Here is a 54,760-nt window from a genome sequence, read left to right as displayed (position 1 = left end):
GATGACCGTTGCCATTTCTTCGCGTACGCCCCAACAAGCCCTGGCGGCCGTGCTTGACCGTTATGCCCCACAAACACTGCTGCTGATCGGTGCCAGCGGCTTCCCCGCACTCGAAGCATTCCAGCAGGCCCACCCCGACACCGAAGTGATCCACGCCGGCCCCGGCGCGCTGCCGGCGGACGTGGCGGCGCGGCGTTTTGACCTGGCCCTGGCGCTCGATTGCCTGGAGCATTTGCCCAAGCGCGACGGTCTGAACCTGTTGGGCGGCATTCGCAATCTGAACGCAAGCCGCATCGCCGTGCTGGCAGACCTCAACGCCTGCGGCTGGCAAGAGACGGACTTTTTTTCCCTGGCCCTGCAAGCCAGCGAACGATTCCAGCGCGAAGATCAGGTGTTGACCCTGTTCACCTACGATCTGCTTGAATACAAACAAGTCCCCGACTGGCTCAACTCGCGCTTTTGGGCCAACCCGGAAAATTTTGGAAAATATTGGTGGTAACCGTGAACACAAGCCCGCACACACCCATTTGCCCCTGCGGCAGTGGCAACTCACTGGACGCCTGCTGCGGCCACTACCACGACGGTCACCCGGCGCCCTGCGCCGAAGCCTTGATGCGCTCGCGCTATAGCGCCTATGTGCTGGGCCTGGTGGATTATCTGGTCGCCACCACCCTGCCCGCCCAGCAGCAAGGCCTTGATCGTCAGTCGATCAGCGAATGGAGCGCCAACAGCACGTGGTTGGGGCTGGACGTAGAAAGCAGCGAAGTGTTCGGCGGTCAACCGGAACACGCCTTTGTCACGTTCACGGCACGCTGGCACGACGGCCAGGGCGAGCATAGCCACCGTGAACAGTCCTCGTTCGTGCAGAACACCGGGCGCTGGTACTTCATCGACCCAACGGTGCCGGTCAAGACGGGCCGCAACGACGGCTGTCCGTGCGGCAGCGGGCATAAATTCAAGAAGTGCTGCGCCGGCTACTTCAATCGTTGATTTCGCCAATGTCCGACGCTCATCCATCGGCCCAGAGGGCTAGACTGGGGGTAAACCAGAGGCACGGACATGACCGCTCCATCATTCTTGCTACGCATCACCTGCCTGCTGCTCGTCGGGCTCGGCGGCTGCGCGTCCTGGCGAGGTGAGCAAGCGCCTGAACCACAGGTGCATCTGGTCAAGGTCGAGGTGGTGCGGGCCCGACTGCTGGAGCAGAAATTCACGCTGCACTTTCGCGTCGACAACCCCGGCGACAGCGACCTGACCGTTCGCGGCCTGACCTACCGCATCCACCTGGGCGACCTGTTGCTGACCGAAGGTGAGCATGAACACTGGTTCACCGTGCGCCCCCGGCACAGCGCCTATTTCAAAGTGCCGATCCGCACCAACCTGTGGCCGCAGGTGCGGGATGTGGTGAAGTTGCTGGAAAAACCCCGGGAACAGATCCCCTATCGTCTGGAAGGTGAGCTGGAAACCGGATTATTCATCGCCGACTACGTGCACCTGGAACGCAATGGCGTGATAATCGCCGCCGATTTTATTGCGGAGTAACCACGATGACCCAACAACCCCACGTCCATGGCCCTGATTGCAACCACGATCACGACCATCATCACGATCACGATCATGACCACGGCCATGTCCACGGTCCGAACTGCGGCCACGCCCACCAGGAACCGGTGCGCAACGCCCTGAAGGATGTCGGCCGCAACGATCCTTGCCCATGCGGCAATGGCAAGAAATTCAAGAAGTGCCACGGGGCTTGAGGGGCAGGGCGAAAAAGCTTTTCGCCTGTTAGACCGTCATCGTCGGATCGCCGCCCGGAGCAAGCTCGCTCCCACAAGGAAATGCGCCGAAGCGATATCTAACGGTCGCCGCGGAACCGGTGTGGGAGCGGGCTTGCTCGCGAATGCGGTGGGTCAGCTGACATTGACTAACCTGACACTCCCTCATCGCGAGCAAGCCCGCTCCCACAGGGAGGATTGCGCCGAAGCGATATTTACTGATCGCCGCAGAATCAATGTGGGAGCGAGCCTGCTCGCGATGAGGCCGGCACATTCAGCACCTGTCTGTCAGCCTGCCTGCAGAATCCGCTCCACACCCACCACCGTCGCATACTCGCCATGCAAGTTGCCCAGGGACATGGCATGCACCTCGGCAGCCGAACGGGCGTTACCGAAGTAATCGCTCTTGTCGAAGGTAAAGCAGGCATCCTCGACCACCCACGTGTCGAATCCCAGGTTGCCGGCCGTACGCGCCGTGGACTCCACCGAGTTGTGCGTCGCCACGCCGACGATCACCAGTTGCCCGACGCCCGCCCTGCGCAGGTCTTCCTCCAGGCGCGTGCCACTGAACGCATCCGGCACCTGTTTTTGCACCAGCCATTCCCCCGCCAGCGGCTCGAACCGTGGCTGGACCTCCACGCCCGACTGCCCCGGCCAGAACACCGAGTCCGGCGAGCGGGACAAGTGGTGGACGTGAATCACCGGTCGCGCCGTGTGTCGCCATAAAGCCAGTAGCTCCAGCATGCGCAGCTCTGCCTCGGGATTGTTGCGAGGGCCGAGCCTGGGATGAAGGATGCCTTTCTGTTGATCGATGAGGATCAGCGCTGCGTTGTGTTGTAGCTCCATGCCAGTTTTCTCTTGTTCAGTCATTGGGTCCCCCTCCACTTTGAGCATCAGGGCTTCTTTCAAGCAAGTCTTTGGGCAGGCTGCCCCCGTAAACCGGGGTTTCATCGCCAAATCAACAAATAACCCTCGCCCCCGCTTGCGCGGCCCCCGCCTGCTCACTAACGTAGCGCCTTTATTGGTGCCACCCCCCTCCCGCAGGAGCTTTGCCATGGCCTCGCCAGCCTCTACTTCCCTTATTCCCCGGCTCGGCGTTGCCGCCGCAGTGGCCAGTGTGCTCGGTTTGAGCGGATGCCAGACCTGGAATGCCCAGGACACTGTCCCGCCGACTTCCGGCGTGCAGCCGCTCAAGGGGCTGGCGCAGAACGTCTCGGTCCGGCGCAATGCCACGGGCATGCCGCTGATCGAAAGCAACAGCTTCCATGACGCCCTGTTCACCCTCGGCTACGTCCACGCCAGCGATCGCATCACCCAGATGGTCACCCTGCGCCTGCTGGCCCAGGGGCGGCTGGCAGAGATGTCCGGCGCCGAACGGCTGGACGTCGACCGCTACATGCGCGCCGTCAACCTGAAGAAAAACGCCGACGAGCTGTACAAGGCGTCTTCGCCACGACTCAAGCGCTTCTTCGAAGTCTATGCCCGCGGCGTCAACGCCTACCTGTTCCGCTACCGCGACAAGTTGCCGTCGGACCTGGCCGCCACCGGTTACAAACCCGAATACTGGAAACCGGAAGACTCGGCGCTGATGTTCTGCCTGCTGAATTTCAGCCAGTCGGCCAACCTGCCGGAAGAAATCGCCAGCCTGGTACTGGCCCAGACCGTCACCAACGACAAACTCGCCTGGCTGAACCCGTCCTATCCAGACGAACCACTGCCCGTGGCGGAGGCCGACAAACTCCAGGGCTTGCGGCTCAACGGCCAGATTCCAGGCCTGAACGAGATCAGCAAGGCCACCCGCCAGTTGGCCGAGCTGAACCTTTTGAGCGCTGCGTCTTCGAGTAACTGGGCCATCGCGCCGCAACGCAGCCGCAGCGGCAAAAGCCTGCTGGCCAGCGACAGCCATGGGCCGCTGGGCATGCCGGGGCTGTGGAGCCCCGTACAGATCCGCGCGCCCAAGTACCAGGCGGCCGGGATTTCCGTGGCGGGCATCCCGATGATCCTGGCCGGGTTCAACGGCAAAGTGGCCTGGAGCATGACCAGCGTACTGGGGGACAACCAGGACCTGTTCCTGGAAAAAATTCGCCGCCAGGGCAACAGCCTGTCCTATGAAGTCAACGGCAAATGGCAGCCGGCAATCGTGCGCAACGAAACCTATTTCATCAAAGGCCAGCGGCCGATTCGTGAAGCGGTGTTCGAGACCCGCCACGGCCCGCTGCTCAACAGCGCCCAGGGCCCGGCCATGACCAACGGCTTTGGCCTGGCCTTGCAGACGCCAAGCTTCAGCGACGACAAGACCCTGGATGCCTTCTTCGACCTGTCCCGGGCACAGAACGTCGAGAAAGCCTCCGACGCCAGCCGGGAAATCCGCGCCATGGCCGTGAACCTGGTATTTGCCGACGCCAGCCATATCGGTTGGCAAGTCACCGGTCGCTATCCAAACCGCCGTGAAGGCGAAGGCCTGTTGCCGTCGCCGGGCTGGGACGGTCGCTACGATTGGGACGGTTACGCCGACCCCATGCTGCACCCCTACGATCAGGACCCGGCCCAGGGCTGGCTTGGCACGGCCAACCAACGGGTCATTCCCCACGGCTATGGCATGCAGTTGTCCAACTCCTGGGCCGCACCGGAGCGTGGCGAACGCATGGCCGAACTGGCCGGCGCGGGCAAGCACGACACCCGCAGCCTGACCGCCATGCAATACGACCAGGGCACGACCTTCGCGGCCAAGCTCAAGAAAGTTTTCGAGGCACCGGGCATGGCCCAGCCGCTCAAACAGGCGATCGAAGCCCTGCCGGTGGCTGACCGGGCCAAAGCCCACGAGGCCTATACCCGCTTGATGGCATTCGATGGCCGGCTCAGCCCGACCTCCACCGACGCGGCGATCTATGAGCTGTTCCTGCAGGAAAGCATGAAGCAGATTTTCCTCGACGATCTGGGCCCGGACAGCAGCCCGGCGTGGCAGGCGCTGGTTGCCAACGGCCAATTGTCCTACTCGGCCCAGGCCGATCATCTGCTGGGGCGTGAAGACAGCCCGTTCTGGGACGATGTGCGCACACCTCAGAAAGAAGACAAGGCCGTCATCCTCGCCCGCAGCCTGGCCGCCACCATCAGCGCCGGTGAAAGCCAGTTGGGCGGTGACCACAAGGCTTGGCAGTGGGGCCAGTTGCATCGCTACGCGTGGAAGAACAGCAACGGCCACATCGTACGCGGCCCGCTGCCGGCCGGTGGCGACGCCAGCACGCTCAACACCGCAGCGTTCGCAGGGGGGCAGGATTTCAACACCACCCTGGCACCAGCCATGCGCTTTATCGTCGACTTCGGCCAGCCTGAACCATTGATGATCCAGGACGGCGCCGGACAGTCCGGCAACCCGGTCAGCCCGAACTATGCCAATGGCATCGATCCGTGGATCAAGGGGCAGTACCAGAGCTTGCCGTTGCAATCGCAGAATTTTGATCGGGGCTATGGCAAGACGCGGTTGACCCTGGTGCCTGGTAAGTAACAGCAGGCTGTTCATTGCCCTGTAGGAGCTGCCGAAGGCTGCGATCTTTTGATCTTTTGATCTTTCGCTTGAGATTCAAGCGTCAGGGGAAAGATCGCAGCCTCGTTGCACTCGTCAGCTCCTACAGCTCCAACTTGCCTGAATATCGTGATGCCTGGTTTCAGGGTCGCTATGCAGCCCGAGAATCCCCTCGCCACATGGGCTTTGCCCAGTAGAGCCTGCTCTATCCTGGTGCAGCTTTTGATGTACGCTCATCCCCGCGCACCATCGCATTCCGCTGCCTGCCGCCGAAGCTTTTAAAACACTTGTTCGGCACTCTGGTTCGGAAATTGCTACCTTTATGCCGTCATACCGTTCTCGCCTTCACCGGTAACAATACTTACGCGCCACAAGCGCTCATATTGGTTTTAGGGATTGAATAATGAAAAAAGCACTGCTGACCCTTTCTGCACTGGCGTTGTGCATGGCTGCTGGCGTCGCCACGGCCAAGGAATACAAGGAACTGCGTTTTGGTGTCGACCCTTCCTACGCCCCGTTTGAGTCCAAGGCCGCCGACGGCAGCCTGGTCGGTTTCGACATCGATCTGGGCAATGCGATCTGCGAAGAGCTGAAGGTCAAATGCAAATGGGTCGAAAGCGATTTCGACGGCATGATCCCGGGCCTCAAGGCCAATAAATTCGACGGCGTGATCTCCTCCATGACCGTTACCCCGGCCCGTGAAAAAGCCATCGACTTCTCCAGCGAGCTGTTCTCCGGCCCAACCGCCTATGTATTCAAGAAGGGCTCGGGCCTGAGCGAAGACGTTGCCTCGCTCAAAGGCAAGACCGTCGGCTACGAGCAAGGCACCATCCAGGAAGCCTATGCCAAGGCCGTGCTGGACAAGGCTGGCGTCAAGACCCAGGCCTACCAGAACCAGGACCAGGTTTATGCCGACCTGACCTCCGGCCGCCTCGACGCGGCGATCCAGGACATGCTGCAGGCAGAGCTGGGCTTCCTGAAGTCGCCAAAAGGTGAAGGCTACGAAGTCAGCAAGCCGGTGGACAGCGAACTGCTGCCATCCAAGACCGCCATCGGTATCAAGAAAGGTAACAGTGAGCTGAAGGCACTTTTGGATAAAGGTATCAAAGCGTTACACGACGACGGCAAGTACGCCGAGATCCAGAAAAAACACTTTGGCGATCTGAATCTGTACAGCGGCAAATAATGCGCTGCGCCCATCCGGTCTCGGATGGGCGCTTTTCTCCTGCCAAAGGCTTTCTTCCATGTTCGAACAACTCCTACAAAATCTGGGGCTCTCTGCCTTCAGCCTGCAGGGCTTTGGCCCGCTGCTGATGCAAGGCACCTGGATGACCATCAAGCTGTCGGCCCTGTCCCTGCTGTTGAGCGTCTTGCTCGGCCTGTTGGGCGCCAGCGCCAAGCTGTCCAGCGTCAAACTGCTGCGAATCCCTGCCCAGCTCTACACCACGCTGATCCGCGGCGTGCCGGACCTGGTGCTGATGCTGCTGATCTTCTACAGCCTGCAAACCTGGCTGACCTCGTTTACCGACTTCATGGAATGGGAATACATCGAGATCAACCCATTCGGCGCCGGGGTGATCACCCTGGGCTTCATCTATGGCGCGTACTTCACCGAAACCTTTCGCGGCGCGATCCTCTCGGTCCCCCGGGGCCAGGTCGAAGCCGCCACGGCCTACGGCCTCAAGCGTGGCCAGCGCTTTCGCTTCGTGGTGTTTCCACAAATGATGCGCTTCGCCCTGCCGGGTATCGGCAACAACTGGATGGTGATGCTCAAGGCCACCGCGCTGGTGTCGATCATCGGCCTGGCCGACCTGGTCAAGGCGGCCCAGGATGCGGGCAAGAGCACCTACCAATTGTTTTACTTCCTGGTACTGGCGGCATTGATCTATTTGCTGATCACCAGCGCGTCCAACGTCATCCTGCGCTGGCTTGAACGCCGTTACGCCGCCGGCGCCCGGGAGGCGGTGCGATGATCGAACTTCTGCAAGAATACTGGCGGCCATTCCTTTACAGCGATGGCGTCAACGTCACGGGCCTGGCGATGACCCTATGGCTGCTCAGCGCCTCGCTGCTGATCGGTTTCGTGGTGTCGATCCCGCTGTCCATCGCCCGGGTTTCACCCAAGTTCTACGTCCGCTGGCCGGTGCAGTTCTACACCTATCTGTTCCGGGGCACACCGCTCTATATCCAGTTGCTGATTTGCTACACCGGCATCTACAGCATCGCGGCGGTGCGCGCCCAACCCATGCTCGACAGCTTCTTTCGCGATGCGATGAACTGCACGATCCTCGCCTTCGCCTTGAACACCTGCGCCTACACCACGGAAATTTTCGCCGGGGCGATTCGCAGCATGAACCATGGCGAAGTGGAAGCAGCCAAGGCCTACGGCCTGACCGGTTGGAAGCTGTACACCTACGTGATCATGCCGTCGGCGCTACGCCGCTCGCTGCCGTATTACAGCAACGAAGTCATCTTGATGCTGCACTCGACGACCGTGGCATTCACCGCTACCGTTCCAGACGTGCTGAAAGTCGCCCGGGATGCCAACTCGGCGACGTTCCTGACGTTCCAGTCGTTCGGGATCGCCGCGTTGATCTACCTGACCGTCACCTTTGCACTGGTGGGCCTCTTCCGCCTCGCCGAACGCCGCTGGCTGGCCTTTCTCGGGCCGACCCACTAGGGCTTTTGTTCCAGGACACACACGCACATGCGCCACCAGATCCATGACCTGCTGGCCCCGGTACCGGGGACCGCACGCAAGATCCACAGCTTCCACTTCGGCCCGGAAAAAGCCGTCGGCAAAATCTATATCCAGGCGTCCCTGCACGCCGATGAACTGCCGGGCATGCTGGTCGCCTGGCATCTCAAGCAGCGCCTGGCCGAACTCGAAGCGTCGGGCCACCTGCGGCACGAGATCGTGCTGGTGCCCGTCGCCAACCCCATCGGCCTCGAACAAGTGCTGATGGACGTGCCCCTGGGCCGCTACGAAGCCGAAAGCGGGCAGAACTTCAACCGCCGCTTCGTCGACCTGAGCGAAGAGATCGGCAACGAAATCCAGGACCTGCTCACCGACGATCCGCAGCACAACCTGATGCTGATCCGTACCAGCCTGCGCGATGCCCTCGCCCGACAGACCCCAGGCACGCAATTGCAATCCCTGCGCCTGGCCCTGCAGCGGCTGGCCTGCGACGCCGACATGGTGCTGGACCTGCATTGCGACTTCGAAGCCGTGGCCCACCTCTACACCACGCCCGAAGCCTGGCCACAGGTCGAGCCGCTGGCCCGCTACATCGGTGCCGAGGCCAGCCTGCTGGCGACCGATTCGGGCGGCCAATCGTTCGACGAATGCTTCACCCTGCTCTGGTGGCAACTCAAGGAACGCTTCGGCGAACACTTCGAGATTCCCCTGGGCAGTTTTTCGGTCACTGTGGAATTGCGTGGTCAGGGTGACGTCAACCACGGGCTGGCGAGCCTCGACTGCCAGGCCTTGATCCAATACCTGATCCGTTTCGGCGCCATCGACGGCGAACCGACGCCCATGCCCGAGCTGCCCTACCCGGCCACGCCGCTGGCCGCGGTCGAGCCGGTGGCGACGCCCGTGGGTGGGTTGCTGGTCTACAGCGCGCTGCCCGGCGAATACCTGGAGGCGGGGCAACTGATCGCGGAAGTCATCGACCCGGTCAACGATACCGTCACCCCCGTTCATTGCCGTAACGCCGGGCTGCTGTACGCCCGTTCGCTGCGCCGCATGGCCACGGCCGGCATGGTGATCGCCCATGTCGCCGGCACCGAAGCCTACCGCAGCGGCTACCTACTTTCGCCTTGAGGATGCATGCTCCATGTACAAACTGACCATCGAAGGCCTGCACAAAAGCTATGGCGAACATGAAGTGCTCAAGGGCGTTTCGCTCAAGGCCAAGACCGGCGACGTCATCAGCCTCATCGGCGCCAGCGGCTCGGGTAAAAGTACCTTTCTGCGCTGCATCAACTTCCTGGAACAACCCAACGACGGCGCCATGAGCCTGGACGGCCAGCCGATCCGGATGATCAAGGACCGCCACGGCATGCACGTGGCCGACGCCGACGAACTGCAGCGCCTGCGCACGCGCCTGGCCATGGTGTTCCAGCACTTCAACCTGTGGAGCCACATGAGCGTGCTGGAGAACATCACCATGGCGCCGCGCCGGGTGTTGGGGGTGAGCAAGCAGGAAGCGGATGACCGCGCCCGTCGTTACCTCGACAAGGTCGGCTTGCCGGCACGCGTCGCCGAGCAATACCCGGCGTTCCTCTCCGGCGGCCAGCAACAGCGCGTGGCCATTGCCCGCGCCCTGGCGATGGAGCCGGAGGTGATGCTGTTCGACGAGCCCACCTCGGCCCTGGACCCGGAGCTGGTGGGCGAAGTGCTGAAGGTGATCCAGGGCCTGGCTGAGGAAGGCCGGACCATGATCATGGTGACCCACGAAATGAGCTTCGCCCGCAAAGTCTCGAACCAGGTGCTGTTCCTGCACCAGGGCCTGGTGGAAGAAGAAGGCAGGCCGGAAGACGTATTGGGCAATCCCACCAGCGAACGGCTCAAGCAGTTTCTCAGTGGCAACCTGAAATAAATTCCGGACTCCCCTGAAAAGCAGCGCCTGGCGCCAATGCCTGTCAGTTAGGAACAAACGGCATAAATCCTGTGGGAGCAAAGCTTGCTCGCGATAGCGGCAGAGTCGCCAATATCTTAGTCGGCTGGCTTACCGCAATCGCGAGCAAGCTTTGCTCCCACGGGTTTGCGGCTTAACTGACTGGCATTCGGCGCCAGGCGCTGCTTTTGTGGCGAGGGAGCTTGCTCCCGCTGGAGGCGCAGCCTCCCCTTGCAGCGTGTCATCCAGATCCAGGGGGCCGCTTCGCAGCCCAGCGGGAGCAAGCTCTCATGGAACAAATTACAACTTGCTGATTTTTAATAAAAAAATTTCTGCTGAAATAAATCGGCCATGTGTCTCAGGTAGGTAAGAACACTCCCTTTGTGGCGAGGGGATTTATCCCCGCTGGGCTGCGCAGCAGCCCCCAAAACCAGGCAACTCGGTGTGCCAGGAAGATTGAGTTGACTGCTTTAGGGCCGCTGCGCGCCCCAGCGGGGATAAATCCCCTCGCCACAGGGCCTTGTTCCCTGCCCGACAGCGCAGCGTCGAAGACGCGGCGGGGGCTCCCTCGCCACAAAAGCACGCTCGCCACGATATCTTGCATAAGACCTTTCGCATCCCGCCATGGTCGTCACTGGAGAAGGACTTCCAGGACGCACACGGCAGGCATGGCGACATCCAACAACTTCGCAAATCAGTGATTCAGTACCTATTAACGAAATATGGCCCGTGGCCTGAAAAAACAGGCCACGGGCCATGGTTCATCAGGCAACAGGCGCAGGAGGCGGCTCGTCCGGCAGGGTAGGTTCGCCCGGTTCGGTAGGCTGTTCGTTGGGGGAGTCAGGATCGGGTTGGCCGGGGATGCCACCCGCCGCTTCGACAGGATGGGCCAGCAACGACCAGGCCATGACGCCGATCTGGTTGGGCTCAAGCCTTGCCAGTTCGGCACTGATTCGCGGATCGATCTTCATAGAGCAACTCCTGGGCGAAGCCCGTTGCGCTGACGCAAAAACGGGCAGTACACGCAATAGAGTGTCTGCCCGCCCAGGAATTCCAACAGTTCGTCAGAATCAGGTACGCGGCAGCGTCACACCGCGCTGGCCCTGGTACTTGCCGCCACGATCCTTGTAGGAAACTTCACACTCTTCATCGGATTCCAGGAACAGCATCTGCGCCACACCCTCGTTGGCGTAGATCTTCGCCGGCAGGGTCGTAGTGTTGGAAAATTCCAGGGTCACGTGACCTTCCCACTCGGGTTCCAGCGGCGTGACGTTGACGATGATGCCGCAACGGGCGTAGGTGCTCTTGCCCAGGCAGATGGTCAGTACGTTGCGCGGAATGCGGAAGTACTCGACGGTGCGGGCCAGGGCGAAGGAGTTCGGCGGGATGATGCAAACGTCGCTCTTGACGTCGACGAAGCTCTTCTCGTCGAAATTCTTCGGGTCGACGGTAGCCGAATTGATGTTGGTGAACACCTTGAATTCGTCGGCGCAGCGCACGTCGTAGCCGTAGCTGGAGACACCGAAGGAGATCAGCCGGTCGGCGCCTTCGCCACGCATCTGGCGTTCGACGAAGGGCTCGATCATGCCGTGCTCTTGCGCCATGCGGCGAATCCACTTGTCCGATTTGATGCTCATGGCGGTTTCCTGAAATAGCGAGGTGGAAAAAATACGTCCGGCATCTTACCGGGGCGCGGGGCAGGGTTCAAAGCACGGCGCGCAAATCTCGCCGATCCACCTTGATTTCCGGGTCCTGCCGGCCATCGCCAGCGCCGTCAGTCACCAAATAAGAGAAACCTTCGCAAAGACCATTGGCACATTCTGGAAAAAGGGTTAAGGTGGCGCCACTGTGTTGCTTGTGTCACTGAGAATCTCTACACGATATGTTGAATTTCGATCCAACCATCTACAAGAATTTTTCCTGCTCTTTGCACTCAGTCTCGGCCAGGGTTCTTCCTGAGTCGCAGTTATCTTTGTTCAAGGAGTTACACCATGTCTAATCGCCAAACCGGTACCGTTAAGTGGTTCAACGATGAAAAAGGCTTCGGCTTCATCACCCCACAATCCGGTGACGACCTGTTCGTTCACTTCAAAGCTATCCAATCCGACGGCTTCAAAAGCCTGAAAGAAGGCCAACAGGTTTCTTTCATCGCTACCCGCGGTCAGAAAGGCATGCAAGCTGAAGAAGTTCAAGTTATCTAACTTGTCCTTGCTTTAGTAAAAGGCCCCGCCCTCAAAAGCGGGGCTTTTTTGTGCCTGTCAGTTTTGCAGGCACAAAAAATAATGTGGGAGCAGGCTTGCTCGCGAAAGCGGTGAATCAGCAACATGTTCGTTGACTGACACACCACTTTCGCGAGCAAGCCCGCTCCCACATTGACTTGTTGGTCAGCCCGGGGTTACCAGGTCACGCCAAACCCGGCCGTGTAACGCGTCTTGCTCAAGTCGCTGTCTTCGGTGCCCTCGATGACATCCTTCTCTGCCTTGAGATTGAGCGACGCCCAGTCGGTGACCTTGTAGCGCAGCCCCATCTCGGCGTCATAGGCGTAATCCGCCACGCCGGACAGCGGCTTGCCCACTTCGCCATTGGTGAAGAACTCGACGCGCTTGCCAATCAGGTAGCGGTTGTAGTCCCACTTCATGGCCACGGAATAGAAGTTGTCCGTTCCACCGTCGCGGTATTCATAGTCGGTGCGGTTGAGCAGAGAGCCCAACGAGAAAGCCCCCAACTCGTCATCCCAGAACTGGTAGCCCGGACCGGTACCCACCACGCGCTGGCGCGCCAGGTCTTCGACTTTGTCACGTTTGTAGTTCAAGCGGCCTTGCCAGAACCACTTGTCGGTGATGAACCGGTCGAGGGAATACTCCAGGCGCCAGTTATCGGCGGAAACCACATCATCCTGGAATTCACGGTTGTATTCGCCTTCGGCGGTGTGCCGCCATCTGCCGTGGCGCGCCGAGGTCTTGAAATCGACGTCGTAATCGTCGGTGTCTTTTTCCGCACGCTGATAATCCAGCGCGGCATCGATATTGCCCTTCCACACCAGGTCCTCGACCACCGGTTTGGGTTTGAGGATCTGCTGGATACTGGCCAGCTCAACGGTCTTAGGCGCATCACCGTTGGCCAAGGTGACCTTGCCATCCTCGGCCGCCTGCAACGCTTTGGCCTTCTCGCCGGTGTAGGCATCCTGCTTGACCAGGAGCTGCTGGTCACTCTCCAGGGTCTTGACCTGTTTCCAGTCGATGGGAATCGCACCGGCGTAATCGGTCTGGATCAGCAACTTGCCGCCATCGAAAACGGTAATCTTGCCACTGAGTTTGTCCCCATTCTTCAACCAGACAGTGTCGGCAAGCAAGGGCATGGAGGCGCTGGCCACAGCCAGGCATAGCAGGGTTCTAGACAACATAAGCGATAAAGGGCTCAAGTTTGCGGTGAAAAGGCGGCATTATCCCCCAGGATGACACCTCAGCAACGACTGACCTGTGTAGGACTGATGAGTTCATTTTTCAACCAGTCCTGTAGGAATTAATCTACAGACGGACACCCACTCAGGAACCCTCTACGTGACTGACACCCCAGCGGGCACCGAGAACGCCGCCCAAATCCGCCGCACCACCCTTTACCTGACCCTGGCACAAGTGCCGGCAGGCAAGGTGGTCACCTATGGCCAACTCGCTGAAATGGCCGGCCTGGGCCGCGCGGCGCGCTGGGTCGGGCGAACCCTCAGCCAGTTGCCGAACGACACCAAGCTGCCCTGGCACCGGGTCTTGGCTGCCGGCGGTCGGATCAGCCTGCCGGCGGGCAGCGCCTCAGGCGATGAACAGCGCGCCCGCCTGCGCCTGGAAGGGATCAGTGTCCTGAACAATCGTGTTGATATTCAGCGCCATGGCTGGCGCCCGGTAGAGCACAGCGGTTAGAGTGCGCGCTTTGTTTTCGCAATTTTTGAGGCAGACTCCAGCCCATGCCCCGTAAAACCTGGCGCGCCGCCCTCGCCGCCTATGCCAGCCCTTCGACGCTCGTGCTGTTGCTGCTTGGCTTCGCCGCCGGCTTGCCATACATGCTGGTGTTTTCCACGCTTTCGGTCTGGTTGCGCGAAGCCGGCGTCGCCCGCGAAACCATTGGCTACGCGAGCCTGATCGGCCTGGCGTATGCCTTTAAATGGGTCTGGTCGCCACTGCTCGACCAATGGCGCCTGCCCTTGCTGGGCAAACTGGGGCGTCGCCGTTCGTGGCTGGTGCTCTCCCAGGCCCTGGTGATCCTTGGCCTGATCGGCATGGGTTTCTGCGACCCACAAAAGCACCTGTCATGGTTGATCGCCATCGCCGTCATCGTCGCCTTCGCTTCTGCAACGCAGGACATCGCCGTCGACGCCTATCGCCTGGAGATCGCCGACGACACCCGCCAGGCCGCCCTCGCCGCCAGCTACATGTCCGGCTACCGCATCGCCGCGCTGCTGGCCACCGCTGGCGCCCTGTTCTTCGCCGAAGGGTTTGGCTCCACCGGTTTCAACTACAAACACTCGGCCTGGGCCGGCACCTACCTGCTGTTCGGCGCATTGATGGTCCCGGCGTTGCTGACCTCGCTGTTCATGCGCGAGCCGCCGGTGCCGCTGCGCACCCAATTGCAGGCCGGACGCTACACGTTCGTGCATCAACTGGCGTCGGTATTCGTGCTGATCGTGCTGCTGGTGTCCGTCCCGGCGATGTTCACCCAGCTCTACAACACCGACTTCGCCAGCGTACTGTTCGAGGGCGTCAGCCTGCTCGACCTGCTGCTCGAAGACCGCGCGTTCCTGCGGGCCATCCTCTATATCATCCTGACGGCCCTGTGCCTGTCGGCCATGGGCCGCCGAGGGCTGGCGCCGGTGCTGACGCCGGTCAACGACTTCATCCTGCGCTACCGCTGGCAAGCCTTGCTGCTGCTCGGGCTGATCGCAACCTATCGGATGTCCGACACGGTCATGGGCGTCATGGCCAACGTGTTCTACATCGACCAGGGCTTCACCAAGGACCAGATCGCCAGCGTCAGCAAGATTTTCGGGCTGATCATGACCCTCGTCGGCGCCGGCATGGGCGGCCTGCTGATCGTGCGCTTCGGCATCCTGCCAATTCTGTTCATCGGCGGCGCGGCCTCGGCCGGCACCAATATCCTCTTCCTGATGCTCGCCGACATGGGCGCCAACGTACAGATGCTGATTGTCACCATTTCCCTGGACAACTTCAGCTCCGGCCTGGCCACGTCAGCGTTCGTCGCCTACCTGTCGAGCCTGACCAACCTGAAATTCTCCGCCACCCAATACGCCCTGCTCAGCTCGATCATGCTGCTGCTGCCGCGCTTGATCGGTGGTTATTCAGGGGTGATGGTGGAGAAGTTCGGCTATCACAAATTCTTCCTGATCACCGCATTGCTTGGCGTTCCGACCCTGCTGCTGATCGCCCTGCACTGGTTCCAGGAGAACCGTCGCCAGGATTCGGCACCCACTGCGGAACCGACGCCCACCCGGCCTGCGGAAGAGTCGTAGGAAACTTCAGAAAACGCCGGGGAAACCGGCGTTCGCAGCGGGCGACCGGCCACGCGCCTGTACGCCAGGGCATCTCGCCCGTACAATGCTCCGTCACTTCTCGTCATCAGCAACCGACAACGGCCAACCATGCGCACCAGTCAATATTTGCTCGCCACACAGAAAGAAACGCCTTCCGACGCCGTCGTGATCAGCCATCAGTTGATGCTGCGTGCCGGCATGATCCGCAAACTCGCCTCGGGCCTGTACACCTGGCTGCCGATGGGCCTGCGGGTCATGCGCAAGGTGGAAGCCATTGTTCGCGAAGAGATGGACGCCGCTGGTTCCCTGGAAGTGTTGATGCCGGGCACCCAACCGGCCGAGCTGTGGCAGGAGTCAGGACGCTGGGAAGAATACGGCCCTGAGCTGCTGCGCATCAAAGACCGTCACGGTCGCGACTTCTGTGCAGGCCCGACCCACGAAGAAGTGATCACCGACCTGATGCGCAACGAGTTGAGCAGCTACAAGCAGCTGCCGATCAACCTGTACCAGATCCAGACCAAATTCCGTGACGAAATCCGTCCACGCTTCGGCCTGATGCGCGGTCGCGAATTCATCATGAAGGACGCCTACTCGTTCCACACCGACCTGGCCTCGCTGCAAGTCACCTACGACCGCATGCACCAGGCATATTGCAACGTGTTCACCCGCCTGGGCCTGAAATTCCGCCCGGTTGAAGCCGACAACGGCTCCATCGGCGGTGCCGGCTCCCACGAGTTCCACGTGCTGGCCGAGTCTGGCGAAGACGACATCGTCTTCAGCAATGGCTCCGACTACGCCGCCAACATCGAGAAAGCCGAAGCCGTGCCACGGGAAACCTCCCGCGCCGCGCCGACCGAAGAGTTGCGCCTGGTAGACACGCCGAACGCCAAGACCATTGCCCAGTTGGTGGAAGGCTACGACCTGCCGATCGAGCGCACCATCAAGACCCTGATCGTGCGAGCCGAAGAGGAAGGCAAGCTGATTGCCCTGATCGTCCGTGGTGACCACGAGCTCAATGAAATCAAGGCCGCCAACCAGCCTGGCGTCGCCAGCCCGCTGGTCATGGCCACCGAAGCCGACCTGCGCGACGCCATTGGCGCCGGTGCCGGCTCCCTCGGCCCATTGAACCTGCCACTGCCGATCATCATCGATCGCTCGGTGGAGTTGATGAGCGATTTCGCCATCGGCGCCAACGTCGACGACAAGCATTACTTTGGCGTGAACTGGGAACGCGACCTGCCGGTTCCAACCGTCGCGGACCTGCGCAATGTCGTGGCCGGCGACCCGAGCCCGGACGGCAAGGGCACCCTGGAAATCAAGCGGGGCATCGAAGTCGGGCACATCTTCCAGCTGGGCAACAAGTACAGCAAGGCGATGAAGTGCGAAGTGCTGGGCGAGAACGGCAAGCCGGTCACCCTGGAAATGGGTTGCTACGGCATCGGCGTTTCCCGCGTGGTGGCTGCCGCCATCGAGCAGAACAACGACGAGAAAGGCATCATCTGGAGTGACACGCTGGCGCCTTTCCAGATTGCCCTGGTACCGCTGCGCTATGAAACCGACCAGGTGCGTGAAGCCACCGACAAGCTCTATGCCGAACTGACGGCCGCCGGCTTTGAAGTGCTGCTGGACGACCGCGACAAGAAAACCAGCCCCGGCATCAAGTTCGCGGACATGGAACTGATCGGCATCCCGCATCGGATCGTCGTCAGTGACCGTGGCCTGGCCGAAGGCAACCTGGAATACAAGAGCCGCACCGAGGCCGAGCCGCAAGCGCTGCCGGTCGCCGACGTGCTGTCGTTCCTCCAGGCCCGTATCCGCCGCTGACACCAGATAGAGACGTCATGTTCAAGCGAAACACCTTAGGCCTCGGTGGCGCCGCCCTGTGCGGCGCCCTGCTGGTCAGCGGCTGTGCCAACCAAATGTCACAACGCAGCGAGCACGAAGAGCGGGTCGAGCGAAAATTGCTCGACCATAGCCTGCAGATCGATGTGGGCGACCCCAAGGTGCTCGACCTGCCGCAGCGTCGGGTGCGCATCAATGAGCAGAAGACCTTCGAAGTCACCGAATTCGAGGTCACTCGCCATTACGATCGCTATACGCCGTACCAACCCTGGCGGGAGATTTACGAGATCCCCCTGGGCGCGGTGGCCGTGGTGGCCGGTGTCGGCGCGAACGTGGTCAATGTGTTCGCCCTCGGCAACCTGCCGGACACCGCGACCCGTGACTGGATCAGCTACGGTTTCGCCGGGCTCAACCCATTCATGAACGTCCCCTCCCATGGCCGCGCCCAACAGAACCTGGCGGGCATCGACGAAGTCCAGCGCGACAAGCGCACGGAACACTCGAGCCTGCCCTGGAGCGAACGCCCCGTGGAGGTCAAGGCCGCCCGACAGACCTTCGAGCTGAGCACTGACCGTAACGGCGTGCTGCGCTTGAACCTGCTGGAAAGCCCGTTCGCCGAGCAGGACCTGAGCCAGTTCGGCAAATTGCAGATCAGCGTGACGGATGCCCAGGACGAGGTGCACACCGACTCATCCCTGAGCATCAGCAGTACTTTGCGCAGCAAGCTGGTGGAAGCCCACGCGCTGATCTACGACGACCTGGAAGACGACGAGGTGAGCCAGTGGGTTCATCGGGTCAAGCGCCTGTCGGAGCTTGGACTTGAGGAAGAGGCCAGCGAACTGGAGCAGAGCCTGATCGAACTGACGCGTAATGATCCGGAGTTGCAGGCCGAATTCATGAAGGCCCTGACCAAGGATGGCGGGCGGTTGGTGGCGGATCCTGGCGCTAACTGAAATACCTCCTGTGGCAAGGGATTTTTGTGGTCGCAAGGCCTGTGGGAGCAAGGCTTGCCCGCGATGGCGGTCTCAAGGATGCCATCGCGAGCAAGCTTTGCTCCCACAAGACTCCCTAGCCACAAGACTCCCTAGCCACAAGAGCAAGGCAAGGCATTCCGCCAACCGACGCCCTCACCGCTCAAACAACTCCAACTGCTCAAACCCACCGCGCAAATCCTCCAGCCGCACCCCGATCCCCAATAACCGCACCGGCTTGCCGCCCCGGTTGAACGCCTGGGTCAATAACAGCTGGTAGCTGCCCAGGTCCCGCCCTGCCCCGGCCTGTTCCAATGTGGTTTGGGTGAAGTCGTGGAATTTCACCTTGACGAACGGCTTGCCCGGTCGATAACTGCTATCGATCCGCGCCATGCGCCCTTTCAGGGTTTCCATCAGCTCCGGCAGTTTGTCGAGGCAGCTCACCAGGTCGGGCAGGTCGACATCGTAGGTGTTTTCCACACTGATGGACTGCCGTCGACTGTCGTTGTGCACCAGACGCTCATCGATCCCACGAGCCAGGCTCCAAAGCCGCTCACCGAAACTGCCAAATTCGCGCACCAGCGCCAGCTTGTCCCATTGACGCAACTGCGAGCAATCGACGATGCCGAGCCGGTTCAACTTATCGGCGGTGACCTTTCCAACGCCGTGGAGCTTGCTGACCGGCAGGGCCGAGACAAAGTCCTCGACCTGGTCGGGGGTGATGACGAACAGCCCGTTGGGCTTTTTCCAGTCACTGGCGATCTTGGCCAGGAACTTGTTCGGCGCGACGCCAGCAGACACGGTGATGTGCAGCTGGTTGGAAACACGCCGGCGAATGTCCTGGGCGACGCGCGTGGCGCTGCCACCAAAATGGGCGCTGGCGGAGACGTCCAGGTAGGCCTCGTCCAAGGACAACGGCTCGATCAGGTCGGTGTAATCACTGAAAATCGTATGAATTTCCTTCGACGCTTCCCGATAGGCCTCCATTCGTGGCTTGACGATGGTGAGGTCCGGGCAAAGCTTCAAGGCGTGGCCGGAGGACATGGCCGAGCGCACCCCATAGGCCCGCGCTTCGTAGTTACAGGTGGCAATCACGCCCCGCCGATCCGCCGAGCCACCCACAGCCAAGGGCTTGCCGGCCAGCCGCGGGTCATCGCGCATCTCGATAGCGGCATAGAAACAGTCACAGTCGACATGGATGATTTTACGTTGCGTCATAGCAGAGCGGAGTGTGCGACAGATCGGGCCACCAGTATCGCACCAGCACCTGTATATAGCACCAGTAGTTTGAAAGATCCTTCGTTGAGACCCGAAAGGGCCTACACAAATTTACTTCTTCAATCGCAACGAGCCGGCCAATAGAGCCTCAGCCCTTGCCAGGCCTGCGTCACAGCGTTGTCACAATACCTTTCCCCAAGGCTAAGCGCTTGAAGCGGAACAGGTTTTTATGACGCCAGGGTTGACAGCGGCGCGATCCTCTGTAGAATGCCGCCACACAGACGCGGGATGGAGCAGTCTGGTAGCTCGTCGGGCTCATAACCCGAAGGTCGTCGGTTCAAATCCGGCTCCCGCAACCAAACATCAAAAAAGGCTACTCGAAAGAGTGGCCTTTTTTGTGCGTGCTCGTTTTCTGACTACCTGATCAGAGACTCGTCGCCTGCGACGCCCTACGCACAATGAGTTGTAGGACAATTTCCTTTAAATTCCGTGCATTTAGGAAGACAAGGGACGGATCGACGGTTTATTTGAGCCCATCGCCTTTTAACGGTTGACACTCGGGCGTTCGCCTGTAGAATGCCGCCACACAGACGCGGGATGGAGCAGTCTGGTAGCTCGTCGGGCTCATAACCCGAAGGTCGTCGGTTCAAATCCGGCTCCCGCAACCAAACACCAAGAAAGGCTACTCGAAAGAGTGGCCTTTTTTGTGCCTGGTGAAAAAAGCCTCATTACAAATATTTTGTAATTATTTTTTACCGCGGGGATTGGTAACTTGACTGGATACCCCCATCCTGTCGCGCATAGCTCAAGAGGTGATTGATGCGCGCCCACTCGTCTGACCCGCAAGACTCCGTTACTGCGACACAACCGATCAAGGCCGAGCGACTGCGCTGGCTGGATCGGATCAGCCAGTACCGCCAGCCCATCGGCCTCGCCGTCACGCTGCTGCTGTTTGCGATTGCATTGATTGCCTGCCGCCATCTGCTGAGCGAGCTCGATCTGTACGCTCTGCACGACTCGATTCTGGAAGTCCCCCGGCCAGCCCTGCTCGGCGCGATCGCCGCCACGGTAGCCGGCTTCATCATTCTTTTGGGCTACGAATGGTCCGCCAGCCGGTATGCCGGGGTGACGCTGCCGCCACAGACCATGGTCCTGGGTGGATTCACCGCGTTCGCCATCGGCAACGCCATTGGCCTGTCACTGCTGTCGGGCGGTTCGGTTCGCTACCGTCTGTATGCGCGTCATGGCCTGGGGGCCTCGGATGTCGCCCACATGACGCTGTTCGCCAGCCTGTCCCTGGGCTGCGCGCTGCCGCCGCTGGCGGCCCTGGCAACGCTCAGCAACCTGCCCGCCGCGTCTGCCGCGCTGCACCTGCCTGCCACTTTACTGGGGGCCATTTCCGTGGCGGTGCTGTTGCTCACCAGCGTGTTGGCCATCGGCATCTACCGCCGACGCCTGCCGGAGCAGCCTCATCGCGACAGCCTGCTGGTAAAGGCCGGGCGCCGCACGCTGCGCCTGCCGGGCCGACGCCTGACCTTCCTGCAACTGGTGATCACCGCGCTGGATGTCGCCGCCGCCGCCACCGTATTGTATCTGTTGCTGCCCGAAGCCCCGCCGTTCGGCGCTTTCCTGCTGGTGTACCTGCTGGCGCTGGCCGCCGGGGTGCTCAGCCATGTACCCGGCGGCGTCGGGGTGTTCGAAGCGATCCTGCTGGCCGCGTTTGCCGACAAACTCGGCGCCGCACCGCTGGCCGCCGCGCTGTTGCTGTATCGCTTGATCTACGTGCTGCTGCCGATGCTGGTGGCCTGCGTGTTGCTGCTGATCAATGAGGCCCAACGGCTGTTCCAGACGCGCCAGACCCTGCGGGCGGCATCGGGTTTCGCCGCGCCGATCCTGGCGGTGCTGGTGTTCCTGTCGGGCGTGGTGCTGCTGTTTTCCGGGGTGACACCGGAAATCGACACCCGCCTGGAGCACATCGGCTTCCTGATCCCCCATCGGCTGGTGGACGCTTCGCACTTTGGCGCCAGCCTGGTGGGCGTGCTGTGCCTGTTGCTCGCCCAAGGCCTGCGCCGTCGCCTGTCGGCCGCCTGGATGCTGACCACGGTTCTGCTGTTGGTGGGTGCCCTGCTCTCGCTGCTCAAGGGTTTTGACTGGGAAGAAGCCACGCTGCTGACCCTGACGGCTGCCCTGCTGGCGGTATTCCGGCGCTCCTTCTATCGTCCGAGTCGCCTGACTGAACTGCCCTTTTCCCCGCTGTTCCTGATCGCCAGTATCTGCGTGCTGGGCGCGTCGATCTGGCTGCTGCTGTTTGCTTACCAGGATGTGCCCTACAGCCATCAACTCTGGTGGCAGTTCACCCTCGATGCCGACGCCCCTCGCGGCCTGCGCTCCCTGCTGGGCGCCGCGGTACTGCTGGTGGTGGTGTCCCTGACCTGGCTACTGCGCACCGCGCGGCCGGTGATCCATTTGCCGACAGCAGAAGAACTGGAGCGGGCCAAGACGATTCTCATGACGTCTTCGCAACCCGACGGCGGCCTGGCCCTGACCGGCGACAAGGCATTGCTGTTTCACCCCAACGACGAGGCGTTCCTGATGTACGCCCGCCGTGGCCGTAGCCTGGTGGCGTTGTACGACCCGATCGGGCCGACCCTGCAACGGGCTGAAATGATCTGGCAGTTCCGCGACCTGTGTGACATCCACCATGCCCGCCCGGTGTTCTATCAGGTACGTGCCGAGAACCTGCCGTACTACATGGACATCGGCCTGACAGCCATCAAGCTGGGTGAGGAAGCACGGGTCGACCTCAAGCGTTTCGATCTCGAAGCCAAAGGCAAGGAGATGAAGGATTTGCGCTACACCTGGAACCGCGGCACCCGTGATGGCCTGTCGCTGGAGATCCACGAACCCGGCCAGGCGCCGATGGATGAGCTCAAGGTCATTTCCGATGCCTGGCTGACCGGCAAGAACGTGCGTGAAAAGGGTTTCTCCCTGGGCCGTTTCAGCGATGACTACCTCAAGCATTTTCGCATCGCGGTGATTCGTTTCGAGGGCCGGCCGGTGGCGTTCGCCAACCTGCTGGAAACCCACAGCCACGAACTGGCCAGCCTCGACCTGATGCGCGCCCACCCCGAGGCCCCGAAGCTGACCATGGAGTTCATGATGGTCGGTCTCATCCAGCATTATAAGAACCATGACTACGCCCGCTTCAGCCTCGGCATGGTCCCGCTGTCGGGCTTGCAACCGCGTCGCGGCGCACCGCTGACCCAACGCCTGGGTTCGATGGTGTTCCGCCGCGGTGAACAGCTCTATAACTTCCAGGGGCTGCGCCGCTTCAAAGACAAATTCCAGCCAAACTGGGAACCTCGCTACATGGCCGTGCCCGCCGGACTCGATCCGCTGGTGGCACTGGCCGATACCGCCGCCCTGATTGCAGGCGGCCTGACTGGATTGGTGAAACGCTGATGATGCAACGCTCCTGGCGATACGTAGTGGCCGCCCTGCTGGTGCTGGCGGTAATTCTCGGTGGCGGTTACTGGTACTGGAACCGCCCGGCCCCGCAACCGATCCTGGAACAACTGGCGCCCGCCGATGGCGCAGCGATGACCCGGGTCATCCCCGGCACCAAACCGCGCGCCCAGGTGCTGGTGGCAGTCAATGAGGACCAGAAGCTCAGCGACACGCAGTTGACGACCCTCAGCCGCAGTGGCTCGGCGCAGATCGTCCAAGTGATCCTGCCCAAGGACTGCATGCTGCAAGGTCGCGCCCTGCAAGCAGGCCTGAGAGAACTGCAAGGCCCGGCCACGCTGGTCAGCGGCATCGGCCCGGGCGCCGTACTGGCCTGGCGCTGGCTGGCCGAGCAGAAGGATGACAAGGCAAAGGCCGTTTCAGTGGACCTGGCCCTGGAAAAACCCGGCTGCACCCACCTGCTGCCTAAAAGCGCCGCCCACGGTCATTGGCTGGTGGCCTGGAACGATAACCCTGACGACACCAGCGCCGGTTTCGTAAGGGATCAGAAAAATGCCGAAACCAGCATCAGCGACTACGACATCAACCTGCCGCAAGTGCTGAACAACGAGCTGCGCAAAATCCTGGTGGGCACCGACAAGGCCAAGGGCGGCCTGAGCATCCCGGTGGTGGAAGTCCCAGCCAGCCAGGCGCAGGATACCGTCACCCTGTTTCTCTCCGGAGACGGCGGCTGGCGCGACCTGGACCGCGACGTGGCCGATGAAATGGCCAAGATCGGCTACCCAGTGGTCGGCATCGACACCCTGCGCTACTACTGGCAGCACAAGAGCCCGGAGCAAAGCGCGGCGGACCTGACCGAACTGATGCAGCACTACCGTCAGGTCTGGGGCACCAAGCGCTTCATCCTGACCGGCTACTCCTTCGGTGCCGACGTGTTGCCGGCCATCTACAATCGCCTGCCGGCCACCGAACAACAGCGGGTCGACGCGATCATCCTGCTGGCTTTCGCCCGCACCGGCAGCTTCGAGATCGAAGTCGAAGGCTGGCTCGGCAACGCCGGCACCGAAGCCGCCACCGGCCCGGAGATGGCCAAGCTGCCAGCCGAGAAGGTGGTGTGCATCTACGGCGCTGAAGAGGCCGACGAAAGCGGCTGCACCGACAAGACAGCCGTAGGCGAAGCCATCAAGCTGCCTGGCGGCCACCACTTCGACGAAAACTACCCGGCCCTGGCCAAGCGCTTGATTGATGAGATCAACAAGCGCCAGAACAAGACGGCCGAACAATGATCTGACGCAGAACAGAGAAAAGCCCCGGCAACCTTACGGTTACCGGGGCTTTTTTATGCCAGCTCGACTGCACATAGGGCCCCTTGTGGGAGCGAGCCTGCTCGCGATAGCGGCGGTACATCCAGCATCGCCTGCTCAGGCAGACCGCTATCGCGAGCAGGCTCGCTCCCACAAAGGTTCACTGGTCAACTCGCATGTGCGTCGCCCATAAAAAAGCCCCCGCCGCCGCAAGGCAACGAGGGCTTTTTGTTTTCCGGTCGCTACATCTCGACCTGCGTCCCCAATTCAATCACTCGGTTCAACGGCAGATTGAAGAAGCGCAGATTGCCGTTGGCGTTTTTCAGCATGAAGGCGAACAGTATCTCGCGCCAGCGGGCCATGCCCTCGAGCTTGGAAGCGATGACGGTCTCGCGGCTGAGGAAGTAGGTGGTGCGCATCGGGCTGAAGTCCAGGTCATCGAGATGACAGAGCTTGAGCGCGAGCGGGACGTCCGGCTCGTCGGTGAAACCGAAGTGCAGGATCACCCGGAAGAACCCTTCGCCATAGGCATCGACCTCGAAGCGCCGCTGCGGCGGTACCCGCGGGATGTCTTCGTACACCACCGTCAGCAGCACCACTTGCTCATGCAGCACCTGGTTGTGCAACAGATTGTGCAATAGCGCGTGGGGCACCGCATCCGAGCGTGCGGTCAGGAACACAGCCGTGCCCTGTACGCGATGAGGCGGTTGCACGCGAATACTGCTGATGAAGATCGGCAGCGGTAGCGCACCCTCGTCCAATCGGTCCACCAGCAGTTCCTTACCACGCTTCCAGGTGGTCATCAGAACGAACAACACAATGCCCGCCAGCACCGGAAATGCACCGCCCTGAAGGATTTTCGGTACGTTGGCGGCGAAGAACAGGCCATCCACCAATAGGAAACCTACCAGCAGCGGCACCGTAAATAGGGGCGGCCATTTCCACAGCAGCAACGCCACCGCCGATACCAGAATGCTGGTAATCAGCATGGTTCCGGTCACCGCCACGCCATAGGCCGACGCCAAGGAGCTGGACGACTCGAAGCCGAGCACTAACAGGATCACACCGACCATCAACGCCCAGTTCACGGCGCCAATGTAGATCTGCCCTTGCTCGGCGCTGGAGGTGTGCTGGATGTGCATGCGCGGGATGTAACCGAGCTGGATGGCCTGTCGCGTCAGCGAGAATGCGCCGGAAATCACCGCTTGCGAGGCGATCACAGTGGCGAGGGTCGAGAGCACCACCAGCGGCACCAGGGCCCAGTCCGGCGCCAACAGGTAGAACGGATTGCGCGCGGCCTCCGGGTTTTCCAACAGCAAGGCGCCCTGGCCGAAGTAATTGAGCACCAGCCCTGGCAGCACGAGGGCAAACCAGGCCCGCGCAATGGGTTTGCGACCGAAGTGGCCCATGTCTGCATACAAGGCTTCAGCGCCGGTCAAGGCCAATACCACGGCGCCCAGAATGGCAACGCCTACGCCCGGATGAACGACGAAAAAGCGCACGCCCCAGGCAGGGTTCAGGGCATTGAGCACTTCGGGATGTTGCACGATGCCGTGGATGCCCAAGCCTCCAAGCACCACGAACCACAGCACCATCACCGGCCCGAACAATTTGCCGATCCGGTCGGTACCGTGCTTCTGGATCAGGAAAAGCCCCACCAGGATTACCAGCGACATGGGCACGACCCAGCGTTCCAGGCCATCGAAAGCCACCTCCAGCCCCTCCACAGCCGACAACACGGAAATGGCCGGGGTGATCATGCTGTCACCATAAAACAGCGAGGCCCCGATCAGCCCGAGAATCACCAGCACAGTGCGCAACCTGGGATAGGAGGCAGACGCCCGCCGGGCCAGCGCCGTCAGCGACATGATGCCGCCCTCGCCCTGGTTGTCGGCCCGCAGGATGAACAGCACGTATTTGATCGAGACCACCCAGATCAGCGACCAGAAAATCAGCGCCAGGATCCCGAACACGCCGTCATGATTGACCTGCACACCATATTGGCCGGAAAACACTTCCTTGATGGTGTACAGCGGGCTGGTACCGATGTCTCCATAAACCACTCCGGCCGCCGCCACCAGCATGCTTATTGGCTTGGCTGCCCGGTGCGTGGTACCCGACGCCCGACTTTCTGCCTGCTCCATCCAACACTCCCGTTACCTGATCCAGCTTCCTGGAAAGAAGCACTATGCTTGACCTTATATTCGTGCTGCCTTACTTCCTGTTACAGATGATTGATTGACTGTGAACATTCCGCTGGCCGCAAAGGCGCGAAGCATAGCGCAGCACTCGTCGCATTTCCCGGTATAAAGCTGGTCAAGTGCGTCGGCCATGGATAGAATTGCGCACTTTTTGATCAGAGGCGCGCCAGGCGCCCTGTCTCGGCAAGAGACGATCCCCCTACACCGAGGTTAGACATGTCCACCACTACCGCGCCCGCCAATCCGAAGGTTGGCTTCGTATCCCTGGGTTGCCCGAAAGCTCTGGTCGACTCCGAGCGCATCCTGACTCAGTTGCGCATGGAAGGCTATGACGTTGTGTCCACCTATCAGGACGCCGACGTGGTCGTGGTCAACACCTGCGGCTTCATCGATTCGGCCAAGGCCGAGTCCCTGGAGGTGATCGGCGAAGCCATCAAGGAAAACGGCAAGGTCATCGTCACCGGCTGCATGGGTGTGGAAGAAGGCAACATCCGCAACGTGCACCCGAGCGTGTTGTCCGTGACCGGTCCGCAGCAGTACGAGCAGGTGGTCAACGCCGTGCACGACGTGGTGCCGCCACGCCAGGACCATAACCCGCTGATCGACCTGGTGCCGCCGCAAGGCATCAAGCTGACCCCGCGCCACTACGCCTACCTGAAGATTTCCGAAGGCTGCAACCACAGCTGCAGCTTCTGCATCATCCCGTCGATGCGCGGCAAGCTGGTGAGCCGCCCGGTGGGCGATGTGCTCGACGAGGCCCAGCGCCTGGTCAAGGCCGGCGTCAAGGAACTGCTGGTGATCTCCCAGGACACCAGCGCCTACGGCGTCGACGTGAAATACCGCACCGGCTTCTGGAATGGCGCGCCGGTGAAAACCCGCATGACCGAGCTGTGCGAAGCCCTCAGCACCCTCGGCGTCTGGGTCCGCCTGCACTACGTCTACCCGTATCCACATGTCGACGAACTGATCCCGCTGATGGCCGCCGGCAAGATCCTGCCGTACCTGGACATCCCGTTCCAACACGCCAGCCCGAAAGTCCTCAAGGCCATGAAGCGCCCGGCGTTCGAAGACAAGACCCTGGCCCGCATCAAGAACTGGCGCGAAATCTGCCCGGACCTGATCATCCGTTCGACCTTCATCGTCGGCTTCCCCGGTGAAACCGAAGAAGACTTCCAGTACCTGCTGGATTGGCTGACCGAAGCCCAGCTCGACCGCGTCGGCTGCTTCCAGTATTCCCCTGTCGAAGGCGCACCGGCCAATGACCTGGACCTGGACGTGGTGCCGGACGACGTCAAGCAGGACCGTTGGGACCGCTTCATGGCGCACCAGCAGGCCATCAGCTCGGCGCGCCTGCAAATGCGCATCGGCCGTGAAATCGAAGTGCTGGTGGACGAGGTGGACGAGCAAGGCGCCGTGGGCCGCTGCTTCTTCGACGCGCCGGAAATCGACGGCAACGTTTTCATCGACAACGGCAGCAACCTCAAGCCGGGTGACAAGGTCTGGTGCAAAGTGACCGACGCCGATGAGTACGATTTGTGGGCTGAGCAGATCGGTTGATTTGTGAGCTGAACAGATCAGTTGGCCTGTGGGAGCAAAGCTTGCTCGCGATAGCGCAGTGTCAGCCACTGCAAATGTTGACTGATGCTCTGCCATCGCGAGCAAGCTGTGCTCCCACAGGCTCTTGCGAAACTCGGTAAAAAATTGAAAAGCCCCGCTCTTGCTACAAGATGCGGGGCTTTTTTACGGCTATCGTATGGAGAAACCCAGGACATCCAGCACAAGGAACAGGCGGGCATGCGTCAGCATTCGGTCATCCACACACCGAAACCGAGCGACTATCAGGAACTGACCCAGGTTTGGGAGGCCTCGGTGCGTGCCACCCACGACTTCCTGCCGGACAGCTACATCGAGCTGCTGAAAAACCTGGTGCTCACCCGCTACCTGGATGCGGTGATGCTCATTTGCACCCGGGACGCGCGCCTGCGGATCACCGGTTTCGCCGGTGTCGCGGCCGGCAAGGTCGAGATGCTCTTCATCGACCCACAGCACCGTGGCCAAGGCCTGGGCAAGCAGTTGCTGCGCTACGCCATGGAACACCTGAACGCCGATCAACTGGACGTCAACGAGCAGAACCCGCAAGCCCTGGGCTTTTACCTCAAGCAAGGCTTCGAAGTGGTTGGGCGTTCGGCAAAAGATGGCATGAACCAACCCTACCCACTGCTGCACATGCGCTACAAGCAGCCCGACCTGAAGGCTGGGCGCGGCTAAAAACGGCATGAGGCAAATGGACCCGCGATTAACCGGCGCCAGGCAGGTACAATGCCCACCCTCTTTTTGTTACGGCCCCCGTCATGACTGACCCGATTCGTCTCTCCAAACGCCTCATCGAACTCGTCGGCTGTTCCCGTCGGGAGGCTGAGCTGTTCATCGAGGGCGGCTGGGTCACCGTGGATGGCGAAGTAATCGATGAGCCGCAGTTCAAGGTCAGCACCCAGAAAGTCGAACTCGACCCCGAGGCCAAGGCCACCGCGCCGGAGCCGGTGACCCTCCTGCTGAATGCACCTGCTGGCATGGATGTAGACACCGCGATGGCCTCCCTTGGCCCGCAGACCCTGAGCGAAGAACACCGCTTCGGCAAACGCCCGCTCAAGGGCCATTTCCTGCGCCTGACCGCCAGCGCCGACCTGCAGGCCAACGCCAGCGGGCTGCTGGTGTTCACCCAGGACTGGAAGATCTTGCGCAAGCTCACCGCCGACGCCGCCAAGATCGAGCAGGAATACGTGGTGGAAGTCGAAGGCGAGATGGTCGCCCATGGCCTCAATCGCCTGAACCATGGCTTGACCTACAAGGGCAAGGAGCTGCCGGCGGTCAAGGCCAGCTGGCAGAACGAAAACCGCCTGCGCTTCGCCATGAAAAACCCGCAGCCCGGCGTGATCGCTCTGTTTTGCCAGGCGGTCGGGCTCAAGGTCGTCGCCATTCGCCGCATTCGCATCGGCGGCGTGTCCATCGGCAAGGTGCCGCTGGGCCAATGGCGCTACCTGTCTGCCAAAGAGAAATTCTAATTTTCCGGCGCCGCACCGAACCGGGGCGCCCACTGCCGATTGATCAGGACTGCACACATGATTCACAACGACGTACTGCGCAGCGTGCGCTACATGCTCGACATCAGCGACAAGAAAGTCATCGAGATCATCAAGCTGGGCGGCCTGGACGTCTCCCTGGCTGACCTGACGGGCTACCTCAAGAAAGACGAGGAAGAAGGCTTCGTGTTCTGCCCTGACGAGGTCATGGCGCATTTTCTCGATGGCCTGGTGATCTTCAAGCGTGGCAAGGACGAAAGCCGTCCGCCACAGCCGATCGAAGTGCCGGTGACCAACAACATCATCCTCAAGAAAATGCGGGTGGCGTTCGAGCTGAAGGAAGACGATATGCACGCGATCCTCAAGGCCGCCGAGTTCCCGGTGTCCAAACCGGAACTGAGTGCACTGTTCCGCAAATTCGGCCACACCAACTACCGGCCGTGTGGCGACCAGTTGCTGCGCAACTTCCTCAAGGGCCTGACGCTGCGCGTTCGCGGCTGACACCCCGTGACTTACAGCGTCTCCCCCATCGGCTTCGTCCGCTCCTGCTTCAAGGAGAAGTTCGCCATCCCCCGCCAACCGCAACTGGCTCCGGCCGCACGTGGTGTGCTGGAGCTGGTGGCGCCGTTCGATCAGGGCGAGGCGGTGCAGGGGTTGGAGCTGGTCAGCCATGTCTGGCTGCTGTTCCTGTTCCACCAGGCCCTGGAAGACAAGCCACGGTTGAAAGTGCGGCCGCCACGCCTGGGCGGCAACAAGTCCATGGGTGTATTCGCCACCCGTGCCACCCACCGCCCCAACGGCATCGGCCAATCGGTGGTGAAGCTGGAGCGGGTCGAAGCCGGGCGCCTGTGGATCTCGGGCATCGATTTGCTGGACGGCACGCCAGTGCTCGACATCAAGCCCTACGTGCCCTACGCCGACATCATCGGCTCGGCCTCCAACAGCATCGCCAGCGCAGCGCCTGAATTGATTCCGGTGCAATGGGCGGACACCGCCCTGCTTCAAGCGCGCGAACACGCCACGCGCTTGGCAGAGCCCTTGGTGGAGCTGATTGAACAATGCCTGGCCCAAGACCCACGCCCGGCGTACCAGATGCCTACCGCCGAGCGGGAATATGGCGCACAGTTCTGGGACCTGGACGTTCGTTGGCATTACCCGCAGCCGGGGTTGATTCGGGTGTTGGAAGTCGTTCCTGCGACTGAATAAAACCCGGAAACGAAAAAGCCCGCGCGGCCTTCATCAGGCGGCGCGGGCTTTTTTGTGGGCATCTGCGAGATCGAGTCGCTGCCATCGCGAGCAGGCTCGCTCCCACACTTGATCTGGGTTGTTCACAAAATATGACTCAACACAAACCCTGTGGGAGCGAGCCTGCTCGCGATAGCGATCTATCTGCTGCCACACATACAGGCTTACTTCTCTACAAACGCCCGCTCGATCAGGTAATCACCCGGCTCGCGCATACGCGGCGAAACGGTCAGGCCGAAGCTGTTGAGCACTTCGCTGGTCTCGTCGAGCATGCTCGGGCTGCCGCACAACATGGCGCGGTCGTCCTGCGGGTTGATCGGTGGCAGGCCGATGTCACTGAACAGCTTGCCGCTGCGCATCAGGTCGGTCAGGCGGCCTTCGTTCTCGAACGGCTCGCGCGTCACGGTCGGGTAGTAGATCAGCTTGTCACGCAGGGCTTCGCCGAAGAACTCGTTCTGCGGCAGGTGCTCGGTGATGAACTCGCGGTAAGCGACTTCATTGACGTAACGCACGCCGTGGCACAGGATCACTTTTTCGAAACGCTCATAGGTTTCCGGATCCTGGATGACGCTCATGAACGGCGCCAGGCCAGTACCGGTGCTGAGCAGGTACAAATGCTTGCCAGGCTTGAGATCGTCCAGCACGAGGGTGCCGGTGGGTTTCTTGCTGATGATGATCTCGTCGCCTTCCTTCAGGTGCTGCAACTGGGAGGTCAGCGGACCATCCGGCACCTTGATGCTGAAGAATTCGAGATGCTCTTCCCAGTTCGGGCTGGCAATCGAGTAAGCGCGCATAAGCGGGCGGCCGTTGGGCTGTTGCAGGCCGATCATCACGAACTGACCGTTCTCGAAGCGCAGGCCCGGATCGCGGGTGCACTTGAAGCTGAACAGAGTGTCGTTCCAGTGATGAACACTGAGGACACGCTCGTGGTTCATGTTGCTCATGTACGGGGACTCCTGGGAATAATGCCCGCGCCGATAATCTGCGCAATTGCATCGCATTCTAATGGCGGCGACAATATCTGTTAAATGGATTATTAAGATAAGGGTTATCGGTTATATAGATATGCGATTTACTCTCCGTCAACTTCAAGTCTTCGTCGCCGTCGCCCAGCAGGAAAGCGTGTCTCGCGCTGCGGGCCAGCTCAATCTGTCGCAGTCGGCGGCCAGCACCTCCATCACCGAACTGGAGCGGCAATCGAGCTGCCAGTTGTTCGACCGTGCCGGCAAGCGCCTGAGCCTCAATGCCCTGGGCAAACAACTGCTGCCCCAGGCCGTGGCGCTGCTGGACCAGGCCAAGGAAATCGAAGACCTGCTCAACGGCAAGTCCGGCTTCGGTTCACTGGCGGTCGGTGCCACGCTGACCATCGGCAATTACCTGGCGACCTTGTTGATCGGCGGTTTCATGCAGCGCCATCCGGAAAGCCAGGTGAAGCTGCACGTGCAGAACACTGCCAATATCGTGCACCAGGTTGCCCACTATGAAATTGATCTGGGTCTAATCGAAGGCGACTGCAGCCATCCGGACATCGAAGTGCAAAGCTGGGTCGAGGACGAACTGGTGGTGTTCTGCGCCCCTCAACACCCGCTGGCCAAGCGCGGCCAGGCGACCATGGAGGAATTGACCCATGAAGCCTGGATTCTGCGGGAGCAGGGTTCCGGCACACGCCTGACCTTCGACCAAGCCATGCGCCACCACCGCAGCGTATTGAATATCCGCCTGGAGCTGGAACACACCGAAGCGATCAAGCGCGCCGTGGAATCCGGCCTGGGCATTGGCTGCATCTCACGCCTGGCCCTGCGCGACGCCTTCCGCCGCGGCAGCCTTGTCGCGGTGGAAACCCCGGACATGGACCTGGCGCGGCAGTTTTATTTCATCTGGCATAAACAGAAGTACCAGACCTCGGCCATGCGCGAATTCCTCGAGCTGTGCCGGGCTTTCACCGCCGGGGCCCAGCGCAGCGACGAAATCGTGCTGCCGGCCATTGCCTGAGCCGTTACAACAGCACCACGCCCCACACCAACGCGATCATCGTCAGGGCGAGTAGCTGGGCGGCGCTGCCCATGTCCTTGGCATTTTTTGACAATGGGTGCAGCTCCAGGGAGATGCGGTCGATGGCCGCCTCCACCGCCGAGTTGAGCAATTCCACGATCAATGCCAACAGGCACACGGCAATCAGCAGCGCCTGCTCGACACGACTGACGTTCAGGAAGAATGACAACGGAATCAACACGACATTGAGCAGCACCAACTGACGGAAAGCTGCTTCGCCGACAAAAGCTGCACGCAGCCCGTCCAAGGAATAGCCGGAGGCGTTGAGGATGCGTTTCAGGCCGGTCTGGCCTTTAAAAGGTGACATAGAGTGGGCAACTGATCAAAAGGAGTGGGGAAGCTAATTCAAACCCGGTCAAAAAAGCGTGAACCGGAACACTAAGCCTACGGTGAAATTGACTCAAGTTGTTGCAGCAGCAAGGCCGCCTGGGTCCGGGTGCGCACGTTCAGTTTACGAAAGATCGCCGTGACGTGGGCCTTGATGGTGGCCTCCGACACGTTCAGTTCGTAGGCAATCTGCTTGTTCAGCAAACCTTCGCAGACCATGGTCAACACCCGGAACTGCTGCGGCGTGAGGCTGGCCAGCCCCTCGCTGGCGGCCTTGGCTTCCGCGGACACGCTCACCGCTTCGAACGCCTGGGGCGGCCAGCAGACATCGCCGTCCAGGACTGCCTTCACGGCCATCTGAATCATCTCAAGGGAACTGGACTTGGGTATGAAGCCGCTGGCGCCGAACTCCCGGGCCTTGACCATCACCGAGGCTTCTTCCTGGGCCGAGACCATGACCACGGGGATCTGCGGGTATTGGCCCCGCAACAGCACCAGCCCTGAAAAGCCATAGGCACCGGGCATGTTCAGGTCCAGCAGCACCAGGTCCCAATCGGCCTTCGCCGTCAACTGGACCTCCAGTTCCGCGATACTGGCCACCTCCGTCAACCGGACAGCCGGGCCGAGGCCCAGGGTCACTGCCTGATGCAACGCGCTGCGAAAGAGCGGATGGTCATCGGCAATCAGGATTTCGTATGTGGCCATTTTTAAAATGATCCTGTTTTTAATGGCAGGCCCGATGATTCGCGCCTCGCCAAGACAACTCAAGACACCGCCGTGCAGCGGCATCCACAGGGACACATTCAACGCCAAACACGGCGTTTCAAACATTGGTGGCGCCCTGGTCGGCGCCAAGCATGCCCAGCGAAGCCGGGGTGGTCAAGCAGCACGACCGCCACAGTGTCCAGTATGGGCCACTATTGGGCCAATACTGCTTGCGGCGTACGGATAAAGGCTTGCAACTCGGCGTGGGCCGGGGTCGAGATGTTCACCTCCTGCTGGCCCTTGGCGCCCAGGTAATGCTGGCTGAACACATCGAAATAGGCGTCCAGGGCCGACGCGGCGTCGCTGTCCCCCGCTAGCTCCAGACACAACGCCGCCACTTCGGCGGTGCACAGGTGCTCGCTGCGGGTCGAACGGCGCAGGCGGTAACGCGACAGCCTGTCGGGCAGCAGGCTCAGGATCGGCAGTCGGTCGAAATACGGGCTTTTACGGAAAATCTTCCGCGCCTCGGTCCAGGTCGCATCCAGCAGAATGAACAGCGGGCGCCTGGACTGATCGAGGTCAACCGTGTGGGTGACCCGCGATGGCTCGACGTATTCGCCCGGAAACACCAGGTACGGTTGCCATTGCGGATCGTTCAGCAGCGCCAGCAGTTGTTCATCGACCTCGGTGCGCGACCAGATGAACGCGTGGTTGTCACGCACCACATCGGCAATCAGCCAACCGGTGTTGCTCGGCTTGAACACTTCCTTGCTGGTCATGATCAGGCAGACCCCGGAGCGGGTCTCGACGCTAGGACGCCAGGCGCACAGGCAATGGCTTTCGATCACGCGGCAGGCGCTGCAACGGGGCGCGCGCCAACCACGGGCCTGAATCGGCCTGATCCCCTCATCCATGCGCTGGTCGCGCAGGCGGGCTACGGCGTTAGGGGCGTGATTCATCGTGGGCAACGCCGACAGACAGGAAAACTCGACACGAACAACACTCGGCAGGGCAATAAAGGCCGGCAGTCTACCAGAGCGCACGTGCCTGTACCGTCCACCCGGGCTCCCCTATAATTCCCGGCCACTGAACGCACAGTCATGTGATCGGTCGAACCACCAGTCACTGAACCAGGAGAGTTTCATGCTGCGCCTTATCGTCCCTACCGTTGCCGTTCTGCTGGCGACGTCCTTCAGCGCTCAGGCTGCTTCGCTGAAAGAACTCGAACTGAACAAGATGCTGCAGAACGTTGCCAAGGAAAGTAGCGTCGGTACGCCGCGGGCGATCAGCGAAGACATTCTCGACCAGGGCTATACCGTCGAAGGCACCGAGCTGATCAACCATCTCAGCGTGCAAAGCAGTCATGCCCAGAAAATGCGCGCAGACCCCAAGGCCGTGTATTTCCAGTTGGGCTCCACGGTGTGCACCAATCCGGGCTTCCGCAAGTTGATGGCCAAGGGTGCAACGATGCGCTATGAGTTCACCGAGGTTAAGACCAACCGCCCGGTCGCGACCGAGCGCTTCCAGGAATCGGATTGCCCGAAACCCGCCAAGACGAAGAAGTAATCAACCCGAGCTCGCGCGCCGCTGCTCATCGTCGGCGCGCAACTCTGCCACCAGCGCCTGCAAGTAACGCGAGCGCCACGCTCGCCCTCCCAGCCGACGACAGCATTCTTCCTCAAGACTCACCCGATTGGCCTGTGCCGATTCCCGCAGCATCAGGTACAACTGCCTGTCGAGCTCCAGAGTCACCCTGGTCATTTCTCCCGCCTCCATGCCCGATCCGCTTAAATCCATCACGTGGCACCCAGCCCTGGGCGTCAAATTGCATTGGCACGCTTGTTATCAGTAAATCAGAGCGGCACGCACCCGGCCGGCAATCTGACGAGCGGCGCGATAGTTCAGCGCCTGTATCAGCGGTTGCCAACGGTTACTTTTGAGCGCCATGATCAAGGTTGCGAAGATCAGCTAGATTCAGAAGTATCTCTTTTCATCGGGCAGAAAGAGGCTGCCCTGCCAGCACCTTGTCGTGTGATTGTTTTTCATCCAAGGGAAAAACGGAACCTGTTGGATGGCTTGATCGCTTTGCTGCAGACCGCGTCGAGCCAGGTCGAACGTCCAGGCACGGGCCTGGGCCGGCAACGACACACGGAGTGTCGTAGCCCTGACGAATCTCTCGTTCGGGCCAGGGTTCTGTTAAGAAGGAGAAGTTGAATGCCTTACAAACCGAATGACCTGCTCAGTCGTCATTTTGAGAACCATGGCCACGACCTCACCCGCAAGGTCGAAGAGCAACTCAACCTGGTGTCCCCCAACAGCCCCAACCTCCCCATTTACCGCGACATGATCCTGACTGTGCTGCGCATGGCCCAGGAAGATCACAACCGCTGGAATGCCAAGATCACGCTACAAGCCCTGAGGGAACTGGAGCACGCCTTCCGTACACTCGAACAGTTCAAGGGCCGCCGCAAGGTCACGGTCTTCGGCTCGGCCCGAACGCCCATCGAACATCCGCTGTATGGCCTGGCCCGAGAGCTGGGGGCGGCACTGGCCCGCTCGGACATGATGGTCATCACCGGCGCTGGCGGAGGCATCATGGCCGCCGCCCATGAAGGCGCAGGACGCGACCACAGCCTGGGATTCAATATCACCTTGCCTTTCGAGCAACACGCAAACCCGACCGTTGAAGGCACGCCGAACCTGCTGCCGTTCCACTTCTTCTTCACCCGCAAACTGTTTTTCGTCAAAGAGGCCGACGCACTGGTGCTCTGCCCTGGCGGTTTCGGCACGCTTGATGAGGCGCTGGAAGTCCTGACGTTGGTGCAGACCGGTAAAAGCCCGCTGGTACCGGTGGTCCTGCTGGATGTTCCCGGGGGCAAGTTCTGGCAAGGAGCCCTGCACTTTATTCGTGAGCAATTGGAGGAGAACCGCTACATCCTGCCCACTGACATGAAGCTCATGCGTTTGGTGTACAACGCCGAAGAAGCCGTGGAAGAGATCAATCAGTTCTACCGCAACTTTCACTCCAGTCGCTGGCTCAAGCATCAGTTCGTAATCCGCATGAATCACAAGCTAAGCGAACAGGCACTGCAGCAGATGCAGAAAGATTTTGCCGACCTGTGCCTGAACGACTGCTTTCATCAGCATGACTACAGCGGCGAGGAGCACGATGAGGCCCGTTTCAGTCATCTGACACGACTGGCGTTTGCCTTCAACGCCCGCGACCACGGCCGCTTGAGGGAGCTGGTGGACTACATCAACTTGTCGGAAAACTGGGCCCAGCCCGCCCAAAAGCCCCATCCCCTCACATGGAACCCGATCAAAGTAACCTGAGCCCATAAAAAAACGGCCCGCTATCGAAATAGCGGGCCGTTTTTTGTTTAGTCATCCATACCGCGACCGCTGAACAAGCGGTTGATCATTTCCATGGAATAGCCTCGATACGCCAGGAAACGCCCTTGTTTGGCTCGTTCCCGTGCATCGATGGGCAAATGTCCTGAGAACTTGCGACGCCAGGTGTCCGTCAGTTGCTCCTGCCAATCGATACCACTTTCGCGCAAGGCGAGCTCGATATCCGGGCGTTGCAAACCGCGCTGGCCCAGCTCCTCACGAATGCGCAAAGGACCATAACCGGAGCGGGCGCGATAAGAGACAAAGCTTTCCAGGTAACGGGATTCCGACAGCAAGCCCTCTTCAGTCAAACGGTCGAGGGCCGTGTCGATCAACTCATCGGGAGCGCCGCGCTGACGCAGTTTACGCGTCAGCTCGACTCGACCGTGCTCGCGTCTGGCGAGCAGGTCCATCGCGGTTCGCCGCACCGCGACGAGGGTATCGAGTACGGCGGTCATCGGATCGATCAGATGTCAGCGTCAGCCAGGTCGTCAACGGGCTCGCGGTTGGCCACTGCCTTGACGTCTGCAACCGGGCTCAACAGCTTGTCACGCAGTTGCTTCTCAAGGGCGGCGGCGACTTCCGGGTTGTCCGCCAGGAACTTGGCCGAGTTGGCCTTGCCCTGACCGATCTTCGTGCCGTTGTAGGCATACCAGGCGCCCGACTTCTCGACGAAACCGTGCAGCACACCCAGGTCGATCATCTCGCCATTGAGGTAGATGCCCTTGCCGTAAAGAATCTGGAACTCGGCCTGACGGAACGGCGAAGCCACCTTGTTCTTCACGACCTTGACGCGGGTTTCGCTGCCGACAACCTCATCACCTTCTTTCACCGCGCCAGTACGGCGGATGTCCAGGCGAACCGAGGCGTAGAACTTCAACGCGTTACCACCGGTGGTGGTTTCCGGGCTGCCGAACATCACGCCGATCTTCATACGGATCTGGTTGATGAAGATCACCAGGCAGTTGGCATTCTTGATGTTACCGGTGATCTTGCGCAGGGCCTGGGACATCAGGCGAGCCTGGAGGCCCACGTGCATGTCGCCCATTTCACCTTCGATTTCAGCCTTTGGCACCAGTGCCGCCACGGAGTCGACGATGATCACGTCAACCGCGTTGGAACGCACCAGCATGTCGGTGATTTCCAGGGCCTGTTCGCCGGTATCCGGCTGGGAAACCAGCAGGTCGTCGACGTTGACACCCAGTTTGCCGGCGTATTCCGGGTCCAGGGCGTGTTCGGCGTCGACGAAGGCGCAGGTCGCGCCGGCTTTTTGGGCCTGGGCGATCACGGACAAGGTCAGTGTGGTTTTACCGGAGGATTCAGGACCGTAGATTTCAACGATTCGGCCTTTTGGCAGGCCGCCGATGCCAAGCGCAATGTCCAGGCCCAGGGAGCCGGTGGAGATGGAAGGAATAGCCTGACGGTCCTGATCGCCCATACGCATTACGGCACCCTTGCCGAATTGACGTTCGATCTGACCCAAGGCCGCAGCCAAGGCTTTCTTCTTGTTGTCGTCCATTAAAGTCCTCACGTAATCAATAAGGCCTGACGGCCAACACCTGTATAAGTAGCCAGTATTATTCCACAGCGATTGAGGATCGCCTACCCCTGATTTGAGATTTCTACAGCGGCATGTTGCAGCAGCCCGTCTAGCGCGGCCTTCACCGTTTGTCGGCGGACCTCGTCGCGGTTACCTGCAAAGAAACGCTGCTCGCTGATCACCGCCTCGCCAACACCCCAGGCCAGCCAAACGGTGCCCACCGGTTTATTCGGAGAACCCCCGTCCGGCCCCGCTACACCGCTGACCGCCACGGCAAAACGCGCCAGGCTTTTTTGCTGGGCTCCTCGCACCATGGCCTCGACCACCTCGCGGCTGACCGCCCCCACCTTCTCGAACAACTCGGCCGGCACATCCAGCTGCTGGGTCTTCTGGCGATTGGAATAGGTGACGAAACCGGCCTCGAACCAGGCCGAACTCCCGGGAACTCGGGTAATCGCCTCGGCAATCCCGCCGCCCGTGCAGGACTCGGCCGTGGTGACGTGGGCATTGAGCAGCTGCAGGCGCCTGCCCAGCTCAGCGGCCAGTTCGGTGATGTCGTCCATGGTGCTCTCCTGATTCCACACAATTGAGGCCTACCGTACACGAGCAATGGAAGCTTGCAAGGCTTGGCGGATTACCGATCCAGCGCTCTGATATAGGCCTGACAAGCCTGCAAGGCAATCAGTCCGCGATCACCGGCGTCGGTGATGGCGATAATTCGTTGAGCATGCGCCGGGTCAAGTCGGGCTCTCGCGCCTCCATGATCCACGCCGCCGGCGCGGGGGGTGGCAGGCATTGCGCAACCGGCGGCAACATCGTCGGCGTCGAGGAGGACTGACAGCCGGACATCGGCAGTAGCAAGGCGATCGCGCAGGCGATCCTGGTCACGTTGGGCATCGCTCAAGGCTCGGTAATGGGTTTGTTCGCTGGCGGAGAGTTGCTGTTCCAAGGCCCGGCGTTTGTCCTGCTCGGCCTTCTGCAGCGTCGCGGCCGCTTGGGTGATTTGATTAAGCGTCTCGGCGTGGGACTGTGCGAGTCGGGCCAACTGCTGTCCGTAACGCCAGTCCTGGAACCGCCACGCGAGCATCGCCGAACCGCCGGCCAGCAGCGCGAGCAACACAACAATGCCCAGGGTGCGAGACGAAAAAGGCATCAGGTCGAAGGTTGGCATAACACCGCCCTCGCCCGCGCCCACAATTGCAGGCGGTCCTCCAGGCCGTTCAAACCGCCATTAATGCGCCGGGTGATGGTGTTGAACTGATCGCGGTCGGCCAGTTCGTTCAAGCCGTTCTGCTCCCAGAACCAAGCGGCGGACTCGGTGGCCCATTGCGGCTGCTCAAGAAGCTCAGGCAAAGCCATCAGGCGTTCGTCGCCGAACAGCCCCTGACTGCAGCGAAGGTAATTGTCACGGCCGGTAATCTGGATCAGTCCTCGACCGCGATACTTCTGGCCGTCACCGTCCGCCTGGGGCGAGTTGCCCAGGCGAACGGCCAGGGTTCCGGTATCGTATTTGCTCAGGTATTGCTCACTGCCCAGCTCGCGTGCATAGCGCAGTTGTCCCGACTCATGACCGACCTGGGCCAGGAACGCGGCGATGCGTTTGGGTGTGTCGATACCATGGCGGGACATGGCGGTGTTCAGTGCGGAAATAAAAACGCCCGCTTGGGCGCGGGCGTTGGGCATGATGTTGATGAGTTGCTGTTGCGTAAGGTCCATGTTCAGGTCATCGCAAGTGCATGATCAAAGGTGTCCGGCCAGCCAGGACGGCGCAACCGGACGATATTCAGTGGCTGGAAAGTGCTCATCCTGCGGCCAATCCCTCAGCGCCCGGCGATAAGCCTGGAGCTGTGTGTACTGTGTTTGGTCCAATGTCGTACCGCCGCCGTCGTCCATTTCGTCGCGATCCCTTGCAACGAGGCGGTCTGTTGCCGTGAGCTGGGCGTTGCGCCACGCGTATTCATTTTCTGAAGCCTGGGCCGATGTCAGAGCGGCTGGGGCAACGAGAACGGGATAACCGGTGTCAGGGTTGGCCGAAACACGCTTGGGCGAGATGGCGAGTTGCTGAAGCAGCGACAGCCAGTAAGCCCGAGGAATTTCGATGACATCATCGGGAATATCAGAAACATTGATACCGGGAACATACGCTCCGCAAGTGCTTGGACTGAACAACAAAGTGAATTCATTCATTCAATAACCCTTCGCAAAATAGGTAACGCCCCATCCCGCACTGAAGTGTCCAGAATAGTCTCGGACTTTCAGGCGCACGCCTTGGCGGGTGGCGGTTCCGCCTACCATAATCACCATGGCTCCATCACCACCTACATGGTTCGCAACAACCGAAACAAAAGCATTGGGGAATGAGATCGGGAACGTAACGAACACTTCTCCGTTGGCGTCGGTTGTACCGTAACCCCACTGATCGATGTTTCCGCTCGCGTACTTTTGGTAACCCGGATTGCCCAACTGGCCTGAAAACAACGAGGTATATTTCAGAAGAACGGTACCGCCGAGCAACCGCCATTGATTGTCCAGCTTGACGAATTCCGCCGTTTCACCACGGCCCAAATCGATTGGGCCAAGCGTTGAGGATGAAGGTCCTAACGTATCGGCAGACGAGGCTGTCGATACGTTCACGACGGCCCCTACGTTGATCAGTGTAAGCGTCGCTCCATGGGTGATTCCTACCGTATTGGGCAGCGTGACGTTGATTGCCGTAGTACTGGCAAAACTGATGGCTCCGCCAATATGGGCCTGTGTCAACGCTGTACTGACGGCGTACACGGAGAAGCCGGAATATTGAACACCGCTGCGTTTTACAAACTCCGTGGTCGCCACGGATCTATCGTTATCAAACTGGGGAGCCGTGGTGAATAATCCGCTGCTGCGCAAGGCCGTCAACAACTGGTTATCCAATTGTTCCGACGGTATTAGTCCTGCGGCTTGAATGACACTCAGCAATTCCTGCGTCACACCATTGCCCCAACTGGCGGGAATCAAGGAACCCGGCGTACCCGCCAAGGGATCCTCATCCACGAACCTGCCGTTCGACAGACCTGCACTGGGCACACTTTTTGGATAATCCAACTTTTCGCTCCTGACTGCCCAGCGATCAAAATGAAGGCGATATAAAGCCTCACCGTTAATGCGCAGTGGCACGATAAATTAAGGAAGTTTTTATGTTCTGCCGTGGGGGGTTTAAGCGGCAGGCTCAGGCATGACAGGCCAGTTGATATCGGTAGGAAAACCGGCCTGATGCTGGATGCGATTCAATTCAACGCTATAGAGCTTCCATTCCATGAGCGCCAGTTGTTCCTGATCGCTCGCGTCGCCGATGTCTTCGGCGTATTGGAAGGGAGCAACTTTTTGAACGGCCGCACGCAGTAATTTATCGCGTTTTGCCAAAGCTTCGAGTTTGAGATCAGCCCGCTGTAGCGCCTCGTCAAATACCCACATGTTCTCTCGCCACACATGGTAACTACCCGGCCAAGGTTCGGCTGTGTAGGTATCTGGCAACTCACCGAACTCGGTCCACGCCAGAAGAGCGCCGTTGTCCTTGCGATACACCGAACCACGCCAGTCCACCATTTCTCTCGGAACACCGTTCACCATGACCCAGGAATGATGTTCTTGGGCCGAGGGTAGTTCGAAAGAAAGTTGGATGCCGTTACTGGGGATTTGAATGCCCATCCCAGGGGTTACGACAAGGTCTACCGGACCCGATAAAACACCGGCGTCATCAAACAGGTAAATAAACATAGTCACCTCAGATCAGCTTGATTCGGGCGGGATAGGCGATATTCCTGGGACGGGTTTCAGTGCTGAAACTCCCGATATTGCCTATTATCTCTGGACTGGAAAAAAACAGGGGATTGGGATAAGTCGTACCGACTATCCCTGTTGCAGGCGCAGCATTGACGTCACGGGTGACGTCCCAAGACGCATCAGCGATAGCAGGACCAGGGCGATTGGCACTACCCGAGCTGGTGGGCAAATAGTGGTTGTGGCTTTCAAGGGCATACATCTGTCTGCTGCCCGCCGCACGGTCAATATCCACCCCTCGTGCCTCATCCAACACGCGCAAGAATTCGCCGCGAATATCGGGAATCCGAAAAGTCGTCGCCCCATCACCGCTAGTCCATGCGCCTTCATTCCCCGGCCTGCTGGCTTCGCTCACTAACGCACCGGACAATTGCGCGTGATCCCACAACCACGGCCAATCGCTACGCACCAATAGGTTTCCGTTAAGCACCGCATACCCACCCGGAATGACTTGGCGCGTACTCTCGAAAGAAACCCGCCCCAGCGCCGTTGCATCAAACCGGCTCACCGGCCACCAAGCTCCAATTTCATCACTGCGCAAATGCCACCAGTCGCCACTGCCCATCAACACCAGGAATGGATAGCCGCTGGCCGCCAAGTGGGTATGAAATCGGATCCGGTCGCTACCGGAAGCGCGCACCGTCAGACGGTTACCACTGTTATCCACACGTCGCACAATCACATCGCGAACACCGAGCGTCGCATTGGCAGCGGGTAGAGTTACAGTGCTTGCACCCGCACTTGCATCGATCAACACCAGACCCAGCTCATCGGCGGCCAACACCTTGGATGCCGTGAGCCGCGTGATGACTGAGCGCATCGGACTACTACGCCCGAGAATGGTTTGTAGTGCTTTGATCAACTGGCCGTTATCCGCTTCGGACGGCGTCATGCCAGCCGAGGAGATCACGCCCAGGATTTCTTGAGTGACACTGTTCCCCCATACCGCAGGGATCAACGACCCAGGCGTGCCCGCCAGTGGATTTTCATCCACGAACCGACCGTTCACCAGCCCGACGCTGGGAACACTTTTTGGATAATCCATGTTTTATTTCTCTCTATGAGAAGGGGCTCAAGCGTGAGGAGGTAGCGCTCGGAGGGTCGCGAGCACGTCATCAGCGGCTTGAGTCGCAAGATCCGCCTTGCCTTTGGCCATGTGCGCGCGGATCTGTGTCTTGGCCTTGAGGCGGAGCTCGCGAAGTGCCAGCAGGTTCGCTTCGAATTCGGCAGCCTTGGCGAGAATCTGATCCGCCGCCTGCCTGACGGTGCGGCCTTTGACGACCCAAGCGGAAACGGACAACGGCACCGCTTTTTTCGGGTAGCCCTGATCCTTGAAGACCTGCGCCTCCAGGGCGGCTTGTTGGTATTCCAGGGCGCGCAGTGGATCACCGGCCAGCGTGCGACGGGCGCTGTCGGCAGCGGTATCGACTTTGGCGCACAGGCGTTCGGCCTCCTGGCGCGATTGCTCGGCGGCATTCTCTACACTCAGCACCCAGGTGCCGTCCTCCCAGGTATGGGCGAAAGAAGGTGCAGGCGGGCGAAGTCCATCTTCGTACTGGTGCAGTTCTTGAATGACTTTCATCGGATCAGCTCCCAGGACAGGTGAACATTGACTGCGTTGATAAAATTGACGCCGATGCCCACGCTGTAATCCGTCAGGGCCTGGTGCTCCTTGATACCCATGCTCAGCAACAGCTCGTCACTCTCGGCATTGGTAACCCCCAATGTGTGCTCCGCCTGAAAGCACTGCCAAAGCGAGCGAGATTGAGCGTGATCAAAACTGGCTGTGACGGTAGATACCGCAACGTCGTTGACAACGTTGTTGGAGAGCAACACACACATGTATGGGCTGCTCCAGCCCCCCGCTTGGTTGCCGATACTTTGTAACGTGGGTGTCAGATAGCTGTAATTACCCCCAACCCACCCAGCCTGAACAAACGACAGCGAGGTCACGACGTTCGGCGCGGGTGTCGGATTACCCACCACAAGCCGTGCTGCACGGGCGTGGGGATCCAACGGCAGATATACCACTCCATTGCCATTTACCGTTTGAGTCCAGGTCAATCGAGCACGGTTGTAGATCGCGCGAATGATCGGCAAGGAGCCCGGCGCCCCGGTCATCACCCAGGCCACGCACATGTCCAGGGGGGTGGATGGAAACCCGCCGCCGGACGCGCCGTTGACAGTCCCCTTCAAGGACTCCGGCGGGAGGTCATACAGGCTTCCACGCTGCATATAGAACGTCAGCGCACCGCCTATGACTTGCGCTCGTAGAAAATAACTGGCGCTGGGCAACAAATCGACGCTGCTCCAGGCCGCCGTCATGTAAGTCCGTGATCGACCCAAGCGCCCACTCACCACTTCTTGTCCGATGCTGACGTACACACCCGCCGGAATCGAGACACGACCGCCGCTGGTGGACAGCGCCATTGGCGTTATCGCCAAGCGGGCGTCCGCTGTTGCAATCGTTGGCAGCGGTAAAGCGGCGATCGGAAGCGCGAGGTCCTGGTTCCAGCCCTTGGCGGTGACTGACTGAATCGCCTCGAGCAGTTGATCGTTTTGGGTTTCATCTGGGGTCAGATCCCCCGCCTTGATGACATTCACAATCTCCTGCGTTACACCATTTCCCCAAGCCGCCGGAATCAACGACCCCGGCGTCCCGGTCAATGGGTTTTCATCCACGAACTTCCCATTCACCAACCCGGCGCTGGGCACACTCTTCGGATAATCCATCCGTTTACTCCCTAGTCATAATTAATGTGAACCTTGGTATGCGCCGGTGCACTGCGGTGAATCAGGCACTCCAGGGCCGAGCCCGGGTTGACGCCAAAACGTTCACCCCAATAGCTGGCGCCAAAACGCCGGCCCAACAGCAGGCGGCCGCCGGTATTGAGGGTCCACATGAATTGCGCCTGCCAAGTGCCAAAGTGAGCCTCGCCGAACCGTGCGCGGCCCATGCGCGGGGCCTTGAGTTCGGTGATGGTGGCGTTGGGGTAGCCCTGGCTCTTTGCGATTTCCACGTAATAGGCAATGGCCTGGCTACCGACCGCCAACAACCGCCGACGCACCGCCAAGCGACGATCGTCATACAACGGCGTGGCGCCCAGGCACGGATCAGGCAGGTTCATCACCCGCTCCCAATCCGGCACCAGCTCACTCACGCCCGCCGGGTCCATTTCGTTGAGCAAGTCGGCGGCACGGGCGTCGAGGCGGGCCAGCTCCTGGGCGATACCTTGCAGCACTTCGTCCAGTTCCGGCACGCGCTCCGGATCCCAGGCCGGGCCGCTGGGCAGCAGGCTGCGCAGTTGGGCCTGGTACTGCTCGGCGGTTCTTATTCCAGCCATGTGCAGCCTCCGAACGTCAGCAACTGGTTGCTGGCGGCGACGACATCGGCGATAGGCGCGCTGAGTTTGTGGTCGGTTTCGCCGGTGGCGCTGCTGATGGCTTCAGCGATATGACTCAGCAACAGCGTTTCGCCGAGGCCAGCTTCACGATTGTGCAAGTCGCGCAGTTGCGCCTCGATGGCGGCCCGCACGGCACTGGTGTCCGGGGTGATGCGCAGCCTGTAGTTCACCGGCAGTTGCGTCGGCGCCAGCACGTGCAACTCGGCGGTCACCGGACGCAAGGGCTCGATGTAAGTCCGCACCTCTTCCAATTGTTCGGCGTTGGGGATCGGTTGCGGATCGTCGTCCCGCATCACGAACAGGCCGACAGTACCCGGTCCCAGGTAGCTGCCCCGGCACCACGCACGGGTAATGCCAGGGCACTCCAGGGCCCAGGTTTCATAATCCTGGGCCGAACCGCCGTGAGGAATGACGCGATAGGAACGGATCACCCTGGCCCGCAGCGACTCGAGGCTTTCCCGGGCGACACCGCCGGTCAGCCCTGGGGCCAGCACGGTGAAGCTACTGCCGATACCGAGGATCGGTTGAACGGGCGTCAGCACCAGGCCGGCGTCGGCATTGCCCAGGCTGCCAGCGTCCAGCGCGGCGATGGTGGCGGTGTTCAAGCCATTGCTGGTGGTGCGGGCGGTGGTCACTTTGTACGTACGGCCATCCGTCGATTGCAACAGCGTGTCGACATCCAGCACTGCACCGGACGTAGCGCTGAAGCTGACATTGCCGCCGGCCACTTGAGCCGCTTTGCGCGCCTGGTTCAGTCGCAGGGCAGCGATGCGTTCAAGGGTGGACTCATCGGCTTTGTCCGGCAGGATCTGCTCGGCGATCCAGTCCAGGTAGCCATACAAGCCATAGGCGGCGCCACCGAGGGTGCGGGCCAGCACTTGGGCATCGGACTGGCGCAGCGAATCGCTGGCCAGGTCGCTTTTGGCGCGCTTGATCAGCACCGGCAGCGAAGGGGTTTCAAACGGCATAGGTCACCTGCCAACTGTTATCGGGGTTGATGTCCAGGCGCTCGCCGTCAGCCAGGGTCAGGACCGTGCGCAGGTTCAGGCGCTGGGCGTCGAGGCGTTCGCTGATGATGTCGATGCCCCTGCAATGGCCGTCGTCGATCAGCCATTGCAAGGCTTCGCGGGCATAGAATTCGGCGTCGAGCTGGGTTTGGCGGGTCAGCTTGACCCGTCGCAACAGCCACAGCCGCGAGCCGATGCGGTCGTCGGCAACGGTAGGAAAGGTGTCGCCCCACCAGCCGAAACGTTCCTCGTCATCGACGGCATCGTCGTCAGCGGCGCGGCGCCAGGTGAACAGACTGATCAGCACCGAGCGCGTCAGTGCGGCATGCAGGTTCTGGCTGATGAACATCATTGGCCTCCCGCCGGTGCACCGGTCTGACCGTTGCCGGCCTGTACACCAACATGCACGTGTTTGATCTGGCTGATGCCGCCGGCGATCTGGTCGCCCTGGGAAACGATCTTGCCGGTGTGGTTGATGACCGGGCTGTCGATGTTCACCGCGCTGCTGGCGCGGATGTTCAAGGTCGCGGTCTGGATGTCGATGACACGGCCGCGCTTGAAGTGGAGCTTGTCGCCTTCATCGGTGTAGAGCGCCACTTCGCCCGGGGCCAGGGCCTGGAGGCGGAAGCGGCGATCGGCGACCACCAGGACCACGGCATGGGAACGGTCGCCCCCCAGGAACGTGGCAATGCCCTCGGCACCGGCCAACGGGTTGCTGGTAAAGCCGTAGGGTTCGAAGTGCTCCATGTCGTCGTTCACTTCGCCGGCGGTGAGGCGCATTTGCAGCGACTGCAACTTGGTGGCCGAATTGGCGAGCACGACAGTGCCGCGCGCCAGGAGGCGGGTCAGTAGGCTCATTGAGGTTTTCCTTCGGAATCGGGTTTAACAGCAATTGGGCGGCTAACCCGGAACACTGTGGGAGCGAGCTTGCTCGCGATAGCGGTCTGACATTCGAAACAGATGTTGACTGACACACCGCCATCGCGAGCAAGCTCGCTCCCACAGGAGATCTCTGGTGGGCAGGCATCGGTGCCGGATTCAGGGTTTGGGCGGCAGCGGGTTGGCGTCGAACGTATGCGGCGGCGCGACTTGCAGGGTAGTGACGGAGCCTTGTGCCGACAGCGAGTACGTCACTTTTGAAATCAGCATGTCACCGTCGAACCCCAGCACCGGGTCGATCACCCGCACCAAGGTGTTATGCCGCCACAAGTCGCCATTGGCCTGGCGCCAGCCCTGCACGCGGTAGGTGGTGGTCAGGGCCTTGCCGGTGCGGATGGCGCTTTCCCAATCGGCCCGTTGCTGGGCCAGTTCGAAGGTCAACTGCGCGCTCTCGCTGATCACCGTCACCCGCTTGCGCTTGAAACTCAAGTCGGTGGCGGTGCCAGAGACTTCGCTCACCGCCGCCCCGCTCTGCTGGTCACTGCCCTTGTGCTGGCCGATGACCCGGTATTCGGAGAACACCTGGCTGTAGTCCATCGGTGCGTTGCCCGAAAGAATATTCTTACCCAGCTCCAACACATCACTGGCCCGCCCGCCGCTGCCGGGTTTGGCCAGCAGCACCCGCCCTTGCGCGTCATCGGTGGAGAACACCCGGAACAACGTCAGCAAGCGGTCGATGGATTGAAAAACCGTTTCCCCCGGCACGATGCTGTGTTCGCTCAACCGCGCGGTTTCAGGGATTTCACTGATGACCCCCACGCCGTATTGCGACGCCAGAGCCTGGACGATGCTCAACACCGTTTGCCCGCGCCATTGCGTCGGGCGGTTGATCGCCGCGCAGTCCACCAAATCCTGGGTCTTGGAACCGCCTTCAATGCTCAGGCTGATCTGCCGACCGTCATAGCTGACCGGTGCCTTGAACACATAACCGCTGAGGACCAGGTCGGCACCAATGCGCACCTGGCATTCATCGCCCGGACGGATCGGCACCGCTTGGGTCTGCCCCGGCCATTGCCAGGTGATGTCGAGTTTGAAGGTGCGGAACTGACGCTCCAGGTCCGCACTGATTTCCACACTTTTCCAGCCGCCGTAATCCAGCCCGCCGACGGCAAGCGAGACAGCGTTGTCGAGCTCGTTCATGGCTTACTCCCCCGAGACTTTCAGGTCATTGGGCGGCAGGAAACCAGGATGGGCTACGCCGTTACGCTGGGTCACTTCAGTCACCCTAGTGGCATCGGCGAATTGCTGATACGCCACCACCAGCGCCGGCAGGCTTTGCTTGAACGACAGGTTGATCAGCCTTACACCCGACGACGCCACCGCCGTCAAGTGCGCGGCCATTTGCTGGCGCAGGTTGTTCATCGCCTGGTAGTGCTCCGGATCTGCCTTGAGGGAGGCCTGCCAGATCGCATCGTTAAGGGCATCGCGCAGGGCCAGCACATCGTCGGCCACCGGCACGTCCCGGCGCTGGACCGGTTGCACGGCCTGTTGCGCCACCGACGGCGTGGCCCCCAACTTGACCGCAGGCGCCGCCACCGGCATCGCCGCAATCCATTGCGCGGCCTGCACCAGCAGCGTGTCCTGCACCAGGTCGGCCACGGCCTGGGCTGCCGCCGTGGTGTCCTTGCCGGTGGTGAGTTTGGGCGCGTCGGCCTTGCGAATGGCTTCCACCTGTTGCGACACGCTGGCAATCACGCCGCGATAGCCGTCACGGGCAAAGTCCTTCAGTTCGCGGATGTCGCCCAACAACCCCTTGAACTCGGCCACCACTTCCTTGGGCAATTCTTTCACCGCCTTGACCAGATCGCTGAGTTGCCGATAGGTCTCGATCAACGGCTTGAGCTCCTGCTCGATCACGCCGTAGATATCCTTGAGGCTGTTGCGCAGGTCCGCGATGCCGATCCGTGCGGCCTTGATCAAGGTCATGGCGTCTTCAAAGCGCCGCACCGCCGAACCGAGGAAGCTGTCGGCCGAGACCAGCAGCAGTTTCTGGCTGTTGATCGTGGCCGAGGGAAATTGCAACGGCTGGTCGGGATAGAACTTCAGGGCGAACGTCACCAGCCCGCCGTCCTGACGGGTCTGGGTCATGTCGCATTCGCCGACCTTGACTTGCAGGCGCCCCAGCCATGGATGCACCAGTTCACCGCTGCCCTGCTCCAAAGCCTTGAGCAGCTTGTCGCGCTGCTCCAGGCAATCGGGGCCGACGATGAACGCGGTCAACTCATGAGTCTTCGCCTGCTGGCCGAGCCCCTCGAAAAACGGCTGGTCGCGTTGTGGATATTCATGCAACTGGCCCTTGTGGCCGACCGGGGTTTTCGCCTGATCGACCCAGAACCCGACGCCACGAAACGACGCCGGCAACAAACGATCACGCCAGCTCATTGGAGCCTCCTGTGGAAAGTGAGCGATAGCCGATGCGCGAACTCACCGCCAAGGCCGGTTGATTGGTCTGAGGCGGATCGGCGCGCAACCCGGCCGGCGCGTTTTCGAAGCGCACAGTCAGGCCGCCTTCGAGTTGCGTGCGGTTGTTGGCGGCGCTTTGTTGTACCAGGGCGCTGGAGGTTTGCGGCAACGCACCCGGCGCCAGCGAGGTTTTCGCTGGCCCGTTGGCGGACGCTGGCGCCAGGCTGGACGACAGGACCGGAGGCTGCTCGCTGGCCCCGCCAAAAAAAGCCGGCGCCAGCTCACCCTTGCCTTCGGCATTGGTGGCGCGCTGCGCTTCGGTCAGTCCTTCGACCTTGCCAGTGAACGTGGTGATGAGTTCACCGAAGCCGCCATTGAAGAACGCCTTGATCGGTGCAATCACGCCCTGCAGCTTGTCCCACCACTGGCTGAACCACTCGCCCACCGGCCCCCACTGTTGGGTGAGGCCCTCGATGGGCGACCAGTCGAACAGGCCGCTGAACACCGCCAGCATGATCGCCACCTGATTGCGGACGCCCTCCCAGATCCCAGCGAAGACTTCTCCGATCGTGCCCCAGTTGGCCATGATCAGTCCCAACGGCGTCCAGTCGAAAAGGCCTTTCAGAGCATCCATCACTGGCACGGTCAAGGCCTTGAGCAGATCCCAGATCGCCGCGAACAACCCGGTCAGGGGCGCCCAATTGGCAACAATCAAACCCAAGGGTGACCAAGCGAACAGCGTCTGCATGAAACCAATGACCGGCGTTGCCGCCGCCACGATCACATTCCAGAGCGCGCCAAAAAAGCCGCTGATCGGGCCCCAGTTGCTGATCACCAGCCCCATCGGGGTAAAGGCGAACATCGTCTTGAAGAACTCGACCATCGGCAGCACGATCGGCGCAAGCCGCTGCCAGAGCCCGGCGAAGAACGCCGAAATCGGCGTCCAATGGGCGATGATCATCCCTGCCGCCAAGGCGATGCCCATGGCAATCAAGCCGATGGGGTTCATCTTCATGGCCAGGTTGACCACTTCCATTGCCTGACTCGCGCCGCTGACCGCCATCTGGATCGCGTTGAACGCCACGACACCATTCGCCAAGCCCTGTACCAGTTGCGGGTTGTCCTGCAGCACCTGGGCTACACCGCTGACCATGGGCTGCAAACTGACCGTCACCGCGTTGACCGCAGGTCCCAGCGCCGAGCCGAACAGCACCGACACGTTACTGATGGAAGTCTTCAATCCATCCAGGTTCTGTGCCGCTACACGGGGCGCTTCAGGCGCCTGGACGGCGCTGGCCGCGGCGCTCGCTGCGCCCGTCTCGTCCTTGAAGGCCAGCGCCGACTTGAGCCCGTCCATAAACGGTTGGGCCAGGCCGCCGCTGGGCAGCAGACCAGAAATATCCAGGCTGCCCAGGCCCGTGGCGTCGAGGTTCTGCTTGAAACTCGCGACCTTCGCACGAAGGCCGGCGAGCTTGGGTGACAGCTCATCGATGCCCGTGAGCAGCACCGCTTTTTTCTCTACCGCTTGTGTGTCTGCCATCACTGCACCTGCTGCATCGCATTGATCCGTTGCGCGTGCTCCAGGGATTCGCGGAGCACATCCAGTGGCCTGGCCATCATCTGTTCGGGGTCAACCTTCCAGAACCAGGCCAGGTCATAGGCGGCGGCGATCAGGTCGCCGATGGCTGCGACGCCGCACTCATGAAAAAACTCGCGACGGCCCAGCTCAGGGCGTTGAGGTCAGCCAGATCCAACTGGTTGACCGACGACGGTGGGATACCGGCGCACACCGCGATGTATTTGGCCGCGACGTCCATGTCCAGGCTCACCTCCTCGCTCTTGTCGATCTTGTACGGCAGCGCCTTGATCGCCCGGACTTCCTGCACCGTCGGACGGCGCAGGGTCAGTTCGCTCACCGGCTCGCCGTGGGCCTCGATGGCCACGCGCAGCGTCACGACATCGGTCATTGCCAGGTCCCCTTGATGCCTTCGAATTTCAGTTCGATGGTGGCGTCGTCGCCCTTGGACACCGGCTCTTCCACCAGGTAGGCGCCGGCCAGCACGTAGACCTTGCCGTTGTTGAATTCGCAGGTGACAGTCATGTCGGTGCCCGCAACCAGTTGCTTGAGCGGGAAGTCCGCGGTGTGCAGCGCCGTCACCTTGAAGGACGGGGCAATGTCGGTTTCCTTGTAGAAACCCGGTACGACGGTTTCGCGTTTGGTGAACATCAGTGGCGCTTCGCAGCCACCGTTGATGGTCAGTTGAGCGCCGTCCACTTTGACGTAGCAGGTGCCCGCAATCAGTTGACCCATGGTGTTTCTCCCTTCAATAAAAAGCCCACGCGAAGTGGGCTGAATGCATGCGACTGAGTGCTACCGTCAGGCGGCGTCGTCGTATTGCAGGCGGAATTGGTTGAGCAGCGCGAACACCCGCAGGCCGTTGATGTAATCCGGCGGGAACAGCACGTTGACCCGGCTCGGGTCCTGACTGTCACGCTCGACCACCAGGTGCTCGGCGAACAGCTCGGCGTTTTCCACATGGCCTTCCAGTTCGAGTTTGGCGTATTGAGCGATCAGCTCGCCGCGGATCGTGCTCGGGGTCACGATGGGCTGACCGGCGCCGAAACGAGTGCCGTCGGCGGCCAGTTTGTGGCGACCGTACTTGCTGGTGATCACGCTTTGCAGACGACGGACGATGAACGCCGACTGGTGCATGGTTTCGCTGTCCAGGTAGGAGTTGTCAGCCTGGCCGAAGGCATTCTTCTGATACGTGGTGATGGAACGCTGGATGCGCACGTAACCACCTTCGTAATACGCCGTGGCGATGCCGTAGTTGAGCAGCGACTGACGCTCGGTCAGGGTGAAACGTTCGCTGGCCGGTGCTGGGTCCAAGCCCGGCAGGCTGCCGCTCTGGGTCGGACGGCTGGCGTCGGCGGAGATGAACACCGCCGTGCGAGCCGCCAAGGCAGCGGCCTGGACCCAGAACGGTTGCGGTACGCCCAGTTCCAGGGCCTGGATGGTCATGTGCTGGTCGTTGCGTGCCTGACCGGCGGCAACCAGGGTGCCAATAGTGCCGCGCTTGGCGCTGTAGACATGGCCGAACAACTGCTTGGCCCAGGACCAGCGACCGGTGTTGTCGTCCATGACCGCTTGCCAGGTGTTGAGGCTTGCCACATCGGACCAGGGCATGGCGATGAATTCGAAAGGCTCGTCGCCCAGGGCCGCAACGGCAGCGGTCTGGTCCGGCACACCGGCGCCGCCGGTCATCGCAGTGATGGCAGTGGTCAGCCCCGCCGGGGTGTTTTCGCCATTGCTCTTGCCCAGGCGATTGAATTGCAGGCTGATGTCGTTGCCGCTGTCACCGGTCCATTTGGCGCGCAGGGTCACGACACCTTCGGCGGCCGCAGCAGTCACCGGCAGGTCGGCGGCCGCGTTGATTTTCAAGGCCAGCGCAGTGGCGGCCTGAACCGCCGTGGCGCCGTTGACGATGGCGGCCTGGACACGCACACCGCCAACGTACAGGTTGAGCATACCGCTTTCAGTTGCGGCGCCGGTGAGGGTCAGCACGCCCTGGGAGATGGCGCCTTCGACGTTGTGCAGCGGCAGGCACCAGATTTCACCGAGCGGGTCGGTCTTGCGCCAGGTCTCGTACATCGACGCGAGCATCGAACCCTGCCCGCCGATGTTCTTGGCCAACGCGACGCTGGACACCAGCACCAGTTTGCCGACCTCGGCCGGGGCGACGTTGTCGTTGACCTGTGCGACGATCAACCGGCGCATGGCCGATGACGCGCTATTGGCGGCCGAGTTGTCCATTTCGGCGTAGAACAGCGGAACACGAATGTCCGCGGGAATATTGCTGAATCCGATCGCCATTATTTGGCTCCCTGTGGTTTTGCCGCTTTCACGGCTTTGGTAGTGATATCGCCATCGGCCAGACGTCGACGCCACCAGGCGTTGTCTGGCACTTCACGGCCTTCGAGGGGCAACAGATCGCCCGCTTCCGGGTCCGGTACGGCACGGCCCGGGGCCGGCAGCACGGTGATGCGTTTGCTCATGGGGTTACGTCTCCAGAGAAAGTCAGTTCCACGCGCCCGTCGGGGCCGGGACGTTTCAGGTTGGGGTCCGCCGGGTCGATGGCATCGACCCGCACGGTGGCCCCGGTAAAGGACGACAAGCCGTCCAGTTCACGCTCGTGCCAGCTTTCGGCAGGCTGGCTCGCCAGATTGCGGCCCAACTGGAACTCGGCGAAAAAACGCAGCCGGAACAACGCACGGCTGCTATTGATGGAAACCAGTTCGCTGCCGTCGTATTCAATACCGATGTACTCGGCGCCCGGCTTGAACCCCACCAGCGCGCGCCACAGTTCGGCCCGCAGGTCGTGCAACAGA

At 60.9% G+C, this 54,760-nt stretch carries 59 protein-coding genes and 2 tRNA genes (1 of these 61 cut by a window edge); 27 read left to right on the top strand and 34 right to left on the bottom strand.

Annotation, left to right across the window (positions count from 1 at the left end; translation table 11 throughout):
- The first annotated feature begins 1 nt into the window (after window position 1).
- The 4 genes from B0E42_RS06180 to B0E42_RS06165 all read left to right on the top strand — a co-directional run bounded on the left by B0E42_RS06180 (window position 2) and on the right by B0E42_RS06165 (window position 1,757).
- On the top strand, window positions 2-499 hold the full coding sequence (locus tag B0E42_RS06180; RefSeq protein ID WP_053178336.1) for a DUF6231 family protein: 498 nt from the start codon (window positions 2-4) through the stop codon (window positions 497-499).
- A 2-nt stretch (window positions 500-501) separates the two neighbouring features.
- Complete coding sequence (locus tag B0E42_RS06175; protein ID WP_024619899.1) at window positions 502-990, top strand: YchJ family protein; 489 nt, start codon at window positions 502-504, stop codon at window positions 988-990.
- Between the two features lie 69 nt (window positions 991-1,059).
- On the top strand, window positions 1,060-1,542 hold the full coding sequence (locus B0E42_RS06170) for an LEA type 2 family protein (RefSeq protein WP_077505986.1): 483 nt from the start codon (window positions 1,060-1,062) through the stop codon (window positions 1,540-1,542).
- A gap of 5 nt (window positions 1,543-1,547) precedes the next feature.
- Window positions 1,548-1,757 (top strand): SEC-C metal-binding domain-containing protein, encoded by a 210-nt coding sequence (locus B0E42_RS06165; protein WP_018607772.1) that lies wholly within the window; start codon window positions 1,548-1,550, stop codon window positions 1,755-1,757.
- Between the two features lie 306 nt (window positions 1,758-2,063).
- Here the strand turns inward: B0E42_RS06165 and B0E42_RS06160 are convergent, their stop codons facing one another.
- A complete protein-coding gene (locus B0E42_RS06160; RefSeq protein ID WP_077506048.1) occupies window positions 2,064-2,621 on the bottom strand; it encodes a cysteine hydrolase family protein in 558 nt (185 codons plus the stop codon).
- A gap of 208 nt (window positions 2,622-2,829) precedes the next feature.
- Between B0E42_RS06160 and B0E42_RS06155 the strand changes: the two genes are divergently transcribed.
- The 6 genes from B0E42_RS06155 to B0E42_RS06130 all read left to right on the top strand — a co-directional run bounded on the left by B0E42_RS06155 (window position 2,830) and on the right by B0E42_RS06130 (window position 9,902).
- Window positions 2,830-5,280 carry a penicillin acylase family protein gene (locus B0E42_RS06155; protein WP_077505983.1) on the top strand — a complete coding sequence of 817 codons (2,451 nt, stop codon included), beginning with the start codon at window positions 2,830-2,832 and terminating at the stop codon, window positions 5,278-5,280.
- Window positions 5,281-5,701: 421 nt separating this feature from the next.
- A complete protein-coding gene (locus B0E42_RS06150; protein ID WP_018607777.1) occupies window positions 5,702-6,484 on the top strand; it encodes a transporter substrate-binding domain-containing protein in 783 nt (260 codons plus the stop codon).
- Window positions 6,485-6,542: 58 nt separating this feature from the next.
- Window positions 6,543-7,271, top strand: coding sequence for an ABC transporter permease (locus tag B0E42_RS06145; protein WP_014336862.1), 729 nt, complete (start codon window positions 6,543-6,545; stop codon window positions 7,269-7,271).
- Window positions 7,268-7,978 carry an ABC transporter permease gene (locus tag B0E42_RS06140; RefSeq protein ID WP_018607780.1) on the top strand — a complete coding sequence of 237 codons (711 nt, stop codon included), beginning with the start codon at window positions 7,268-7,270 and terminating at the stop codon, window positions 7,976-7,978. Before B0E42_RS06145 ends, B0E42_RS06140 begins: the two co-directional genes overlap by 4 nt.
- Before the next feature lie 27 nt (window positions 7,979-8,005).
- On the top strand, window positions 8,006-9,124 hold the full coding sequence (locus B0E42_RS06135) for a succinylglutamate desuccinylase/aspartoacylase family protein (protein ID WP_077505981.1): 1,119 nt from the start codon (window positions 8,006-8,008) through the stop codon (window positions 9,122-9,124).
- 13 nt (window positions 9,125-9,137) lie between these two features.
- Window positions 9,138-9,902 (top strand): ABC transporter ATP-binding protein, encoded by a 765-nt coding sequence (locus B0E42_RS06130; RefSeq protein ID WP_014336859.1) that lies wholly within the window; start codon window positions 9,138-9,140, stop codon window positions 9,900-9,902.
- Window positions 9,903-10,684: 782 nt separating this feature from the next.
- On the opposite strand, the gene B0E42_RS06125 is transcribed toward B0E42_RS06130, so the two are convergent.
- Both B0E42_RS06125 and dcd read right to left on the bottom strand, forming a co-directional pair.
- Window positions 10,685-10,891 (bottom strand): hypothetical protein, encoded by a 207-nt coding sequence (locus B0E42_RS06125; protein WP_018607786.1) that lies wholly within the window; start codon window positions 10,889-10,891, stop codon window positions 10,685-10,687.
- 99 nt (window positions 10,892-10,990) lie between these two features.
- On the bottom strand, window positions 10,991-11,557 hold the full coding sequence (gene dcd / locus B0E42_RS06120; protein ID WP_003184751.1) for a dCTP deaminase: 567 nt from the start codon (window positions 11,555-11,557) through the stop codon (window positions 10,991-10,993).
- Window positions 11,558-11,911: 354 nt separating this feature from the next.
- Between dcd and B0E42_RS06115 the strand changes: the two genes are divergently transcribed.
- Window positions 11,912-12,121 (top strand): cold-shock protein, encoded by a 210-nt coding sequence (locus B0E42_RS06115; protein ID WP_002554837.1) that lies wholly within the window; start codon window positions 11,912-11,914, stop codon window positions 12,119-12,121.
- A 194-nt stretch (window positions 12,122-12,315) separates the two neighbouring features.
- Here the strand turns inward: B0E42_RS06115 and B0E42_RS06110 are convergent, their stop codons facing one another.
- Window positions 12,316-13,323, bottom strand: coding sequence for a DUF481 domain-containing protein (locus B0E42_RS06110; protein ID WP_024619906.1), 1,008 nt, complete (start codon window positions 13,321-13,323; stop codon window positions 12,316-12,318).
- A gap of 157 nt (window positions 13,324-13,480) precedes the next feature.
- Here B0E42_RS06110 and B0E42_RS06105 point away from each other — a divergent pair, with 157 nt between their 5' ends.
- The 4 genes from B0E42_RS06105 to B0E42_RS06090 all read left to right on the top strand — a co-directional run bounded on the left by B0E42_RS06105 (window position 13,481) and on the right by B0E42_RS06090 (window position 18,254).
- Complete coding sequence (locus B0E42_RS06105; RefSeq protein WP_018607862.1) at window positions 13,481-13,834, top strand: MGMT family protein; 354 nt, start codon at window positions 13,481-13,483, stop codon at window positions 13,832-13,834.
- A gap of 44 nt (window positions 13,835-13,878) precedes the next feature.
- The gene (locus B0E42_RS06100) at window positions 13,879-15,438 is read left to right on the top strand and encodes an AmpG family muropeptide MFS transporter (RefSeq protein ID WP_018607864.1); all 1,560 of its coding nucleotides are present in this window, start codon (window positions 13,879-13,881) and stop codon (window positions 15,436-15,438) included.
- 129 nt (window positions 15,439-15,567) lie between these two features.
- Window positions 15,568-17,283, top strand: coding sequence for a proline--tRNA ligase (locus B0E42_RS06095; RefSeq protein ID WP_018607866.1), 1,716 nt, complete (start codon window positions 15,568-15,570; stop codon window positions 17,281-17,283).
- Window positions 17,284-17,300: 17 nt separating this feature from the next.
- The gene (locus B0E42_RS06090; protein ID WP_018607868.1) at window positions 17,301-18,254 is read left to right on the top strand and encodes a hypothetical protein; all 954 of its coding nucleotides are present in this window, start codon (window positions 17,301-17,303) and stop codon (window positions 18,252-18,254) included.
- Window positions 18,255-18,428: 174 nt separating this feature from the next.
- On the opposite strand, the gene dinB is transcribed toward B0E42_RS06090, so the two are convergent.
- Complete coding sequence (gene dinB, locus B0E42_RS06085) at window positions 18,429-19,490, bottom strand: DNA polymerase IV (RefSeq protein ID WP_077505979.1); 1,062 nt, start codon at window positions 19,488-19,490, stop codon at window positions 18,429-18,431.
- A 282-nt stretch (window positions 19,491-19,772) separates the two neighbouring features.
- On the opposite strand from dinB, the gene B0E42_RS06080 reads away from it, so the two are divergent.
- From B0E42_RS06080 to B0E42_RS06065, 4 genes are all read left to right on the top strand, one after another.
- Window positions 19,773-19,849, top strand: a tRNA-Met gene (locus B0E42_RS06080).
- A 232-nt stretch (window positions 19,850-20,081) separates the two neighbouring features.
- Window positions 20,082-20,158: transfer RNA gene (locus B0E42_RS06075), tRNA-Met, on the top strand.
- 151 nt (window positions 20,159-20,309) lie between these two features.
- Window positions 20,310-22,952, top strand: coding sequence for a bifunctional lysylphosphatidylglycerol flippase/synthetase MprF (gene mprF, locus B0E42_RS06070; RefSeq protein WP_018607872.1), 2,643 nt, complete (start codon window positions 20,310-20,312; stop codon window positions 22,950-22,952).
- Window positions 22,952-24,241: a virulence factor family protein gene (locus B0E42_RS06065; protein WP_077505977.1), complete on the top strand. Its 1,290-nt coding sequence runs from the start codon at window positions 22,952-22,954 to the stop codon at window positions 24,239-24,241. The genes mprF and B0E42_RS06065 overlap by 1 nt, the downstream gene beginning before the upstream one ends.
- A gap of 260 nt (window positions 24,242-24,501) precedes the next feature.
- On the opposite strand, the gene B0E42_RS06060 is transcribed toward B0E42_RS06065, so the two are convergent.
- Window positions 24,502-26,403: a potassium transporter Kup gene (locus B0E42_RS06060; RefSeq protein ID WP_053178330.1), complete on the bottom strand. Its 1,902-nt coding sequence runs from the start codon at window positions 26,401-26,403 to the stop codon at window positions 24,502-24,504.
- A 273-nt stretch (window positions 26,404-26,676) separates the two neighbouring features.
- On the opposite strand from B0E42_RS06060, the gene rimO reads away from it, so the two are divergent.
- The 5 genes from rimO to tsaA all read left to right on the top strand — a co-directional run bounded on the left by rimO (window position 26,677) and on the right by tsaA (window position 30,746).
- Window positions 26,677-28,017, top strand: a complete 1,341-nt coding sequence (gene rimO, locus B0E42_RS06050) for a 30S ribosomal protein S12 methylthiotransferase RimO (protein WP_077505975.1) — start codon at window positions 26,677-26,679, stop codon at window positions 28,015-28,017.
- Window positions 28,018-28,254: 237 nt separating this feature from the next.
- The gene (locus B0E42_RS06045) at window positions 28,255-28,728 is read left to right on the top strand and encodes a GNAT family N-acetyltransferase (RefSeq protein ID WP_077505973.1); all 474 of its coding nucleotides are present in this window, start codon (window positions 28,255-28,257) and stop codon (window positions 28,726-28,728) included.
- An 83-nt stretch (window positions 28,729-28,811) separates the two neighbouring features.
- Window positions 28,812-29,522, top strand: a complete 711-nt coding sequence (locus B0E42_RS06040; protein ID WP_018607880.1) for an rRNA pseudouridine synthase — start codon at window positions 28,812-28,814, stop codon at window positions 29,520-29,522.
- Window positions 29,523-29,579: 57 nt separating this feature from the next.
- Window positions 29,580-30,041: a DUF1456 family protein gene (locus B0E42_RS06035; RefSeq protein ID WP_018607883.1), complete on the top strand. Its 462-nt coding sequence runs from the start codon at window positions 29,580-29,582 to the stop codon at window positions 30,039-30,041.
- 6 nt (window positions 30,042-30,047) lie between these two features.
- On the top strand, window positions 30,048-30,746 hold the full coding sequence (tsaA, locus tag B0E42_RS06030; RefSeq protein ID WP_053185974.1) for a tRNA (N6-threonylcarbamoyladenosine(37)-N6)-methyltransferase TrmO: 699 nt from the start codon (window positions 30,048-30,050) through the stop codon (window positions 30,744-30,746).
- A gap of 203 nt (window positions 30,747-30,949) precedes the next feature.
- On the opposite strand, the gene fpr is transcribed toward tsaA, so the two are convergent.
- Window positions 30,950-31,729 (bottom strand): ferredoxin-NADP reductase, encoded by a 780-nt coding sequence (gene fpr, locus B0E42_RS06025; protein WP_002554680.1) that lies wholly within the window; start codon window positions 31,727-31,729, stop codon window positions 30,950-30,952.
- 121 nt (window positions 31,730-31,850) lie between these two features.
- Between fpr and B0E42_RS06020 the strand changes: the two genes are divergently transcribed.
- A complete protein-coding gene (locus B0E42_RS06020) occupies window positions 31,851-32,777 on the top strand; it encodes a LysR family transcriptional regulator (protein WP_018607943.1) in 927 nt (308 codons plus the stop codon).
- 4 nt (window positions 32,778-32,781) lie between these two features.
- Here B0E42_RS06020 and B0E42_RS06015 read toward each other — a convergent pair whose 3' ends face one another.
- The 3 genes from B0E42_RS06015 to B0E42_RS06005 all read right to left on the bottom strand — a co-directional run bounded on the left by B0E42_RS06015 (window position 32,782) and on the right by B0E42_RS06005 (window position 34,828).
- Window positions 32,782-33,144: a diacylglycerol kinase gene (locus tag B0E42_RS06015; protein ID WP_018607944.1), complete on the bottom strand. Its 363-nt coding sequence runs from the start codon at window positions 33,142-33,144 to the stop codon at window positions 32,782-32,784.
- A gap of 77 nt (window positions 33,145-33,221) precedes the next feature.
- Window positions 33,222-33,869, bottom strand: a complete 648-nt coding sequence (gene erdR / locus B0E42_RS06010; RefSeq protein ID WP_053178326.1) for a response regulator transcription factor ErdR — start codon at window positions 33,867-33,869, stop codon at window positions 33,222-33,224.
- Window positions 33,870-34,081: 212 nt separating this feature from the next.
- The gene (locus tag B0E42_RS06005; RefSeq protein ID WP_077505969.1) at window positions 34,082-34,828 is read right to left on the bottom strand and encodes a tRNA-uridine aminocarboxypropyltransferase; all 747 of its coding nucleotides are present in this window, start codon (window positions 34,826-34,828) and stop codon (window positions 34,082-34,084) included.
- 184 nt (window positions 34,829-35,012) lie between these two features.
- Between B0E42_RS06005 and B0E42_RS06000 the strand changes: the two genes are divergently transcribed.
- Complete coding sequence (locus tag B0E42_RS06000; RefSeq protein ID WP_018607947.1) at window positions 35,013-35,435, top strand: quorum-sensing-regulated virulence factor family protein; 423 nt, start codon at window positions 35,013-35,015, stop codon at window positions 35,433-35,435.
- Here B0E42_RS06000 and B0E42_RS05995 read toward each other — a convergent pair whose 3' ends face one another.
- Window positions 35,436-35,630, bottom strand: coding sequence for a hypothetical protein (locus B0E42_RS05995; RefSeq protein WP_014336838.1), 195 nt, complete (start codon window positions 35,628-35,630; stop codon window positions 35,436-35,438).
- Between the two features lie 453 nt (window positions 35,631-36,083).
- Here B0E42_RS05995 and B0E42_RS05990 point away from each other — a divergent pair, with 453 nt between their 5' ends.
- On the top strand, window positions 36,084-37,202 hold the full coding sequence (locus B0E42_RS05990) for a TIGR00730 family Rossman fold protein (protein WP_077505967.1): 1,119 nt from the start codon (window positions 36,084-36,086) through the stop codon (window positions 37,200-37,202).
- A gap of 47 nt (window positions 37,203-37,249) precedes the next feature.
- Here the strand turns inward: B0E42_RS05990 and recX are convergent, their stop codons facing one another.
- From recX to B0E42_RS05875, 23 genes are all read right to left on the bottom strand, one after another.
- The gene (recX, locus tag B0E42_RS05985) at window positions 37,250-37,717 is read right to left on the bottom strand and encodes a recombination regulator RecX (protein ID WP_018607949.1); all 468 of its coding nucleotides are present in this window, start codon (window positions 37,715-37,717) and stop codon (window positions 37,250-37,252) included.
- A gap of 8 nt (window positions 37,718-37,725) precedes the next feature.
- On the bottom strand, window positions 37,726-38,778 hold the full coding sequence (gene recA, locus B0E42_RS05980; protein WP_018607950.1) for a recombinase RecA: 1,053 nt from the start codon (window positions 38,776-38,778) through the stop codon (window positions 37,726-37,728).
- An 83-nt stretch (window positions 38,779-38,861) separates the two neighbouring features.
- A complete protein-coding gene (locus B0E42_RS05975) occupies window positions 38,862-39,362 on the bottom strand; it encodes a CinA family protein (RefSeq protein WP_018607951.1) in 501 nt (166 codons plus the stop codon).
- A 71-nt stretch (window positions 39,363-39,433) separates the two neighbouring features.
- Window positions 39,434-39,970 (bottom strand): lysis system i-spanin subunit Rz, encoded by a 537-nt coding sequence (locus B0E42_RS05970; protein WP_053178324.1) that lies wholly within the window; start codon window positions 39,968-39,970, stop codon window positions 39,434-39,436.
- Window positions 39,952-40,515, bottom strand: coding sequence for a glycoside hydrolase family 19 protein (locus B0E42_RS05965; protein WP_077505965.1), 564 nt, complete (start codon window positions 40,513-40,515; stop codon window positions 39,952-39,954). Before B0E42_RS05965 ends, B0E42_RS05970 begins: the two co-directional genes overlap by 19 nt.
- 24 nt (window positions 40,516-40,539) lie before the next feature.
- Window positions 40,540-40,986 (bottom strand): phage tail assembly chaperone, encoded by a 447-nt coding sequence (locus B0E42_RS05960; protein ID WP_077505963.1) that lies wholly within the window; start codon window positions 40,984-40,986, stop codon window positions 40,540-40,542.
- The gene (locus tag B0E42_RS05955; protein WP_077505961.1) at window positions 40,987-41,883 is read right to left on the bottom strand and encodes a phage tail protein; all 897 of its coding nucleotides are present in this window, start codon (window positions 41,881-41,883) and stop codon (window positions 40,987-40,989) included.
- A gap of 111 nt (window positions 41,884-41,994) precedes the next feature.
- The gene (locus B0E42_RS05950; RefSeq protein WP_077505959.1) at window positions 41,995-42,555 is read right to left on the bottom strand and encodes a tail fiber assembly protein; all 561 of its coding nucleotides are present in this window, start codon (window positions 42,553-42,555) and stop codon (window positions 41,995-41,997) included.
- Window positions 42,556-42,562: 7 nt separating this feature from the next.
- On the bottom strand, window positions 42,563-43,663 hold the full coding sequence (locus tag B0E42_RS05945; protein ID WP_077505957.1) for a phage tail protein: 1,101 nt from the start codon (window positions 43,661-43,663) through the stop codon (window positions 42,563-42,565).
- A gap of 27 nt (window positions 43,664-43,690) precedes the next feature.
- Entirely contained in the window at window positions 43,691-44,200 is a 510-nt protein-coding gene (locus B0E42_RS05940) for a phage tail protein (RefSeq protein WP_077505955.1), read from the bottom strand.
- Window positions 44,197-45,351 (bottom strand): phage tail protein, encoded by a 1,155-nt coding sequence (locus tag B0E42_RS05935; RefSeq protein ID WP_077505953.1) that lies wholly within the window; start codon window positions 45,349-45,351, stop codon window positions 44,197-44,199. The genes B0E42_RS05940 and B0E42_RS05935 overlap by 4 nt, the downstream gene beginning before the upstream one ends.
- An 11-nt stretch (window positions 45,352-45,362) precedes the next feature.
- Window positions 45,363-45,962 carry a YmfQ family protein gene (locus B0E42_RS05930; RefSeq protein ID WP_024617650.1) on the bottom strand — a complete coding sequence of 200 codons (600 nt, stop codon included), beginning with the start codon at window positions 45,960-45,962 and terminating at the stop codon, window positions 45,363-45,365.
- Window positions 45,950-46,990 carry a baseplate J/gp47 family protein gene (locus B0E42_RS05925; protein ID WP_077505951.1) on the bottom strand — a complete coding sequence of 347 codons (1,041 nt, stop codon included), beginning with the start codon at window positions 46,988-46,990 and terminating at the stop codon, window positions 45,950-45,952. The genes B0E42_RS05930 and B0E42_RS05925 overlap by 13 nt, the downstream gene beginning before the upstream one ends.
- Window positions 46,980-47,378 carry a phage GP46 family protein gene (locus tag B0E42_RS05920; RefSeq protein WP_077505949.1) on the bottom strand — a complete coding sequence of 133 codons (399 nt, stop codon included), beginning with the start codon at window positions 47,376-47,378 and terminating at the stop codon, window positions 46,980-46,982. Before B0E42_RS05920 ends, B0E42_RS05925 begins: the two co-directional genes overlap by 11 nt.
- A complete protein-coding gene (locus B0E42_RS05915) occupies window positions 47,378-47,887 on the bottom strand; it encodes a phage baseplate assembly protein V (RefSeq protein ID WP_028237198.1) in 510 nt (169 codons plus the stop codon). Before B0E42_RS05915 ends, B0E42_RS05920 begins: the two co-directional genes overlap by 1 nt.
- A gap of 180 nt (window positions 47,888-48,067) precedes the next feature.
- Complete coding sequence (locus tag B0E42_RS05910; protein WP_077505947.1) at window positions 48,068-49,108, bottom strand: phage baseplate assembly protein; 1,041 nt, start codon at window positions 49,106-49,108, stop codon at window positions 48,068-48,070.
- A 3-nt stretch (window positions 49,109-49,111) separates the two neighbouring features.
- A complete protein-coding gene (locus tag B0E42_RS05905) occupies window positions 49,112-50,350 on the bottom strand; it encodes a DNA circularization protein (protein WP_077505945.1) in 1,239 nt (412 codons plus the stop codon).
- A complete protein-coding gene (locus B0E42_RS05900; protein WP_077505943.1) occupies window positions 50,337-51,911 on the bottom strand; it encodes a phage tail protein in 1,575 nt (524 codons plus the stop codon). The genes B0E42_RS05905 and B0E42_RS05900 overlap by 14 nt, the downstream gene beginning before the upstream one ends.
- A 130-nt stretch (window positions 51,912-52,041) precedes the next feature.
- Window positions 52,042-52,338 carry a phage tail assembly protein gene (locus tag B0E42_RS05895; protein ID WP_077505941.1) on the bottom strand — a complete coding sequence of 99 codons (297 nt, stop codon included), beginning with the start codon at window positions 52,336-52,338 and terminating at the stop codon, window positions 52,042-52,044.
- A complete protein-coding gene (locus B0E42_RS05890) occupies window positions 52,335-52,682 on the bottom strand; it encodes a phage tail tube protein (RefSeq protein WP_003198314.1) in 348 nt (115 codons plus the stop codon). The genes B0E42_RS05895 and B0E42_RS05890 overlap by 4 nt, the downstream gene beginning before the upstream one ends.
- 66 nt (window positions 52,683-52,748) lie before the next feature.
- The gene (locus B0E42_RS05885) at window positions 52,749-54,245 is read right to left on the bottom strand and encodes a phage tail sheath subtilisin-like domain-containing protein (protein WP_053178311.1); all 1,497 of its coding nucleotides are present in this window, start codon (window positions 54,243-54,245) and stop codon (window positions 52,749-52,751) included.
- A complete protein-coding gene (locus B0E42_RS05880; protein WP_003198311.1) occupies window positions 54,245-54,427 on the bottom strand; it encodes a DUF2635 domain-containing protein in 183 nt (60 codons plus the stop codon). Before B0E42_RS05880 ends, B0E42_RS05885 begins: the two co-directional genes overlap by 1 nt.
- Window positions 54,424-54,760, bottom strand: partial view of a hypothetical protein gene (locus B0E42_RS05875; RefSeq protein WP_053178310.1) — the 3' portion only. 248 nt of this gene lie beyond the right edge of the window; the window shows 337 of its 585 coding nt (coding positions 249-585); its start codon lies beyond the right edge, outside the window; it ends in the stop codon at window positions 54,424-54,426. The genes B0E42_RS05880 and B0E42_RS05875 overlap by 4 nt, the downstream gene beginning before the upstream one ends.

It is taken from the genome of Pseudomonas sp. A25(2017) (assembly GCF_002001065.1).
GTDB classification, from domain to species: Bacteria; Pseudomonadota; Gammaproteobacteria; order Pseudomonadales; family Pseudomonadaceae; genus Aquipseudomonas; species Aquipseudomonas kilonensis.
The sequence above is the reverse complement of the archived record's forward strand: the minus strand, read 5'-3'. Positions and strand labels throughout refer to the sequence as shown.

Excerpts from the sequence above, each read along its gene's own strand:
- B0E42_RS05930 (WP_024617650.1), bottom strand. The coding sequence starts at position 45,962 with ATGGCTGGAATAAGAACCGCCGAGCAGTACCAGGCCCAACTGCGCAGC.
- recA (WP_018607950.1), bottom strand. The coding sequence starts at position 38,778 with ATGGACGACAACAAGAAGAAAGCCTTGGCTGCGGCCTTGGGTCAGATC.
- B0E42_RS06115 (WP_002554837.1), top strand. The coding sequence starts at position 11,912 with ATGTCTAATCGCCAAACCGGTACCGTTAAGTGGTTCAACGATGAAAAA.
- B0E42_RS06040 (WP_018607880.1), top strand. The coding sequence starts at position 28,812 with ATGACTGACCCGATTCGTCTCTCCAAACGCCTCATCGAACTCGTCGGC.
- B0E42_RS06155 (WP_077505983.1), top strand. The coding sequence starts at position 2,830 with ATGGCCTCGCCAGCCTCTACTTCCCTTATTCCCCGGCTCGGCGTTGCC.
- B0E42_RS06140 (WP_018607780.1), top strand. The coding sequence starts at position 7,268 with ATGATCGAACTTCTGCAAGAATACTGGCGGCCATTCCTTTACAGCGAT.
- B0E42_RS05975 (WP_018607951.1), bottom strand. The coding sequence starts at position 39,362 with ATGGACGACATCACCGAACTGGCCGCTGAGCTGGGCAGGCGCCTGCAG.
- rimO (WP_077505975.1), top strand. The coding sequence starts at position 26,677 with ATGTCCACCACTACCGCGCCCGCCAATCCGAAGGTTGGCTTCGTATCC.
- B0E42_RS05940 (WP_077505955.1), bottom strand. The coding sequence starts at position 44,200 with ATGAAAGTCATTCAAGAACTGCACCAGTACGAAGATGGACTTCGCCCG.
- B0E42_RS05965 (WP_077505965.1), bottom strand. The coding sequence starts at position 40,515 with ATGGACCTTACGCAACAGCAACTCATCAACATCATGCCCAACGCCCGC.
- B0E42_RS05895 (WP_077505941.1), bottom strand. The coding sequence starts at position 52,338 with ATGACCGATGTCGTGACGCTGCGCGTGGCCATCGAGGCCCACGGCGAG.
- B0E42_RS06180 (WP_053178336.1), top strand. The coding sequence starts at position 2 with ATGACCGTTGCCATTTCTTCGCGTACGCCCCAACAAGCCCTGGCGGCC.
- B0E42_RS06005 (WP_077505969.1), bottom strand. The coding sequence starts at position 34,828 with ATGAATCACGCCCCTAACGCCGTAGCCCGCCTGCGCGACCAGCGCATG.
- B0E42_RS05915 (WP_028237198.1), bottom strand. The coding sequence starts at position 47,887 with ATGAGCCTACTGACCCGCCTCCTGGCGCGCGGCACTGTCGTGCTCGCC.
- B0E42_RS06160 (WP_077506048.1), bottom strand. The coding sequence starts at position 2,621 with ATGGAGCTACAACACAACGCAGCGCTGATCCTCATCGATCAACAGAAA.
- B0E42_RS06060 (WP_053178330.1), bottom strand. The coding sequence starts at position 26,403 with ATGGAGCAGGCAGAAAGTCGGGCGTCGGGTACCACGCACCGGGCAGCC.
- B0E42_RS05885 (WP_053178311.1), bottom strand. The coding sequence starts at position 54,245 with ATGGCGATCGGATTCAGCAATATTCCCGCGGACATTCGTGTTCCGCTG.
- B0E42_RS05900 (WP_077505943.1), bottom strand. The coding sequence starts at position 51,911 with ATGGCAGACACACAAGCGGTAGAGAAAAAAGCGGTGCTGCTCACGGGC.
- B0E42_RS05925 (WP_077505951.1), bottom strand. The coding sequence starts at position 46,990 with ATGCCGTTTGAAACCCCTTCGCTGCCGGTGCTGATCAAGCGCGCCAAA.
- B0E42_RS06125 (WP_018607786.1), bottom strand. The coding sequence starts at position 10,891 with ATGAAGATCGATCCGCGAATCAGTGCCGAACTGGCAAGGCTTGAGCCC.
- fpr (WP_002554680.1), bottom strand. The coding sequence starts at position 31,729 with ATGAGCAACATGAACCACGAGCGTGTCCTCAGTGTTCATCACTGGAAC.
- B0E42_RS06065 (WP_077505977.1), top strand. The coding sequence starts at position 22,952 with ATGATGCAACGCTCCTGGCGATACGTAGTGGCCGCCCTGCTGGTGCTG.
- B0E42_RS06090 (WP_018607868.1), top strand. The coding sequence starts at position 17,301 with ATGTTCAAGCGAAACACCTTAGGCCTCGGTGGCGCCGCCCTGTGCGGC.
- erdR (WP_053178326.1), bottom strand. The coding sequence starts at position 33,869 with ATGGCCACATACGAAATCCTGATTGCCGATGACCATCCGCTCTTTCGC.
- B0E42_RS05935 (WP_077505953.1), bottom strand. The coding sequence starts at position 45,351 with ATGGATTATCCGAAGAGTGTGCCCAGCGCCGGGTTGGTGAATGGGAAG.
- B0E42_RS06135 (WP_077505981.1), top strand. The coding sequence starts at position 8,006 with ATGCGCCACCAGATCCATGACCTGCTGGCCCCGGTACCGGGGACCGCA.
- B0E42_RS06000 (WP_018607947.1), top strand. The coding sequence starts at position 35,013 with ATGCTGCGCCTTATCGTCCCTACCGTTGCCGTTCTGCTGGCGACGTCC.
- B0E42_RS05890 (WP_003198314.1), bottom strand. The coding sequence starts at position 52,682 with ATGGGTCAACTGATTGCGGGCACCTGCTACGTCAAAGTGGACGGCGCT.
- B0E42_RS05950 (WP_077505959.1), bottom strand. The coding sequence starts at position 42,555 with ATGTTTATTTACCTGTTTGATGACGCCGGTGTTTTATCGGGTCCGGTA.
- B0E42_RS06165 (WP_018607772.1), top strand. The coding sequence starts at position 1,548 with ATGACCCAACAACCCCACGTCCATGGCCCTGATTGCAACCACGATCAC.
- B0E42_RS06100 (WP_018607864.1), top strand. The coding sequence starts at position 13,879 with ATGCCCCGTAAAACCTGGCGCGCCGCCCTCGCCGCCTATGCCAGCCCT.
- B0E42_RS06145 (WP_014336862.1), top strand. The coding sequence starts at position 6,543 with ATGTTCGAACAACTCCTACAAAATCTGGGGCTCTCTGCCTTCAGCCTG.
- B0E42_RS06150 (WP_018607777.1), top strand. The coding sequence starts at position 5,702 with ATGAAAAAAGCACTGCTGACCCTTTCTGCACTGGCGTTGTGCATGGCT.
- dinB (WP_077505979.1), bottom strand. The coding sequence starts at position 19,490 with ATGACGCAACGTAAAATCATCCATGTCGACTGTGACTGTTTCTATGCC.
- B0E42_RS06110 (WP_024619906.1), bottom strand. The coding sequence starts at position 13,323 with ATGTTGTCTAGAACCCTGCTATGCCTGGCTGTGGCCAGCGCCTCCATG.
- B0E42_RS06015 (WP_018607944.1), bottom strand. The coding sequence starts at position 33,144 with ATGTCACCTTTTAAAGGCCAGACCGGCCTGAAACGCATCCTCAACGCC.
- B0E42_RS05905 (WP_077505945.1), bottom strand. The coding sequence starts at position 50,350 with ATGAGCTGGCGTGATCGTTTGTTGCCGGCGTCGTTTCGTGGCGTCGGG.
- B0E42_RS05960 (WP_077505963.1), bottom strand. The coding sequence starts at position 40,986 with ATGAATGAATTCACTTTGTTGTTCAGTCCAAGCACTTGCGGAGCGTAT.
- B0E42_RS06045 (WP_077505973.1), top strand. The coding sequence starts at position 28,255 with ATGCGTCAGCATTCGGTCATCCACACACCGAAACCGAGCGACTATCAG.
- B0E42_RS06170 (WP_077505986.1), top strand. The coding sequence starts at position 1,060 with ATGACCGCTCCATCATTCTTGCTACGCATCACCTGCCTGCTGCTCGTC.
- B0E42_RS05880 (WP_003198311.1), bottom strand. The coding sequence starts at position 54,427 with ATGAGCAAACGCATCACCGTGCTGCCGGCCCCGGGCCGTGCCGTACCG.
- B0E42_RS06035 (WP_018607883.1), top strand. The coding sequence starts at position 29,580 with ATGATTCACAACGACGTACTGCGCAGCGTGCGCTACATGCTCGACATC.
- dcd (WP_003184751.1), bottom strand. The coding sequence starts at position 11,557 with ATGAGCATCAAATCGGACAAGTGGATTCGCCGCATGGCGCAAGAGCAC.
- B0E42_RS06130 (WP_014336859.1), top strand. The coding sequence starts at position 9,138 with ATGTACAAACTGACCATCGAAGGCCTGCACAAAAGCTATGGCGAACAT.
- B0E42_RS05970 (WP_053178324.1), bottom strand. The coding sequence starts at position 39,970 with ATGCCAACCTTCGACCTGATGCCTTTTTCGTCTCGCACCCTGGGCATT.
- mprF (WP_018607872.1), top strand. The coding sequence starts at position 20,310 with ATGCGCGCCCACTCGTCTGACCCGCAAGACTCCGTTACTGCGACACAA.
- recX (WP_018607949.1), bottom strand. The coding sequence starts at position 37,717 with ATGACCGCCGTACTCGATACCCTCGTCGCGGTGCGGCGAACCGCGATG.
- B0E42_RS05995 (WP_014336838.1), bottom strand. The coding sequence starts at position 35,630 with ATGACCAGGGTGACTCTGGAGCTCGACAGGCAGTTGTACCTGATGCTG.
- B0E42_RS05910 (WP_077505947.1), bottom strand. The coding sequence starts at position 49,108 with ATGAACGAGCTCGACAACGCTGTCTCGCTTGCCGTCGGCGGGCTGGAT.
- B0E42_RS05990 (WP_077505967.1), top strand. The coding sequence starts at position 36,084 with ATGCCTTACAAACCGAATGACCTGCTCAGTCGTCATTTTGAGAACCAT.
- B0E42_RS06020 (WP_018607943.1), top strand. The coding sequence starts at position 31,851 with ATGCGATTTACTCTCCGTCAACTTCAAGTCTTCGTCGCCGTCGCCCAG.
- B0E42_RS06095 (WP_018607866.1), top strand. The coding sequence starts at position 15,568 with ATGCGCACCAGTCAATATTTGCTCGCCACACAGAAAGAAACGCCTTCC.
- B0E42_RS05920 (WP_077505949.1), bottom strand. The coding sequence starts at position 47,378 with ATGTTCATCAGCCAGAACCTGCATGCCGCACTGACGCGCTCGGTGCTG.
- B0E42_RS05945 (WP_077505957.1), bottom strand. The coding sequence starts at position 43,663 with ATGGATTATCCAAAAAGTGTTCCCAGCGTCGGGCTGGTGAACGGTCGG.